Annotated in this window: 42 protein-coding genes; 16 read left to right on the forward strand and 26 right to left on the reverse strand. The window is 68.9% G+C overall.

Translation table 11 applies throughout. The features are described 5' to 3' along the window. Nucleotides 1–11: 11 nt before the first annotated feature. On the reverse strand, nucleotides 12–1,361 hold the full coding sequence (aroA, locus tag ETD85_RS25470) for a 3-phosphoshikimate 1-carboxyvinyltransferase (RefSeq protein WP_138692305.1): 1,350 nt from the start codon (nucleotides 1,359–1,361) through the stop codon (nucleotides 12–14). Nucleotides 1,362–1,751: 390 nt separating this feature from the next. Here aroA and ETD85_RS25475 point away from each other — a divergent pair, with 390 nt between their 5' ends. Continuing rightward, a complete protein-coding gene (locus tag ETD85_RS25475; RefSeq protein WP_138692306.1) occupies nucleotides 1,752–2,498 on the forward strand; it encodes an SOS response-associated peptidase in 747 nt (248 codons plus the stop codon). Between the two features lie 155 nt (nucleotides 2,499–2,653). After that, nucleotides 2,654–2,986 (forward strand): TraR/DksA family transcriptional regulator, encoded by a 333-nt coding sequence (locus ETD85_RS25480; RefSeq protein ID WP_138692307.1) that lies wholly within the window; start codon nucleotides 2,654–2,656, stop codon nucleotides 2,984–2,986. A gap of 125 nt (nucleotides 2,987–3,111) precedes the next feature. Here the strand turns inward: ETD85_RS25480 and ETD85_RS25485 are convergent, their stop codons facing one another. Further along, entirely contained in the window at nucleotides 3,112–3,852 is a 741-nt protein-coding gene (locus ETD85_RS25485) for a class I SAM-dependent methyltransferase (RefSeq protein WP_138692308.1), read from the reverse strand. A gap of 369 nt (nucleotides 3,853–4,221) precedes the next feature. Between ETD85_RS25485 and ETD85_RS25490 the strand changes: the two genes are divergently transcribed. The 7 genes from ETD85_RS25490 (at nucleotide 4,222) to ETD85_RS25520 (ending at nucleotide 10,660) form a co-directional block, all read left to right on the forward strand. After that, complete coding sequence (locus ETD85_RS25490; protein ID WP_043624264.1) at nucleotides 4,222–4,827, forward strand: sigma-70 family RNA polymerase sigma factor; 606 nt, start codon at nucleotides 4,222–4,224, stop codon at nucleotides 4,825–4,827. Beyond that, on the forward strand, nucleotides 4,824–5,090 hold the full coding sequence (gene rsrA / locus ETD85_RS25495; RefSeq protein ID WP_138692309.1) for a mycothiol system anti-sigma-R factor: 267 nt from the start codon (nucleotides 4,824–4,826) through the stop codon (nucleotides 5,088–5,090). Before ETD85_RS25490 ends, rsrA begins: the two co-directional genes overlap by 4 nt. Nucleotides 5,091–5,100: 10 nt before the next feature. Further along, on the forward strand, nucleotides 5,101–6,042 hold the full coding sequence (locus ETD85_RS25500) for an NAD-dependent epimerase/dehydratase family protein (RefSeq protein ID WP_138692310.1): 942 nt from the start codon (nucleotides 5,101–5,103) through the stop codon (nucleotides 6,040–6,042). A gap of 221 nt (nucleotides 6,043–6,263) precedes the next feature. After that, complete coding sequence (locus ETD85_RS25505) at nucleotides 6,264–7,619, forward strand: HD-GYP domain-containing protein (RefSeq protein ID WP_138692311.1); 1,356 nt, start codon at nucleotides 6,264–6,266, stop codon at nucleotides 7,617–7,619. Then, nucleotides 7,616–8,908, forward strand: coding sequence for an HD-GYP domain-containing protein (locus tag ETD85_RS25510; protein WP_138692312.1), 1,293 nt, complete (start codon nucleotides 7,616–7,618; stop codon nucleotides 8,906–8,908). Before ETD85_RS25505 ends, ETD85_RS25510 begins: the two co-directional genes overlap by 4 nt. Nucleotides 8,909–9,041: 133 nt before the next feature. Further along, entirely contained in the window at nucleotides 9,042–10,406 is a 1,365-nt protein-coding gene (locus tag ETD85_RS25515; RefSeq protein ID WP_240779409.1) for an acetyl-CoA carboxylase biotin carboxylase subunit, read from the forward strand. A 41-nt stretch (nucleotides 10,407–10,447) separates the two neighbouring features. Then, nucleotides 10,448–10,660 carry a biotin/lipoyl-binding carrier protein gene (locus tag ETD85_RS25520; protein WP_138692314.1) on the forward strand — a complete coding sequence of 71 codons (213 nt, stop codon included), beginning with the start codon at nucleotides 10,448–10,450 and terminating at the stop codon, nucleotides 10,658–10,660. Here the strand turns inward: ETD85_RS25520 and ETD85_RS25525 are convergent. Further along, the gene (locus ETD85_RS25525; RefSeq protein WP_170246835.1) at nucleotides 10,650–11,030 is read right to left on the reverse strand and encodes a thioesterase family protein; all 381 of its coding nucleotides are present in this window, start codon (nucleotides 11,028–11,030) and stop codon (nucleotides 10,650–10,652) included. The genes ETD85_RS25520 and ETD85_RS25525 overlap by 11 nt on opposite strands. A 270-nt stretch (nucleotides 11,031–11,300) precedes the next feature. Between ETD85_RS25525 and ETD85_RS25530 the strand changes: the two genes are divergently transcribed. Further along, nucleotides 11,301–12,878 (forward strand): protein kinase domain-containing protein, encoded by a 1,578-nt coding sequence (locus ETD85_RS25530; protein ID WP_138692315.1) that lies wholly within the window; start codon nucleotides 11,301–11,303, stop codon nucleotides 12,876–12,878. Nucleotides 12,879–12,886: 8 nt separating this feature from the next. Here ETD85_RS25530 and ETD85_RS25535 read toward each other — a convergent pair whose 3' ends face one another. The 7 genes from ETD85_RS25535 to ETD85_RS25565 all read right to left on the reverse strand — a co-directional run bounded on the left by ETD85_RS25535 (nucleotide 12,887) and on the right by ETD85_RS25565 (nucleotide 19,170). Then, the gene (locus ETD85_RS25535) at nucleotides 12,887–14,533 is read right to left on the reverse strand and encodes an acetolactate synthase (protein WP_138692316.1); all 1,647 of its coding nucleotides are present in this window, start codon (nucleotides 14,531–14,533) and stop codon (nucleotides 12,887–12,889) included. An 84-nt stretch (nucleotides 14,534–14,617) separates the two neighbouring features. After that, nucleotides 14,618–15,394 (reverse strand): DUF4097 family beta strand repeat-containing protein, encoded by a 777-nt coding sequence (locus tag ETD85_RS25540; protein WP_138692317.1) that lies wholly within the window; start codon nucleotides 15,392–15,394, stop codon nucleotides 14,618–14,620. After that, nucleotides 15,391–16,047 carry a response regulator gene (locus tag ETD85_RS25545; RefSeq protein WP_138692318.1) on the reverse strand — a complete coding sequence of 219 codons (657 nt, stop codon included), beginning with the start codon at nucleotides 16,045–16,047 and terminating at the stop codon, nucleotides 15,391–15,393. The genes ETD85_RS25540 and ETD85_RS25545 overlap by 4 nt, the downstream gene beginning before the upstream one ends. After that, entirely contained in the window at nucleotides 16,038–17,198 is a 1,161-nt protein-coding gene (locus ETD85_RS25550) for a sensor histidine kinase (protein ID WP_138692319.1), read from the reverse strand. Before ETD85_RS25550 ends, ETD85_RS25545 begins: the two co-directional genes overlap by 10 nt. Before the next feature lie 112 nt (nucleotides 17,199–17,310). Next, the gene (bioD, locus tag ETD85_RS25555) at nucleotides 17,311–18,033 is read right to left on the reverse strand and encodes a dethiobiotin synthase (protein ID WP_138692320.1); all 723 of its coding nucleotides are present in this window, start codon (nucleotides 18,031–18,033) and stop codon (nucleotides 17,311–17,313) included. 97 nt (nucleotides 18,034–18,130) lie between these two features. After that, nucleotides 18,131–18,850 carry a GntR family transcriptional regulator gene (locus tag ETD85_RS25560; protein ID WP_138692321.1) on the reverse strand — a complete coding sequence of 240 codons (720 nt, stop codon included), beginning with the start codon at nucleotides 18,848–18,850 and terminating at the stop codon, nucleotides 18,131–18,133. Continuing rightward, complete coding sequence (locus ETD85_RS25565) at nucleotides 18,847–19,170, reverse strand: hypothetical protein (protein WP_138692322.1); 324 nt, start codon at nucleotides 19,168–19,170, stop codon at nucleotides 18,847–18,849. The genes ETD85_RS25560 and ETD85_RS25565 overlap by 4 nt, the downstream gene beginning before the upstream one ends. A 184-nt stretch (nucleotides 19,171–19,354) precedes the next feature. Here ETD85_RS25565 and ETD85_RS25570 point away from each other — a divergent pair, with 184 nt between their 5' ends. Next, nucleotides 19,355–20,824, forward strand: a complete 1,470-nt coding sequence (locus tag ETD85_RS25570) for a PAS domain-containing sensor histidine kinase (RefSeq protein WP_138692323.1) — start codon at nucleotides 19,355–19,357, stop codon at nucleotides 20,822–20,824. Between the two features lie 46 nt (nucleotides 20,825–20,870). Here the strand turns inward: ETD85_RS25570 and ETD85_RS25575 are convergent, their stop codons facing one another. After that, nucleotides 20,871–21,125 carry a WhiB family transcriptional regulator gene (locus ETD85_RS25575; RefSeq protein ID WP_138692324.1) on the reverse strand — a complete coding sequence of 85 codons (255 nt, stop codon included), beginning with the start codon at nucleotides 21,123–21,125 and terminating at the stop codon, nucleotides 20,871–20,873. A 272-nt stretch (nucleotides 21,126–21,397) separates the two neighbouring features. Then, nucleotides 21,398–22,381: a diacylglycerol/lipid kinase family protein gene (locus ETD85_RS25580; RefSeq protein ID WP_138692325.1), complete on the reverse strand. Its 984-nt coding sequence runs from the start codon at nucleotides 22,379–22,381 to the stop codon at nucleotides 21,398–21,400. 89 nt (nucleotides 22,382–22,470) lie between these two features. Between ETD85_RS25580 and ETD85_RS25585 the strand changes: the two genes are divergently transcribed. Next, nucleotides 22,471–22,854, forward strand: coding sequence for a hypothetical protein (locus ETD85_RS25585; protein ID WP_138692326.1), 384 nt, complete (start codon nucleotides 22,471–22,473; stop codon nucleotides 22,852–22,854). Here ETD85_RS25585 and ETD85_RS25590 read toward each other — a convergent pair. From ETD85_RS25590 to sodN, 3 genes are all read right to left on the reverse strand, one after another. Beyond that, the gene (locus tag ETD85_RS25590) at nucleotides 22,851–23,630 is read right to left on the reverse strand and encodes an RNA polymerase sigma factor SigF (protein ID WP_171074665.1); all 780 of its coding nucleotides are present in this window, start codon (nucleotides 23,628–23,630) and stop codon (nucleotides 22,851–22,853) included. The genes ETD85_RS25585 and ETD85_RS25590 overlap by 4 nt on opposite strands. A 17-nt stretch (nucleotides 23,631–23,647) precedes the next feature. Further along, nucleotides 23,648–24,073 (reverse strand): ATP-binding protein, encoded by a 426-nt coding sequence (locus ETD85_RS25595; protein WP_138692327.1) that lies wholly within the window; start codon nucleotides 24,071–24,073, stop codon nucleotides 23,648–23,650. Between the two features lie 174 nt (nucleotides 24,074–24,247). Further along, nucleotides 24,248–24,649 (reverse strand): superoxide dismutase, Ni, encoded by a 402-nt coding sequence (sodN, locus tag ETD85_RS25600; protein ID WP_138692328.1) that lies wholly within the window; start codon nucleotides 24,647–24,649, stop codon nucleotides 24,248–24,250. 30 nt (nucleotides 24,650–24,679) lie between these two features. Between sodN and ETD85_RS25605 the strand changes: the two genes are divergently transcribed. After that, the gene (locus ETD85_RS25605) at nucleotides 24,680–25,036 is read left to right on the forward strand and encodes a S24 family peptidase (RefSeq protein WP_276617280.1); all 357 of its coding nucleotides are present in this window, start codon (nucleotides 24,680–24,682) and stop codon (nucleotides 25,034–25,036) included. Here ETD85_RS25605 and ETD85_RS25610 read toward each other — a convergent pair. The 4 genes from ETD85_RS25610 to ETD85_RS25625 all read right to left on the reverse strand — a co-directional run bounded on the left by ETD85_RS25610 (nucleotide 25,006) and on the right by ETD85_RS25625 (nucleotide 27,918). After that, on the reverse strand, nucleotides 25,006–25,431 hold the full coding sequence (locus tag ETD85_RS25610) for a CGNR zinc finger domain-containing protein (RefSeq protein ID WP_138692330.1): 426 nt from the start codon (nucleotides 25,429–25,431) through the stop codon (nucleotides 25,006–25,008). The genes ETD85_RS25605 and ETD85_RS25610 overlap by 31 nt on opposite strands. Nucleotides 25,432–25,492: 61 nt before the next feature. Then, nucleotides 25,493–26,236 (reverse strand): amino acid ABC transporter ATP-binding protein, encoded by a 744-nt coding sequence (locus tag ETD85_RS25615; protein ID WP_138692331.1) that lies wholly within the window; start codon nucleotides 26,234–26,236, stop codon nucleotides 25,493–25,495. Then, nucleotides 26,233–27,060, reverse strand: a complete 828-nt coding sequence (locus ETD85_RS25620; protein ID WP_138692332.1) for an amino acid ABC transporter permease — start codon at nucleotides 27,058–27,060, stop codon at nucleotides 26,233–26,235. Before ETD85_RS25620 ends, ETD85_RS25615 begins: the two co-directional genes overlap by 4 nt. 3 nt (nucleotides 27,061–27,063) lie before the next feature. Next, entirely contained in the window at nucleotides 27,064–27,918 is an 855-nt protein-coding gene (locus ETD85_RS25625; protein WP_138692333.1) for an ABC transporter substrate-binding protein, read from the reverse strand. A gap of 280 nt (nucleotides 27,919–28,198) precedes the next feature. On the opposite strand from ETD85_RS25625, the gene ETD85_RS25630 reads away from it, so the two are divergent. Together ETD85_RS25630 and ETD85_RS25635 are read left to right on the forward strand one after the other, a co-directional pair. After that, a complete protein-coding gene (locus ETD85_RS25630; protein WP_138692334.1) occupies nucleotides 28,199–29,401 on the forward strand; it encodes an NAD(P)-dependent malic enzyme in 1,203 nt (400 codons plus the stop codon). Nucleotides 29,402–29,670: 269 nt separating this feature from the next. Then, nucleotides 29,671–31,029, forward strand: a complete 1,359-nt coding sequence (locus ETD85_RS25635) for an NsdA family TPR-like regulatory protein (protein ID WP_138692335.1) — start codon at nucleotides 29,671–29,673, stop codon at nucleotides 31,027–31,029. Between the two features lie 55 nt (nucleotides 31,030–31,084). On the opposite strand, the gene ETD85_RS25640 is transcribed toward ETD85_RS25635, so the two are convergent. The 7 genes from ETD85_RS25640 to ETD85_RS25670 all read right to left on the reverse strand — a co-directional run bounded on the left by ETD85_RS25640 (nucleotide 31,085) and on the right by ETD85_RS25670 (nucleotide 41,932). Then, nucleotides 31,085–32,626 (reverse strand): trypsin-like serine peptidase, encoded by a 1,542-nt coding sequence (locus tag ETD85_RS25640; RefSeq protein WP_138692336.1) that lies wholly within the window; start codon nucleotides 32,624–32,626, stop codon nucleotides 31,085–31,087. Between the two features lie 172 nt (nucleotides 32,627–32,798). Next, nucleotides 32,799–34,391, reverse strand: coding sequence for a trypsin-like serine peptidase (locus tag ETD85_RS25645; RefSeq protein ID WP_138692337.1), 1,593 nt, complete (start codon nucleotides 34,389–34,391; stop codon nucleotides 32,799–32,801). A gap of 433 nt (nucleotides 34,392–34,824) precedes the next feature. Continuing rightward, the gene (locus ETD85_RS25650) at nucleotides 34,825–36,429 is read right to left on the reverse strand and encodes a trypsin-like serine peptidase (RefSeq protein ID WP_138692338.1); all 1,605 of its coding nucleotides are present in this window, start codon (nucleotides 36,427–36,429) and stop codon (nucleotides 34,825–34,827) included. Between the two features lie 890 nt (nucleotides 36,430–37,319). After that, nucleotides 37,320–37,805 (reverse strand): transposase, encoded by a 486-nt coding sequence (locus tag ETD85_RS25655; protein WP_138692339.1) that lies wholly within the window; start codon nucleotides 37,803–37,805, stop codon nucleotides 37,320–37,322. Between the two features lie 114 nt (nucleotides 37,806–37,919). Further along, nucleotides 37,920–39,083, reverse strand: a complete 1,164-nt coding sequence (locus ETD85_RS25660; protein ID WP_138692340.1) for a trypsin-like serine peptidase — start codon at nucleotides 39,081–39,083, stop codon at nucleotides 37,920–37,922. 198 nt (nucleotides 39,084–39,281) lie between these two features. After that, a complete protein-coding gene (locus ETD85_RS25665) occupies nucleotides 39,282–40,466 on the reverse strand; it encodes a trypsin-like serine peptidase (protein WP_138692341.1) in 1,185 nt (394 codons plus the stop codon). Nucleotides 40,467–40,810: 344 nt separating this feature from the next. Further along, entirely contained in the window at nucleotides 40,811–41,932 is a 1,122-nt protein-coding gene (locus ETD85_RS25670) for a trypsin-like serine peptidase (protein ID WP_138692342.1), read from the reverse strand. 284 nt (nucleotides 41,933–42,216) lie between these two features. On the opposite strand from ETD85_RS25670, the gene ETD85_RS25675 reads away from it, so the two are divergent. Beyond that, nucleotides 42,217–43,409, forward strand: a 1,193-nt coding sequence (locus ETD85_RS25675; RefSeq protein ID WP_138692343.1) for an acetyl-CoA synthetase, incomplete at its 3' end; no start/stop codon positions are given.

Genomic DNA, 43,409 nt, shown 5'->3' on the forward strand with positions numbered 1-43,409 from the left:
GGGTGTGGGGGTCACGGGGTGTCCAGCATCGCCGTCCACATCTGCACGAACTCGGGCAGGGTTTTGGCGGTCGTCGCGATGTTCTCCACTTCCACGCCGGGCACCGCGAGGCCGATCACGGCGCCTGCCGTGGCCATGCGGTGGTCGTCGTAGCTGTGGAAGGTGCCGCCGTGCAGCGGGCGAGGGCGGATGTTGAGGCCGTCCTCGGTCTCCTCCGCGTCGCCGCCGAGGCGGTTGATCTCGGTGGCGAGCGCGGCCAGCCGGTCGGTCTCGTGGCCGCGCAGGTGGCTCACCCCGCGGATGCGGCTCGGCGTGGTCGCCAGCGCGGCCAGGGCGGCGATCGTCGGGGTCAGCTCGCCCACGTCGCGGAGGTCGGCGTCGATGCCGGTGAGCGCACCCGATCCCGTGACCACCAGGTCGGTGGTGTCCGAGGGGGCAGGGACTCCCGGCTGGTCGATGGCGTCGGGACTGGCCGGGGTTGTCGAGTCACCGGTCGCTGGGGAGCGGGTGACTGTGGCGCCCATGGTGGTGAGGAGGCCGCGCAGGGCGTCGCCGGCCTGGGTGGTGTGCAGGGGCCAGGAGGGGATCGTGACCGTCCCGCCCGTGACGAGGGCCGCCGCCAGGAACGGGGCGGCGTTGGACAGGTCGGGCTCCACCGTCATGTCCCTGGCCGCGATGGGGCCCGGCAGGACGCGCCACACGTCGCGCTCGCTGTCGTCCACCGTGACGCCCGCCGCCCTGAGCATCTGTACGGTCATCTCGATGTGCGGCTGTGAGGGCACCGGCGGGCCCACGTGGCGGATCGTGATGCCCTTCTCGAAGCGCGCGGCGGTCAGCAGCAGGCCCGAGACGAACTGCGACGAGCCCGAGGCGTCCAGTGTGACCTCCCCACCCGTCAGGGGGCCGCTGATGGTGAACGGCAGGGCGTCGTTGTCGACCCGCGCCCCGAGCGCGCGCAGGGCGTCGAGGATGGGACCCATCGGGCGTTTGCGGGCGTGGGGGTCACCGTCGAAGAAGACGGGCCCGTCGGCCAGGGCGGCCATCGGCGGGACGAACCGCATCACGGTCCCTGCCAGCCCGGCGTCGATGCTCGCACCGCCGCGCACCGGGCCCGGCGTCACCTGCCAGTCGACTCCGGCGGCGCTCTCGTCGGTGGCCTCCAGCGTGGTGCCCAACGCTCGTAGCGCCGTTGCCATGAGGTCCGCGTCGCGGCTGCGCAGCGCCCGGCGTACGGTGCCTGGTCCGTCGGCGAGCGCGGCGAGGAGCAGCGCTCGGTTGGTCACCGACTTGGAGCCGGGCAGCGCGACGGTGGCGGTGACCGGAGTGGTCGCCGTCGGGGCGGGCCAGTGCGGAGCGGGCATGGTCAAAGACTACTGGGCGTGGTGGGGCGGGGTCACAGCCTGTGGATGACGGCCTGCTGCGGTCATGCTGCCTGTGGATAACCGCCCTGGAGGGTTGTCCACCCGGCTTCCCCGGGTCCCTTCGGGTTCGCCTGGGAAGGTCCCCTTGGGTTCGCGTAGGAAGGTCCCTCTTGGGTTCGCGTGGGAAGGCTCGCTCAGGTTCGCCTGCGAAGGTCCCCTCGGTTCGCCTGGGACCGGCCCGCTCGGGTTCGTATGGGAAGGTGCCCACGGCCCGCCTGGGAAGGCCTGTCCGGAGGTGGTTCGTGGGAGACGGGCCGAGCTGAGCAGAGGAGCGGGCGCCGCGCATGATCGAAACATGCGATCGAATGCCGGACATGGCAGTGTGGGGTCATGTGCGGTAGATACGCCTCGGCGCGCAAGAAGCACGAGCTGCTGGAGGAGTTCCAGGTCGAGCTCGACGGTGACCCCGACAAGGAGCTCGGCGCCGACTTCAATGTGGCGCCGACCAAGAACGTCTACGCCGTCCTCAGCCGCGTGCCCAAGGAAGCCGAGCGGGCGGTGCGCCAGCTCAGGATCGTGAAATGGGGCCTGGTGCCTGCCTGGGCCAAGGACCCGTCGATCGGCTCGCGGCTGATCAACGCCAGGGCCGAGACGCTGGCCGAGAAGCCGTCGTTCCGCCAGGCGTTCGCCAAGCGCAGGTGCCTCCTCCCCGCCGACGGCTATTTCGAGTGGATGCCGGTCGAAGGTGAAAAGAAGAAGAAACAGCCGTACTTCATTCATCCCGAAGACGGCGGGGTGCTGGCCATGGCGGGCCTGTACGAGTTCTGGAAGGACCCGTCGCGCGACGACGACGATCCGCTGAAATGGCTGGTGACCTGCACCGTCATCACCACCGACGCCGAGGACGAGCTCGGGCGCATCCACGACAGGATGCCCATGATGATCGAGCGCGAGCGCTGGGCCGAATGGCTCGACCCCAAGCTCACCGACACCGCGCAGGCCTCCGGGCTGCTGGTGCCCGCGGAGGCGGGCCGGCTCACGGCGTACGCGGTCTCCACCGATGTCAACAACGTGCGAAACAATGGCCCGGACCTCATCAAACCGCTACCTGAGGAGGAGGAGACGCCGCTTTTCTAAAGGTGTAAGAAGCACGGTAAATGGGCATTCGGTGAGGAAAGCGATGCATCCGTTTACTCGGTGTCACCGCCAAAATGCCCCCTAAATTGCACCGGGCGGGACAACCGGGGAGTCCTTGCCGCGGGCTGCCCTCATTTACCCGGAGGTGCGGATTCGTGGACGTCACGACCGCTCGTGAGCGGCTGGAAGACATGCTCGCGGAACTGGATCGTTCGATCGGGGTCCTCCAAGGCGACCCCGTCGCCGTACGCGAGCACTCGGCGGCCGACGCCGGTTCCGACCTGACCGACGCCGATCGCGCCCAGGCCATGCTGACCGTGGCCACCGCACAGCGCCGCGCGGTGATCGAGGCGATCAAGCGCGTCGACGAAGGCGCGTACGGCAGGTGCGTCGACTGCGGCAAGCCGGTGCCGGAGGGCCGGTTGGAGGCCCGGCCGGAGGCCGCGCGCTGCGTCCAGTGCCAGGGCAAGCGCGAACGCCGCCGGTAGCGCGCGGCAAGACCGAGGCCGCGCGCCGCTGATGGACCGCGCGGCACGACCGAGGCCGCGGTGAGCGCCGAACGCCGCCGGACACGAAGAACGGCGGCGGCCAGGCTCGTCGCGGGTCACCCGGCTCAGCACTTGCGGGCGCTGGCCACGAGGTGGATCCCCACGGTGTCGTCGTCGTCGGGATGGGCCTCCAGCTCCGTGCGTACGAGCCAGGTCAGCGACCGGGTGTCGGACCCGAGCACGTGGTCGACCGTGGACGGGGACAGGACCGTGCGCGGCCGCATCCACTCCACCTCCAGCCCCGCGCCCATCAGCAGCTCGCGCAGCTGCCCGCTGCTGAAGCACCGCGTGATGCTGCCGTCCGGCCACGGCACGAGCATGACCTCGCCGGTCTGCCGCAGGTGCTGCCACTGCTCCTGCTCGGCGAGTATGGCCATGCCGAGCACGAGCGAGTCGACGCACACCAGCGCCCGGCCGCCGGGCCGCAGCACCCTGGCCACGTCGCTCATGGCCGACTCGGCCATCAGCTCGATCGACATCACGCGCTCTTCCGCCAGCACGGCGTCCACGCTCGCGTCGGGCAGGAACGCCAGGTCGTCCGCGCGTACGTGGCGGACCCGGTCGGCGTCTCGCAGCCGCGACTGCGCGTCGACCGTCCTGCGGAAGTCGAGGACCTCGATCACCCGGTGCCCCGCCTTGGCCGCCTGACCGGACCACCGCCCGCGGCCACCGGACAGATCGAGGATCACGGAGGGCTCACCGGGAAGCCATCGGTTGAGTTGTTCGGCGGCGACGGCGCGGTAGAAGGTCCAGTACGGCCCGAGCGTCCCTGAGCCGTTCAGTTCCTCGGCCGGAATGGGCAGCACACGCGACTCCTGGGTTCCGGGAAATGGGCTACCAGCCGGTACGTATTGACGTTCCCCGCACCGGGTCCTTCGTACCTTCTATCTTGCGGGAACAGACAAGGGCGCGGGCGTGTTGCGACGAGCATGCCCGCTGTTCTTGACGATCGCGACCGCTCCGGCGGTCGCAGGTTCGCGTCTCTCTCTCCTTCACCGAGCCCTTCGCCGAGCCTTTCGCCGAGCACTTCACCCAGCCCTTCACCCGGCCCTTCGCCGAGCTCCTACGCCAAGGTGCTCAGCCCACGACCCGCTGACCATCGGGTCACGGGCCAGCGGGTATCCTCCCCTGAGTACGGTGTACCGCCACAGCCGGCCACCGGTGATCTTAGGGGGGTGGGTCCGGTGCCCGCGACAGGCGCGGAGACGCTGGAGCAGCGCAGTGAGCGATTCGAGCGCGACGTCATGCCGTATCTCGAACAGCTTTACTCCGCCGCGCTCCGGATGACCCGAAATCCCGCGGACGCGGAGGACCTGCTCCAGGAGACCTTCGCCAAGGCGTTCGCGTCCTTCCATCAGTTCCAGCAGGGCACCAACCTCAAGGCGTGGCTCTACCGGATCCTGACCAACACGTTCATCAACAGCTATCGCAAGAAGCAGCGTGAGCCCAAGCAGTCCGGCACCGAGGAGATCGAGGACTGGCAGCTCGCCCGCGCCGAGTCCCACACGTCGAGCGGTCTGAAGTCGGCCGAGGTCGAGGCGCTGGAGCACCTGCCCGACGGCGACATCAAGCAGGCGCTCGCGGCCCTGCCTGAGGAGTTCAGGATCGCGGTCTATCTGGCCGACGTCGAAGGCTTCCCCTACAAGGAGATCGCCGACATCATGGGCACTCCGATCGGCACCGTGATGTCGAGGCTGCACAGGGGACGCAGGCAGTTGCGGGGCCTCCTTGAGGACTATGCCCGCGAGCGTGGCCTGGTCCCGGCGGAGGGATCGAAATGAGCTGTGGCAACCCGCATGACACCGACTGTCGCGAGGTCCTGGACAAGGTCTACGCCTATCTGGACGGCGAGCTCACCGATGGCGACGTCGTCGACATCCGTGTCCACCTCGACGAGTGCAGCCCGTGCCTGAAGGAATATGACCTGGACAAGGCGATCAAGGCGCTGGTGGCCAAGCACTGCGGCTGCGACCCGATCCCGGCGGACCTGCGCTCGAAGGTGCTGGCCCGCATCGCGCAGGTGAGGTCGGAGCTGGCCGACTAGGATTCACCCCATGCGCGTGTTGGTCACCGGGGGTGCCGGGTTCATCGGGTCCAATCTCGTCGATCGCCTGCTGGCCGACGGGCACGAGGTCGACGTGGTCGACGACCTGTCGTCCGGGAGCAGGGCCAACCTGACGCAGGCCGGGGAGAGCGAGCGGTTCCGGCTGCACGAGCTCGACGTGCTCGACCCGGCGCTGATCGGCCTGGTGTCGAAGCTGCGGCCGGAGGTCATCTGCCATCTGGCCGCGCAGATCAGCGTGCGCAAGAGCGTCGCCGACCCGGTGCGCGACGCCCGGATCAACGTCGAGGGTACCGCGGCGGTGCTGACCGCGGCCCACGAGGGGCACACGCGCAAGGTGGTGTTCGCCTCGTCCGTGGCCGTCTACGGGCGCCCGACGACGATCCCCGTGCCCGGTGACGCGGCCACGGACCCGCGCTCGCCGTACGCCGCCTCGAAGCTGAGCGGCGAGACCTACCTCGCCACCTTCCGCGCGCTGCACGGCATCGAATACACCACGCTGGTGCTCTCCAACGTCTACGGCCCGCGCCAGTCGCCCGAGGGGGAGGCCGGGGTGGTGGCGATCTTCACCGACGCCCTGCTGGCCGGCACCCCCACGGTCCTCTACGGCGACGGCACCCAGACCCGCGACTACATCTTCGTCGAGGACGTCGTCGACGGCTTCGCCAGGGCGTGCGGGCCGGACGGCAACGGCCGCCGCTTCAACCTCGGCACCGGCATCCAGACCACCGACCGCCGGCTGCACTCGCTGATCGCCGACGCCGCCGGGGCGCAGGACAAGCCCGGGTTCGCGCCGCCGCGCCAGGGCGACCTGCCCGCGATGGCGGTCGACCCGGTGCCGGCGCACGACGGGCTCGGCTGGCAGCCGCGCGTCGATCTGCCGACCGGGGTGAAGCGGACGGTCGAGTGGGCCGCGGGTCGTCGCGGCAAGTAGCTGGTTGATTACGCTTTGCTTGCGATTTCCGACTACGCCCGTGCGGTCACCTCGTCTTCTGTAGCGTGAACCCCAGAAGTCGACGTGGAGGCATGTGGATGTTGAAGGTTATGGCCGCCCGGCTGCTCGTGGCCGTCGTGCTGATCACCCCGGTGGTCATGCCGGCCGGCCCGGCGGTTCCGCCCGGGGTGTCCTGGACCTGAACACCGTAGGGGGCCGCAATGCGTGATCTGCCGTGGCCTGCAAGGGTCTATCTGGTCGCCGTGATAGGCGCGGCGGCCGCTCTCATCGTACGCAGCGTGATCGTCTCCGGCACCCTCGTGGCCCCGGCGGACCTGGACGTGCTGCTGGTCCTCGCGCTGCTGTTCCTGGTGTGCGAGTCGATGCCGACGCTGCTCAACGTCGAGCAGTTCGCGGTGTCGGTGAGCTTCTCCGCCGCGCTGGCCGCGGTCGTGCTGATCGGGCCGGAGGGCGCCGCGCTCGTGGGGCTCACCGCCGTGCTGAGCGTGCGGCCGGGGCTGCCGCTGATCAAACGGCTGTTCAACGGCGCGCAGTTCGCCATCTGCGGTTACGCGGCCGGGGGGCTCTACGAAGCGCTCGACGGCCGGGTCGGCGTGCCGCAGGTCAACGCGTTCGACGACCTGATCGGCCCCTACGCCGCGGCGACGGCCGTCTTCGTGCCGCTCAACATCGTGCTCACGCTGACCATGATCGGGCTGGCCACCAGGGTGCGGGCCACCGAGGTGCCGATGCGCGGCATGGCCCAGTTCCTGCTGTCCTACCTGGGCTACGGCACGTTCGGGCTGCTGGTGGCCGGGCTGTGGGCGACGGTGCAGTCGATCTCGGCGGTGCTGGTGCTGCTGCCGCTCTTCGTGGCCAGGTGGGCCTTCGGCCAGTATCACGCGCAGCAGCGCTCCTACGACGCCACGATCGCCGCACTCTGCCAGGCCGTGGAGACCAAGGACTACTACACCAGGGGCCACTGCACGCGCGTCTCGCTCGCCTCGTCCATGATCGCCCAGGAGATCGGCATGGGGCTGGAGCGGGTGCGGGCGATCCGCTACGCGGGCATGCTCCACGACGTCGGCAAGCTCGGCGTGCCCACCAAGGTGCTGCAGAAGAACGGGCCGCTCACCGAAGAGGAGTTCGCCGCGATCCAGCTCCACCCGATGCGCGGGCTGGAGATCGTGCGCGGCATCGGCTTCCTCGACGAGGCGTACGCCGGGATCATGCACCATCACGAGCGCCACGACGGCACCGGCTACCCGATGGGGCTCGCGGGTGACGAGATCCCCGAGTTCGCGAAGGTCATCGCGGTGGCCGACGCGTTCGACTCGATGACCTCCGACCGCTCCTACCGGGGCGCGCGGCCCGTGCCCGAGGCCATCGACGAGCTGCGCAAGACCGCGGGCACCCACTTCGACCCCGTCATGGTGGCCGCCTTCATCCGCGCGCTCGAGCACGAGCCGTGGCAGCCGCCGCGCCGCGTCGATCCGCCGCCGCCCGAGGCCACCGAGACCCCGATCAAGGACCACGACGACCCGACCATGCCCATCGAGGTCGTGACCGGCCAATGACCACCACAGAGCGCGTCAGACGCAGCGAAGGATCCCTGAACACGGTCCTGCGCCGGCTCGACTCCGGCCAGCTCCTGCTCATCTGCGCCGCCGGGCTGGTCGCGGTCGCGGGCATCGCCCACACCGCCGCCATCGGGCTCGTCGACCCGGAGATCGCGGTCGGGTTCGGGGCGCTGATCGCGGTCGGCGAGCTGGCCAGGCTCACCATGCCGGGCAACAGGGAGGTCGCGCCGATCGGGGCCGCCGCCGCGCTCGGCTACACCCTGCTGCTCGACCTGAGCCAGAACCAGCTGCACCACTCCGCGCTGCAGGTCGTGGCGGTGATCGCGGTCGGCATGCTCGCGGGAGCGCTCCCGCACCTGGCCGTCGGCCGGCCGCCGCGGCTGGACGCGATGGCCCGCCGCCTGCTCACCGGCGCGCTGCTGGCCTTCGCCTTCCGGCCGCTGACCGATTCGCTCTACGAGCTCACCAAGCCGCCGACCAGCACCTGGTGGCCCGCGCTCGCGGTGATGGTGGCGCTCATCGCGGTGACCCTGCTGATCGACGTGCTGATCGCCGCGCTGCTGCGGGCCGAGCAGGTCCGCACGGCGTTCCGGGTGGCGGTGCGCGACGAGATCAACATGGCCTTCCCGCTGGGGGCGGCGGTGGCCTCGTCCGGGGTGCTGCTCGCGCTCGCCACGCACAGCATGGACCTGGTGGCGCTGCTGGTCTTCGCCGCGCCGCTGCTGGTCACGCAGGTGGCCTTCCGGAAATACGCCGGGATCCGCGCGACCTATCTGCAGACCGTACGCGCTCTGTCCCGGGTCACGGAGGTGGGCGGCTACGTCGAGCCCGGCCACTCGCGCCGGGTCAGCCGCCTGGCCGTGGCCGTCGGCAGGGAGCTGGGCATGGCCGAGCCGGAGCTGCTGGAGCTGGAGTACGCCGCGCTGATGCACGACATCGGCCAGCTCTCGCTGCGCGACCCGATCCCCGGCGGCGCCACCGTGCTCACCGAGCCCGAGCAGGCCCGCCGCATCGCCGAGCTGGGCGCCGAGGTGATCAGGCAGACGGGCGTGCTCGACCGGGTGGCCGAGGTGGTCAGGCGCCAGTGCGACCCGATCACCGACGATCCGCCGCTGTCGAGCCGCATCATCAAGGTCGCCAACGCCTACGACGACCTGGTCGGCCCTTCGACCGACCGTGACCGCGCGGGGGCGGCGCTGGAGCGGATCAGGCTGTCATCGGGCAGCGTGTACGACGCCCACGCCCTGGAGGCGCTCGCGCGGGTGATCGACCGAGGTCGCGTCTGATCCGTACAAGACGGCCGGCTGCCTGTCCCGTTTCCGGCGGCTCACAATTGTGGGTTTCCTACAGATCGTGATTGTCGGATCGGTGGTTTCGGGAGAAAGGGGGCGAGCCGCCGGCGGTCATAGGGTGGGCGGCGTGCTTATTGAGACGCTCGGACCCGTTCTGATCGCCAACCGGGGCGAGATCGCGCGGCGGATCATCCGTACGGTCAAGCGCATGGGCCTGCGCGCCGTCGCGGTCTACTCGGAGGCCGACGCGGACCTGCCGTTCGTCCGCGAGGCCGACGAGGCCGTGCTGATCGGCCCGGCCAATCCCGCGCAGAGCTACCTGGACGCGGGCAAGGTGCTGGAGGCGGCCCGCGCGACCGGCGCGAAGGCGATCCACCCGGGTTACGGGTTCCTCGCGGAGAACGCCGCGTTCGCCAGAGCGGTCATCGACGCCGGGATGGTGTGGATCGGGCCCGCCCCGGCGGCGATCGACCGGATGGGCGACAAGATCAACGCTCGCAACCTCATGGAGGACGCCGGCGTGCCGGTCGCCGCGGGCACCCGCGAGCCGGTCACCGATCTGTCGCTGGCGCTGAAGGCCGCCGAGGTCATCGGCTACCCGGTCATGGTCAAGACCGCGGGCGGCGGTGGTGGCATCGGCATGAGCGTGGCGTACGACGACGAGGGCCTGGCCAAGGCGTTCGAGCAGGCGGCGAGGGCGGCCGCCAGGTTCGCGGGGCCGGCGGGCGACGCGCTCGACGGGCCCGCCGTGCTGCTGGAGCGCTACATCGAGCGGGCCCGCCACGTCGAGGTGCAGATCCTCGGCCTGCCGGACGGCCGCGTCGTAGCGCTGGGCGAGCGCGACTGCTCGGTGCAGCGCCGCCACCAGAAGGTCGTGGAGGAGTCGCCGTCCCCCGGCATCACCGCCGAGCTGCGCGAGCGCATGCTGGCCGCGGCCGTGCGGGCCGGGCAGGCCGTGGGCTACCTGGGCGCGGGGACGGTCGAGTGCCTGGTCGACGTGGACCGGCAGGACTTCGTGTTCCTGGAGATGAACACCAGGCTGCAGGTGGAGCACCCCGTCACCGAGCTGGTCACCGGGCTCGACCTGGTGGAGCTGCAGCTACGGGTCGCGGCGGGGGAGAGCCCCGAGGTGCGCGCCGCCGCCGAAGGGCACGCGATCGAGTTCCGGGTCTACGCGGAAGATCCCACGCGGTTCTTCCCTGGGCCTGGCAGGATCGCGGTGTGGGAGGAGCCGTCCGGTGACGGCGTACGCGTGGATTCGGGCTACGAAGCCGGTAACACGGTGACCCCGTTCTACGATCCGTTGATGGCCAAGCTGTGCGTCTACGGCGACAGTCGTGACGACGCTCTGGAGAAAGGGCGCAAGGCTGTCGCCCAGTTCGCAGTAGAAGGACCTAAGAACAACCTGCCATTCTGTGCGGAGCTGCTGGAGAACGCGGAGTTCGTCACCGGCGACTACGACACGGGCCTGGTCGCGCGGATGCGCGCCTAGACCGCATGACATTGTTAGAGCACTGAAAGAGGGGAGTTCCGGTGGCTGAGGTACGCGCTGAGATGGTGGCGAACGTCTGGAAGGTCGTCGTCAGCGAGGGCGACACCGTCTCCGACGGCGACACGCTGGTCATCCTCGAGTCGATGAAGATGGAGATCCCCGTGCTGGCCGAGGACGACGGCACCGTGTCGCAGCTCAAGGTGGCCGAGGGCGACGTGATCCAGGAAGGCGACCTGATCGCCGTCATCGAGTAGCGCGGGCGAGGAACTTCGCGCGGTCGACCACCACGCGTTCGATGGTGCCCCTGCCCACGACGGTGTGCTTGTCGTGGGCCTCGAAGGCGAACACCAGTCGCCGGCCCTCGACCTGGGTGAGCTCGACGCCGATCTGCACGTGCCTGCCCAGCGGGCTGGCCGCCAGGTGCTCCATCTCGACCCGGGTGCCGACGGACGTCTCGCCAGGCGCGAGGTGCTGCTCGATCGCGCGTACGGTCGCCGCCTCGGCCAGCGCGAGCAGCCGGGGTGTGGCCAGCACGGGCACGTCTCCGCTGCCCGCCTTTTTCGCGGTGTCCGACATCTCGACCATGATGAGTGTCTGGGCGCGGAGACCGGGCGTGAGCGTCATGGGTGCAGCCTACGGCGGCCGTGTTGAGCGGCCGTCACCGGCGGCGGGTAATAGGCCCCCGGGGTTCCCGAAAACGCGGACAAGTGCGGTCGTAAGGGCTCAGGATAGGCTTTGTACGGCTTGAGGCATTTAAGTGGCATGTGGGACAGGTGAGTCGTACACTCTCTGAGTTCCGTGACCACTGTGTTACCTCACCGCGACACAAGTTCGCTTTGTTGGAGAACCGCGGGGTGGGAGAGGTTACGGACGTAGGGGGGTAACGGGGGCGTCATGGTGGCACAAGGGACGACGCTGGCGGGGCGGTATCGACTGGATACCCGCATCGGCGCCGGTGGCATGGGCGAGGTGTGGCGAGGCGAGGACATCGTGCTCGCGCGCACCGTCGCCGTCAAAGTGCTGCTTCCCGGCCGTATGGAGGACCCCGGGTTCGTCGCTCGCTTCCAGGGGGAAGCCCGGGCGATGGCCACGATCAACCACTCCGGCGTCGTCGACGTCTACGACTACGGCGTGAGCGGCGACACCGTCTACCTCGTCATGAAGTTCGTGGACGGCGAGCCGCTCGACCGGCTGCTGTCCAGGCTGGGACGGATCCCGCCGCAGGCGGCCATGGAGCTGATCGCGCAGGCCGCCTCGGCGCTGCAGGCGGTGCACAACCAGGGGATCGTGCACCGCGACGTCAAGCCGGGCAACCTGCTCGTGCAGCGCGACGGCACGCTGGTGCTGACCGACTTCGGCATCGCCCGCTCCGACCTGGCCAACCGGCTCACCGACGCCGGCATGGTACTCGGCACCGCCGCCTACTGCGCGCCCGAGCAGGCCGAAGGCGCTCCCGTCACCCCCGCGGTCGACATCTACGCGCTCGGCGTGGTCGCGTACGAGTGCCTGGTCGGCCAGCGGCCGTTCGACGGTGACAGCGCGGTCACCATCGCGCTCAAGCACATCAGGGAGGCTCCGCCACCGCTGCCCGCCGACATCCCCCCGGCGGTCCGGTCACTGGTGGAGGTCGCGCTCTCGAAGGACCCGGCCAGGCGCTACCCGACGGCCAGGGCGATGAGCGAGGCCGCGCGGGCGATCGCGAGCGGCCAGATGCCCGCCGTGCACGAGCCCGTGCAGCCGCTGTCCACCGGGGCGTCGATGGTGCCGCCGGTGGAGGCGTACCAGACCGGAGCGCACCAGGCGCGGGCCCGCCAGTCGTCGGAGGAGACGACGGTGGCCGAGCGGCGCGCGGGCAGCCGCCGCGCGGCGAAGGCGCCGCGCAGGACCGGGCTGATCGCGGGCGTCGCCGCCGCGGTGGTGCTCGGCGTGGGCGCGGGCGCGGTCGCGCTGACGGGCATGACCCCCGGCGACCCCCAGATCACGACCACCGCCGTGCCACGGGGTGACTCCGAGAGCTCGATCAAGACCACCAAGCCGCCCACCAAGCGGACCACCAAGCCGCCCGAGCCCGAGACGACGCGGCCGGAGTCCAGACCGGCCACCACGAGGGCGCCCCGGCCCACGGAGACGGAAGAGCCGGAGGAGACGCCCACACCCACGCCCTCGGTCACGAAGACGCCGACCAAGACGCCCACGGGCTCGCCCACGCCGAGCGTCAAGCTGGTGCTCGTGCCCGAGGTGGTCGGGATGCCGTTCCTGCCGGGGCAGGAACGGGTGCAGGCGGCCGGCTTCGACGTGCACGTGGACGACAGGACCACCAGCAGGAACGGCCTGTCGTGCGGCAAGATCCAGCAGACGGTGCCGAAGGGCGGGACGAAGCTCGACGTGACGAAGCCGGTCAAGCTGATCGTCATCGACGGCGTCTGCGAGACGTCGTCGCCGAGCCCCAGCCCGACCGCCACGTCGAAGTAGCGGGTCGCTCACACCCCCGTCGTGTTGCGGGGGTAGGCGATCTGCGGGTCGGTCGCGATGTTCACCATGTACGGGATGCCCGAGTCGAACGCCCTGCGCAGCGCGGGGCCGATCTCGGACGGCTTGGTGACCAGCTCGCCGCCCCCGCCCAGCGCGGTCACGACCTGGTCGTAACGGCACTGCGGCTGGAGCTCCGCGGCCACGTCGTAGCCGTACAGGAGCTGCATGGGGTGCTTCTCCAGGCCCCAGATGCCGTTGTTGCCGCAGATCATGACGACCGGGAGCCGGTGGCGCACGAGGGTGTCGACGTCCATCAGCGAGAAGCCGGCGGCGCCGTCGCCGAGCAGCAGCACGACCTGGGAGGAGGGCCTGGCCAGCCGGGCGGCTATGGAGTAGCCCAGGCCGGTGCCCAGGCAGCCGTACGGGCCCGGGTCGAGCCAGTTGCCCGGCTGCCGGGGCTCGACGTATTTGCCGGCGTAGGAGACGAAGTCGCCGCCGTCGCCGATCACCACGGCGTCCTCGGCCAGCACCTTGCCCAGCTCGCCGTACACGCGCATGGGGTGGATCGGGTCGGAGCCGGAGGCCAGCAGCTCGGCGTCGCCCGCGATGGCCGCGGCGGCGCTCTCCGACAGCTTCGACACCCAGGAGGCGTACGCGTCCGGCTTGACGCCCGCGTCCCCGCAGGCGGCGCCGAGGCTCCAGAACACCACCGACAGGTCGCCCGCGGCGGAGGCGGCCGGCTGCATGTGCGTGGCCAGCTGTGACGGCGCGTCGGCGATGTGCACGACGCGGGCCAGCGGCGCGCCGTCCTTGCCGCCGAACCAGCCGTAGCCGAGCCGGAAGTCGAGCGGTGTGCCCACCACGATCACCAGGTCGGCCTGGGCGAAGGCGAGGCCGCGGGCCCGCGTGACGAGCAGCTCGTGCCCGGCGGGCAGGATGCCGCGGCCCTGGCCGTTGGGGATGACCGGCAGCCGCCAGGTCTCCGCGAAGTCGCGCGCGGCCTCCTCGGCCCGGTCCATCCACACGTCGGACCCGTACACCAGCACGGGCCGCTGCGCCTCGGCCAGCAGCCGCGCGATGCCGGCCAGCGAGTCGGGGTCGGGCTCCAGCGGCGAGGGCGTCTGCGTCTGCACGTCGTGCACGGCCGACGGGGCGAACAGGTGGTCCATGTAGAAGTCGAGGAACACCGGGCCGCGGTGGGGGGCGACCGCCGTGCGGAAGGCCACCTCGACGTCCTGGCCGACGGACTCGGCGTCGCTGGCGGTGAACGACAGCTTCGTGATCGGGTCGAGCAGCGGCGGGTGGTCCATCTCCTGAAGGGCGCCGCTGCCCCAGCGCGACTGCGGGGCCCGGCCGCCCATGACGACCACGGGGGAGCCGTTGAAGTGGGCGGTCGCGACCCCGCTGACGCCGTTGGTGATGCCGGGCCCGGCCGTCAGCACCGCCAGACCCGGGTTCCTGGTCAGCCTGGCCGTCGCCTCCGCGGCGAAGACGGCGCTCTGCTCGTGGCGTACGTCGAGGATGCGCATGCCCTCGTGCACCGCCCCGTCGTAGAGCGGGAAGACGTGCCCTCCTGACAGGGTGAACATGGTTTCGACGCCATAGGCCTTGGACACGGCGACGGCGGCGTCACCGGCGTGCTTCGCAGACTCCATGCCGGGAACTTACCAACCAGTCACAAGAGTAAACAGACTTTAAGGCGGGCGTGCGATTCCGCCATCGTCACCGGCCGGGCGTGCTCACCTGCAGCAGATGGTCACGCTGCCGTTCGGCGCCCTCGCGGTGATCTTGCGCGGCGAGCCGGCGTCGAGCCGGACGTCGAGCCTGGACCGGGCGGCGTCCACCGTCACGTCGTAGGCGCCTCTCGGCACGTTCACGTTGACGGCTCCCGCGGTCCTGACCACGGCGTTGACGGTGGCCGGGACATTGACGAACGACAGGTCCACGTCGCCGGCGCCGACCTCCACGTCGGCCGCCCCGCCGCGGAGCCCTTCCGCCTTGACATTGCCCGAGCCCGACCTGGCCCAGACGGAGCCGGCGACGTCCCGGACCATGACGGAGCCTGAGACCGAGGTCAGGCGCACGTCGCCGAAGAGGTCACCGACACCGAGGTCGCCCCGGGTGACGCTGGCCTCGATGTCGGTCTCCGGCGGCACCATGACCACGTACTCGGCCCGGCAGACCGGCCCGGCCGGCTGGCCGGACCCCGGGCAGGTCGCGTCGAGCCGCAAGGTCCCGGTGCGCTCGTCCCAGTCCTCGGTCACGGTCGGCCGCTCCACTGACCACCGCAGCGCCCTGTCGAGCAGCAGCTCTCCCGCCCGGCCCGGCATGATCAGCAAAAGCACGTCGCCGGAGCCCGCCTCGATCAGCACTTTGTCCTTGGCGAACGGGATCGACCGCTGCGTGGTGTCGGTCGGCGGCTCCGCCCTGGCGAACCCGCGCCAGAACAGCATCGTGGACAGCAACAGTGCGAGCACGGTCGCCAGGGTGCCGGCCGTCAGCCAGACCGCTCTCATGGCAGGCTCCTGATCTTGAGGAACTGCAGGACGGCGAGCACCCGCCGGTGGTCGCCCTCCGCGGGCGGCAGGTCGAGCTTGGTGAAGATGTTGCCGATGTGCTTGCCCACCGCCCCTTCGCTGAGCACCAGCTCCTGGCCGATGCCCGCGTTGGAGCGCCCTTCCGCCATCAGCTTGAGCACCTCGTGCTCCCGGGGCGTCAGCCGTTCGAGCGGATCGCTGTTGCCGCGCAGCAGGAGCTGGGCGACCACTTCGGGGTCGAGCGCGGTGCCGCCGGAGGCCACCCTGCGCAGCGCGTCGATGAACTCGGCCACGTCCGCCACCCGATCCTTGAGCAGGTAGCCGACGCCGCCGGTCGCGGCGGAGGCGAGGAGCTGGGCGGCGTAGCGCTCCTCGACGTACTGGGAGAGCACGAGGACGGCCAGCCCCGGCTGCTGGCGGCGCAGCACGAGCGCGGCCCGCAGCCCCTCGTCGGTGTGCGTGGGCGGCATCCTGACGTCGGTGATCACCAGCTCGGGACGGTGCTCCTCGGCCGCGCGCAGCAGCCCTTCCGCCTCGTCCACGGCCGCCACCACCTGCAGGCCGGCGGCGTCCAGCAGCCTGATCAGGCCCTCGCGCAGCAGCACGGAGTCCTCCGCGAGCACTACTCGCACGGCAGGTCCACCTCGATCGTCGTGGGGCCGCCCAAGGGGCTGGACAGCCGGAGCGAGCCGTCCACGGCGTCGATCCGCTGGGCCAGGCCGCGCAGCCCGGTTCCGCCGTCCAGCCGGGCGCCGCCGCAGCCGTCGTCGTACACGAGCACGTGCAGGCGGTCGCGCTCGCGCCGCACGTTCACCTCGGCCCTGGTGGCCGCGGCGTGCTTGGCGATGTTGGTCAGCGCTTCGGACACGATGAAGAACGCCACCGCCTCGATGGTCGGAGTGGTACGCCGCTCGATGTCGACGCGGAGCCTGACCGGGAAGGGGGCGCGGGCGGCGACCCCGGACAGCGCCGCGTCCAGCCCCTGGTCGTTGAGCACGGCCGGGTGCAGGCCGCGGACGAAGTCGCGCAGCTCCTTGAGCGCCAGCTTGGCCTCCTCGTGCGCCTGCTCGATGGCCTCACGGGCCGGCTCGGGCAGGTCGGTCAGGGTGGCCCTGGCCAGCCCGAGGTTCATGGCGAGCGACACGAGCCGCTGCTGCGCGCCGTCGTGCAGGTCCCGCTCGATCCTGCGGCGCTCGGCGTCGGCCGCGTCGATCACGCCCGCCCGGCTCTCGGTGAGCGTCTCGATCCGCTGTCCCAGCTCGGAACGGCTGGGCCCGAGCAGCGTACGCGCCACCGACAGGTCCAGCGCCGCCATGCCGCGCGCCAGGACCGGCGCGAGCAGCACCAGCACGAGCCCGACGGCCACGAAGACGGTCACGACCCGGTCGTCCCTGAGGTCGAACAGGAACTCCAGCGGCGGCGGCTGCAGCATCGGCGCGGTGAACGACAGCAGTCCCACCAGCGCCGCGCCCCACACCGCCGCCACCAGGACCGCCGCCGCGAGGCTCACGACCGGGGACAGCAGGTGGTAGCCGATCTGCCGGTACGTGGCGGGGCTGCGCCAGCCGGTCGGGGAGGGCATGGGCGGTATGTACGCGCCCAGGAACGCCTCGAACCTGGACCGCTGCACACCGGTGGCCCAGACCAGGCCGCGCGGCAGCAGGGGCGGCGACACGACCAGCACGAGCGTCAGCCCGCCGAGAATGACGGCGACCGGGAGCCCGACCATCACATGCGCCGTGTCCAGCCAGGCCCGAGCCGACCACGGGCGGGGGACTTTCATGGCTCAAAGGTATTGACGACGGGCCGGGGCGCGAAATGGGTCTGGTGTGCCGATGAATGGTGGGGTTAGCCCCACCATTGTGGCGTCGCCGGCGGGTCTGCGCGGGATCTCCTCAGGACGGCGGGGGGAGCCGGTGGCGGAAGGCCACGGGGTCGAAGGAGCCGCCCAGCGTGGCTCCCAGCCCCTTACGGGCCGCCTCCGCGAACGCCTGCCCCCCGAGCGCGCCCGCTCCCTCCGGCAGCACGCCCGCCAGGGGCCGCGCGGCCAGCATCTCCAGATCGCCCACGGCGCTCAGCTCGGCGATCCCCGGCGCGGCGGGCCAGCGTCCGATGACGAGCCCGGCCAGGTCGAGCCCGCGATGCGCGAGCGCCTCCAGGGTGAGCGCGGTGTGGTTGACGGTCCCGGCCCCCGCGCCGGCCACGATGAGGACCTGCGCGTCCAGCAGCCGGGCCAGGTCGGCGACCGTCGCGCCGTCCTCGTCGAAGCGTACGAGCAGCCCTCCGGTGCCCTCCACGACCACCAGCCGGTTGCTCTCGGCCAGCTCACCGATCAGCCGGGCGGCCCCCGCCATGGACACGGGCGGCATCCCGGCGGCCTTGGCGGCGGCGGCGGGGGAGAGCGGGCCGGCGAAGCGGGACAGCTCGAAGGTCGTGGTGATCCCCGACAGCCGGATCACCTGGTCGACATCTCCGGGCTCGCCCGGGGCCGTGCCGGTCTGAGCGGGCTTGACCACGGCGACGGAGGCGCCGCGCTCCCTGGCCAGCGCGGCCAGCGCCGCTGCGACGACTGTCTTGCCCACGCCGAAGTCGGTGCCGGTCACGACGAGAACGCTCATGGAGCTCAGCCTAGAAGTGGCCCGGCCCGGAAGTACGCGCCGTCCGGGCATGTCGCCCGGGGCGCTTCGGCCCGCGGGCCGGCGAAGAACCCGGCGGTCAGGGCCGGCGCAGGCGGGTGACGAACTTGTAGCGGTCGCCGCGGTAGAGCGACTGCGCCCACTCGACGGGGTTGCCGTCGGCGTCGAAGGCGTGCCGGGTGAGCAGCAGCATCGGCAGGCCGACGTCCACGCCGAGGGCCTTGGCGTCGTACGGGGTGGCCAGGACGGTCTCGATGATCTCCTCGGCGTCCGTGAGCCGCACGTTGTAGGCGTTGTGCAGCGTCTCGTACAGCGACGCGTGCACCTCCAGCTCTCGCCGCAGCCGCGGGAAGCGCCGCGCGGACAGGTGAGTGGTGTCTATCGAGACCGGCTCCCCGTTGGCCAGCCGGAGCCGGTGGATGCGCAGCACGCGACCGCCCGGGTTGATGGCCAGGCGGCGGGCCAGGGCCTCGTCCGCGGTGACGTAGCCGATCTCCAGGATCTTGGTGTCCGGCTCCAGGCCGGCCGTGCGCAGGTCGCCGATGTAGGAGGTGAGCTGCAGCACCTGCGCCACCTTCGGCTGGGCCACGAACGTGCCCTTGCCCTGGATCCGCAGCAGCCGGCCCTCCACCACCAGCTCGGTCAGCGCCTGCCTGACCGTGGTGCGCGAGGTCTCGAAACGTACGGCCAGCGTGCGCTCGGGCGGCAGCGCCGAGCCCGCCGGCAGGCTCTTGGTGAGCTCGAGCAGGCTCCGTTTCACGTCGTAGTACTTCGGTACGCGGGGGCCGTCGTCTGTCACGCGCTCACCTTCACTTCTGCCACGGCGGTGAGGGCGTGTCTGATCACCGCGAGATCATCGGAACTCACTTTGGCCCGAGCGGTCAACCGCGGGCTTGAGCGGCCGACCGGCGCCGAGCGCGTACGGCTCCTGGCACGCACGGATCCGAGCAGCTCAGGTTGATTGTGAAGGATATCCACAGCAGCGCGCGCGATCGCAACCGAGGCCGGTCCGTCACTCGTGTCGCGGCAGAACCACCTGGCCGTGTAGATCACCTCCGGCTTCGCCGAGCACCGTCCGTCCTGCGATGCGAGCGTGTTCGGCAGTGTGATGGTTCTCACAATATGAGATTTCCGGTAAATCCAGTTGGGTGCACGATGCCGTATCGGCCTTCACTGTGCGACTGAGCGGGCGTGCGGGCGGTGCGAGCGGACTCCTGGCCGCACATCCGATGCGCGATCAAACGTGCGCATTCGTGCGAGGGCCGGTTTGGTTGTTGCACGGAAAAGCACGCATGATGCACTCGTGCCGACTCTCAGCGACCTCGTAGCCCGCCACACCACGCTTGACGAGGCGGACCTCGACTGGCTGCACTCGCTGGTCTCCGACTGGCAGCTGCTGGCCGACCTGTCCTTCGCCGACCTGATCCTGTGGGCGCCGCTGCTGGGCGAGAGTGGCTGGATCGCGATCGCCCAGATGCGCCCCACGACGGGGCCCACCGTCTACCACGACGACATCGTCGGCAGCGTCGCGGCCAAGGGCGAGCGCTACCTGATCGACACGGCCTGGAACGAGCGCCGCATCTGCCGCGAGGGCGACCCCGACTGGTCCACGGGCGTCCCGGTGCGAGAGGAGACGATCCCGGTCCGCCGGGCCGTCGAGAACGGCGAAGGCCGCTTCCTGGCGGTGATCCAGCGCTCCACGAACCTCTCCTCGGCCCGCACCCCGTCCCGCCTGGAGCTGACCTACCTCCAGAGCGCCTCAGACCTGGCGCAGATGGTCGCCGAGGGCCGCTTCCCCTTCTCCGGCGAGGAGCCGATCCTGGTCCGCTCGCCCCGCGTCGGCGACGGCCTGCTCAGGCTCGACCGGGCCGGGCGCGTCACGTACGCCTCCCCGAACGCCCTGTCCGCCTACCGCCGGCTCGGCCTGCACGCCGACCTGGTCGGAGCCGAGCTGGGCCGGGTCACCGCCACGCTGTGCTACTCGGACGAGCCCATCAACGAAGACCTCATGATCGTGGCCAGCGGGCGGGCGGCGAAGGAGACCGAGGTCGAGTCCGGGGGCACGATCGTCCAGCTCAGAGCCATCCCGCTGATCGTCGGCGGCGGCCGCATCGGCGCGCTGGTCCTCATCAGGGACGTGACGGAGCTGCGGCGGCGCGAGCGCGAGCTGATGACCAAGGACGCCACGATCCGCGAGATCCACCACCGGGTGAAGAACAACCTGCAGACGGTGGCCGCGCTGCTCAGGCTCCAGGCGCGGCGGCTGCAGGTGCCGGAGGGCAGGGAGGCGCTTGAGGAGGCGGTACGCCGGGTCGGATCGATCGCGATCGTGCACGAGACGCTGTCTCATGCGCCGGAGGAGTTCGTGGACTTCGACGAGATCGCCGACCGGGTGATCGCGATGGCCGGCGAGGTGTCGGCGGCCGAGGTGGCCGTCACGCCGCGGCGCGTCGGAGGGTTCGGCGTCCTGCCGTCGCTGATCGCCACGCCGGTCGCCATGGCGCTGACCGAGCTGCTGCAGAACGCGTTGCAGCACGGGCGGCCCAAGCGACTGGAGGTGCACGTGGAGCCCACGGCCGACCGGCTGAACGTCGTCGTGTGGGACGACGGCCGCGGTCTGCCCGCGGGCTTCGACCTCGACAGCTCCACCAGCCTGGGGTTGCAGATCGTCCGTACGCTGGTGGAGGGCGAGCTGTCGGGCAGACTGTCGATCCAGCCGCGCCTGGAGGGAGGCACGGAGGTCACGCTGTCGATCCCGCTCCCGGCCGCCTGAGGGCGGCACGCGTACGGGACGGTCGAGTGGGGTTCGGGTCGGGGGATCAGGCGGAGGCGCGGGCGCGGGCGCGAGCGGACCGGCGCTTGAGAGCGCGGCGCTCGTCCTCGCTCAGACCGCCCCAGACGCCGGCGTCCTGGCCGGACTCCAAGGCCCACTTCAGGCAGGATTCGACGGCCGAGCAGGACCGGCAGACGTGCTTGGCCTCCTCGATCTGCATGAGGGCCGGACCGGTGTTGCCGATCGGGAAGAACAGCTCGGGGTCCACGTCACGGCAGGCAGCTCGGTGGCGCCAGTCCATGCGTCCACTCCTTAGTAGATGGAGCCTTTGGTCGGCTCCGTGCGGCTACTACTTTGTGAAGAGTTTCACTAACTCAAGCGAACGATTACCCGGATCCTTGTAGGGACCGGGGCCGCCCGTTGACGCTCGGAGAACCTGGGGTTGTTAAAGGTCCTACGTTCCGACGTCAGTGTTGAGCTTTTCAGCCACGCAGAGTGCACGCAAGAGGGTTGGCGCGAAGTTTTGGCGGTTATGGATGTCGGATGCGTCACACAATGACCGAATGTAACCAGCTAGACCAGAACTTGTAATGCGTTCCGTGTAGACCGGAATGTTACGGTTTCGCGCTCGCCCAGGTAGTCGCCGTCCAGCTGGAAGGCCACCGGGCGCTCCGCGGTGAGCGTGAACTCGGGCTCGTCGTGGAGCTGGACGAGGTGCCGGCCGGCCGGAAGGACGTCACTCTCCGTGAGGATCTGCCGGATGGTGGCGGCGAGGGTCATCGGCCCCATGCGCCGCAGCCCGAGCAGGTCGAGCCCGGTCTCGAAGCTGGCCCACGGGGTCGGCGTGACCGGTCGCGTCCCGACGTATGTCCAGGGCGAGGTGTTGGAGATGATCGCCATGAACACCCCCTCGGCGGCCGGGATCCCCGGGCCGGTCAAGCGCATCGCTGGATGCCGCTTGTCCGTGGCCAGATAGTGCCGTAGAGCCGTGTTCACATACCGTGCAGGGGTAGCCTTCCTGCCGGTGCCTCTCAGGCCCTCCACGGCCCGTACAACCTCGGCGTCGTACCCCATCCCCGAGCAGAACGTGAAGTAGCGGCTCTGCCCCTCCCAGAGGGCCTGCCCCAAACCCACGGTCCTGCGCCGGCCCTCCCGGAGGGCCTCCAGCACCGCGCCGGTGGACTCGACCGGGTCGTTCGGCAGCCCCAGCGCGCGGGCGAAGACGTTCGCGCTGCCGCCGGGGATGACGATGAGGGCCGGTCGGCCGGCGCTCGGGTCCTCGCCCGGCGGGATCTCCTCGCCCGGCGGGACGTCGCCGCCGTTGACCGGGTTGAGCAGGCCGTTGACGGTCTCGTTGATGGTCCCGTCGCCGCCGAGCACCGCCACCACGTCGTAGCCCTTGGCGCGGGCGGTGGCGGCCAGCGCCGCGGCGTGGCCGCGATAGCGGGTCTCCTCGACGGAGAGCTCCACGGCCGCGCCGAGCGCGCGGATCAGCACGTCACGCGTACGTGCGTTCGTGGTGGTGGCCTTGGGATTGACCAGCAGCATGGCGCGCATATCGCCAGCGTAGCCGGTGATCGATGTCCGCCTTATCGGCCGAACGTCCTATTTCCCCGCCGGGCATGAGACGCGGGTAGGGTACGGGCGTGAACCATCGTCCACTCACCCTGGTCCTGGCCGCCGTGGTCGTCGCCCTGGAGGGCCTGGTGGCGTTCGGGCTCGGCGCCTTCGTCGCGGTGGAGACGCTGACCGGCGCGCCCGACGCGGTCACGACCGCTCTGGCGGAGGCGGCGTTCGGCCTGCTGGTGGGCGCCGGGCTGCTCTGGGTGGCCTGGGGCGGGCTGTACAAGATGGAGCGGTGGGGGAGGTCGCCGGCCGTGCTGGCCCAGATCTTCCTGCTGCCCGTCGCCGTCACGCTCATCCAGTCGGACCAGCCGCAGCTCGGGATCCCGCTGATCGTGGTAGCACTGGCCGGGCTGGTGACCCTGCTGGCGCCTCCCACCACCCACGCTCTCTACGGCGACGGCTAGTCGTCCGCGGTCAGGCCCTCGCGCAGCTGGGCCAGCGTGCGGGCGAGCAGGCGCGAGACGTGCATCTGTGAGATGCCCAGCTCGGTCGCGATCTGCGACTGCGTCATGTTGCCGAAGAACCGCAGCAGCAGGATGCGCTTCTCGCGCGGCGGCAGCCGTTCGAGCAGCGGCTTGAGCGACTCGCGGTATTCGACGCCTTCGAGTGACTCGTCCACGATGCCGAGCGAGTCGGACACCGCGGGGGCGTCGTCGTCACCGGAGTCGGGCGCGTCGAGCGAGACGGTGGAGTAGGCGTTGGCCGACTCGAGTCCTTCGAGCACCTCCTCCTCGGTCATCTTCAGGTAGGAGGCCAGCTCGGCCACGGTCGGGGCCCGGCCCTCGCGCTGCGACAGATCGCTTATCGCCTTGGTCAGCGAGAGCTTGAGCTCCTGCAGGCGGCGCGGCACGCGCACCGCCCAGCCCTTGTCGCGGAAGTGCCGCTTGATCTCGCCGACGATGGTGGGCGTGGCATAGGTGGAGAACTCCACGCCGCGGTTGAGGTCGAAGCGGTCGATGGACTTGATCAGCCCGATGGTGGCGACCTGGGTGAGGTCGTCGAGCCACTCGCCCCGGTTGCGGAAGCGGCGCGCCAGGTATTCGACCAGCGGAAGGTGAAGCTCGACCAGCTCATCCCTGATGCGCTGGCGGCGCGGCTCCTCGGGGCCCAGCTCGGCCAGCTCGGCGAAGAGCATGCGAGCGCGCACCCTGTCGGGCACCGCGTGTTCGCTGGTGGCCATGGCTCCAGTCCTTTCCGTCACGCCGGCCTCGCTGCGCCTCGACGCTTACGCAGGACGATCGCCATGCGATCGGGGGAGCCGGTCACCGCGTCGACGTCGTCGGCCAGCGCGGTCAGCACCATCCAGGCGAAGTCGTCACGCTTCGGAGCGGAGCTGCCGACCGTCGTCACCTCGACCCTGACCTGCATCTCCTGCCCGGTCAGCTCGAACTCGGCGGTGAGATCGGTGCCCGGCACCGCCTCGCTCAGGAGCATGGCGCACGCCTCGTCGACCGCGATCCGCAGATCCTCGATCTCGTCGAGCGTGAAGTCCAGCCGTGCCGCCAGCCCGGCGGTGGCCGTACGCAGCACGGACAGGTAGGCGCTCGCGGCTGGGAGCCTGATGCTCACCACGTCGCGAATGCCTGCCACGCCCTCGGCGCGCGTCTCGGTTTCCTCGGTCACGTTCCTCCTCGCCTACGTGCGGACGCTACGTGCGATGAACCGCTGGACGCGGCTCACCGTATCCGACGCCAACTGCAACTTACCGCCCCTGAGCGGTGGTTGGACGAATCAGACTCGCCATCAACGGAAAAGGCTCTGTGCGGCCTGCAACCGCACAGAGCCTTATGTGCCGTTTTAGGCGGCCTTGGTCTCCCAGAAGATCTTGGAGATTTCGTCGATCTTGCCCAGCAGGTCCTCGGCCTTGGCGACGTCCACGGTGCCCTTGGCGCCGGCGGCGCCCGCGAGCTTTGTGGCGTCCCAGAAGAGCTGGTGAAGCTGAGGGTACTGCTCCAGGTGCGGCGGCTTGAAGTAGTCGGTCCAGAGCACCCAGAGGTGGTGCTTGACGAGCTCGGCGCGGTCTTCCTTGATCGACAGCGCGCGGGCGCGGAAGACCGGGTCCTCGTTGCCGGCGTACTTCTCCATGATCGCCTTGACCGACTCGGCCTCGATGCGGGCCTGAGCGGGGTCGTAGACGCCACAGGGCAGGTCACAGTGCGCGGAAGCGACATGCTTGGGTCGTAGCAGTCGTGCGAGCATCAGAAAGTCCTTCCTTGATGCTGAATCAGCTTGGTCCACAACCGACCTTACTCGGGTCCAGAACACCTGCGGAGTAGGGGGTCACAGCCCATGAGAGTGCGTGTCGAAGGCGATTCCATGCGTCCAGCGCTGCTTCCCGGCGACTGGCTCCTCGTCCGCCGGGGGGCCGCCGTCCATCCAGGCGACCTCGTCGTGGCCCGCCTTCCCGGCGACCCCGGCCAGCTCATCGTGAAACGGGCGCAGTGGCACGGCGCGGACGGCTGGTGGCTGGAGAGCGACAACCAGCGGGCCGGCGGGCGGCGCGACAGCTGGGACTTCGGCCCGGTCGACGAGATCGTCGGCAGGGTGGTGCTGCGCTACTGGCCGCTCTTGAGACGGGCGCGATAGGCGGCCACGTTGGCCCTGCTGGCGCACCTGGCCGAGCAGTAGCGGCGCGAGCGGTTGGAGGAGGTGTCGAGGAAGGCCCGCTCGCAGTGCGGCTCCTGGCAGCGGCCGAGCCGGTCCACGCCCAGCTCCGCCACCGCCGCGGCCAGGCCCATCACGGCGCCCGCGCCGTAGTCCTCCGCGAGGTGCAGGTGCCAGCCGCTGCCGTCGTGGTCGGACAGCTGGGGGCGTACGGGGTAGCGCACGAGCAGGGCGTTGAGCCGCTCGACCACGTCCCGGTGGTCGCCGGCGGCGTCGAACACGGCGGCCAGCTCGTCGCGCAGCGGCCGCAGCTCGGGCGGCGGGTCCGGATCGTTGGCCAGCCGGACCGCCCATTCGGCGTAAGAGGTCAGGTCCATGCCGGAGTATTACACGAGAAGGCGAGGCGCCGTGGCGCCCCGCCTTCCTCGGCCGTGGGTGTCAGCCCTCCGGGTGCAGCACGCGGTGCAGGAACGTGCGCGTGCGTTCCTGCTGCGGATCCCCGATGACCTGCGCGGGCACGCCGTCCTCGACGATCACGCCGCCGTCCATGAACACCACCCGGTCCGCCACCTCGCGGGCGAAGCCCATCTCGTGGGTGACGACCAGCATGGTCATCCCCTCCTCCGCCAGCTTGCGCATGACGGTGAGCACGTCGCCGACCAGCTCGGGGTCGAGCGCCGAGGTCGGCTCGTCGAACAGCATCAGGTCCGGGTTCATGGCCAGTGCCCTGGCGATCGCCACCCGCTGCTGCTGCCCGCCGGAGAGCTGGCCGGGCAGGGCGTCGCACTTCTCGCCGACGCCGACCTTCTCCAGGTTCTCCCTGGCGACGATCTCGGCCTCCCGCTTGCCGCGCCTGAGCACCCGCTGCTGGGCGATCATCACGTTCTGCAGCGCGGTCATGTGCGGGAACAGGTTGAACTGCTGGAAGACCATGCCGATGTGCCGCCGGACGGCGTCGATGTCCACGTCGGGGTGGGTGAGCTCGGTCCCCTTGACGAACACCTTGCCCTTGGTGGGCTGCTCCAGCAGGTTCACGCAGCGCAGCAGCGTGGACTTGCCCGAGCCCGACGGGCCGATGACACAGACCACCTGGCCGGGATCGACCGTCAGGTCGATGCCCTTGAGCACCTCGTTCATGCCGAAGTGCTTGTGCAGGTCTCTCAGCTCGATGGCGTGGGTCATGGGTTCCTTCCCTTACGCCGCTCCAGCCGGGACGCGAGGTAGCCCAGCGGGATGGTGACGATCAGGTACGTCACGCCCGCGACCATGATGGGGGTCGCGTTGGCGTACTGGGAGGCCAGGTCGTTGCCGAACTTCGCCAGCTCGACATATTCGCTGGACACGCCGAGGAACAGCACCAGCGAGGAGTCCTTGAGCAGGGCCACGAACTGGTTCGTGGTCGGCGGGATGACCATCCGGATGGCCTGTGGGATCACCACGGTGACCTGGGCCCGGGTGGCGGACATGCCCAGTGACCTGGCCGCCTCGGTCTGTCCCTTGGGCACGGCCTGCAGACCGGCGCGGAAGACCTCGGCCTGGTAGGCCGCGCCGATCACGCCGAGACCGAGCGCGACCTGGCCGTACGTGCCGAAGGGCACCTGGAAGCCGGGCAGCGCGATCGGCAGGAACGTGATCATGATGAAGATCAGCAGCGCCGGGAGGCCGCGGAAGATCTCGATGTAGACGATCGCGATCCACCGGTACGGCCGCACCGGCGAGAGCCGCATGAGGGCGAGCACCAAGCCCACCACGAACGAGAAGACGAACCCGCTGACCGTGTAGATGACCGTGTTCCGCAGCGCGATCGTGAACAGGTCGGGCAGCGCCTCTCGCGCGACGTCGATCTTGGCGAAGTTCTGCGCCAGGTTGCCCCAGTCGGCGTACAGCACGACGAGGACGAGCACGGCGACCAGCACGACGTACTGGGCACCACGGCTGTACTGCTGCTTTTTCCGGGGGCTGAGCCTGGCGCGCGCAGGCTCAGCCGTCTTCGGCTGGTCGGCCATGGATCAGCCCAGCTCGCCGGGCTTCTTACCGAACCACTTCACGAAGATCTGCTCGTAGGTGCCGTCCTGCTTGGCCTTGGCGATCTCATCGTTGATCGTCTTGAGCAGGACCGGGTCGGCGCCCTTCTTCAGGCCGATCCCGTACTGCTCGCCGGTGTCGAGGCTGCCGATCAGCTCGAACTTCTCGGCCACCTCCGGCTTCTTCAGCCAGGTGAGCACGACGGGCAGGTCCTGGACGATCACGTCGGCCTGGCCCGCCTGGAGAGCGAGCAGTTCCTTGGCCGAGTCGGCGTACTCGGTCGGGTCGAAGCCCTGCTTCTTGACGTACTCCAGGCCCGTGGTGCTGGCCTGGGCGCCCAGCTTGAGGCCCTTGGCCTTGACGTCGGCCAGCGACGCCGCGCCCGTGCCCTTCTTGGCCAGCAGCGCCTGGGTGGCGTCGAAGTAGGGGACGGAGAAGTCGATGTTCTTCTGCCGGTCCGGCGTGATCGTCATGCCGGCGGCGGCCACGTCGCACTTCTTGGCGGCCATGGCCGCGCCGCTCTTGATCACCGCGAAGTCGATGTCCACGATCTCCTGGGTCACGCCCAGCTTCTTCGCGGCGAGGTCGACGATGTCCACGTCGAACCCGACGATCTTGCCGCTCGCGTCCTTGAACTGGAACGGCTCGTACGGGATGTTGGTGCAGACGGTGAGCTTGCCGGGCTGGACGAGCTGAGCGCCGCCGGCCGCGGAGGCGCTGGCACTGGTCGTGCCGGAGCCCGTGCCGGACTCACTGCCGCACGCGGTCAGCGTGAGAGCAGCGGCGAAGACGAGCGCGCCGGCGGCGTAGCCGCGGCGGCTCAGGGGACTGAGGGCCATGTACGGCCTCCTCGGAAGTGAAATGCCACGAAACTTGCGTTTTGTGCAGTTTAAGTGGGGCTTTGCCGCGCTCGGTCACCATGCATTTAACGATGCGTCAACAGAACGGCGTCGGCTCCGACACCGAACACCATCTCAGCATGTGGCACTATGGGGAGACGGGTGACCCCCGTACCCCCTCCGAGACGCTCGACGAGGGGATCCTGGCAGCTACAGAAGCCAGCCCACTCGCGCACGTCCGCTGAAGTTTCTTCCGCTTCCAATGATTACAGGGGTCGCTGTGGCTGCCACGCCCGCTTCTGCATCCGCTTCCGCTTCCGCCGAGACGTTCGATCTCGATCCGGCCTTCGCCCTCCATCGCGGCGGCAAGCTCGAGGTCCGCTCCACCGTTCCCGTCCGCGACGCGGACGATCTGGCGCTCGCGTACACGCCGGGGGTCGCCCGGGTCTGCACCGCCATCGCCGACACCCCCTCGCTGGTCAACGACTACACCTGGGTCTCCAACGTGGTCGCCGTCGTCTCCGACGGTACCGCCGTGCTCGGACTGGGCGACATCGGCCCCTCCGCGGCCATGCCGGTCATGGAGGGCAAGGCGCTGCTGTTCAAGGAGTTCGCGAACGTCGACGCCGTCCCCATCTGCCTCGACTGCACCGACGTGGACGCCCTCGTCGAGACCGTCGTGCGACTCGCGCCGTCGTTCGGCGGCATCAACCTCGAGGACATCAGCGCCCCGCGCTGCTTCGAGGTCGAGGACCGCCTGCGCGACCTGCTCGACATCCCCGTCTTCCACGACGACCAGCACGGCACCGCCATCGTCGTGCTCGCCGCGCTCCAGAACGCCGCCCGCCTGACCGGCCGCTCGCTCGGCGACCTGCGCGCGGTCGTGGCCGGCGCGGGCGCCTCCGGCGTCGCGGTCACCCGCATCCTCCTGGAGGCGGGCATCGGCGACATCGCGGTCTCCGACTCCAAGGGCATGATCCACGCGGGCCGGGAGGACCTCAACCCGGTCAAGCAGGCGCTGGCCCGCGACACCAACCGCGCCGGCCACACCGGCTCGACGGAGGAGGCCCTGGCGGGCGCCGACGTGTTCGTCGGGCTGTCCGGATCGACCGTCTCCGAGCAGGCCATCGCGTCCATGGCAGCTGACGCGATCGTGTTCGCCCTGTCCAACCCGACGCCCGAGGTCCACCCCGAGGTGGCCGCCAGGCACGCCAGGGTCGTGGCCACCGGGCGCTCCGACTTCCCCAACCAGATCAACAATGTGCTGGCCTTCCCCGGCGTCTTCAGGGGCGCCCTGGACGTGCGGGCCAGCACGATCACCGAGAACATGAAGGTCGCCGCGGCGAACGCGCTGGCGGCCGTCGTGGGCGACGAGGTGACGGCGACGTACGTCATCCCGAGCCCGTTCGACGACCGCGTCGCGCCCGCGGTGACGGCCGCCGTGGCCGCCCAGGCCCGCGCCGACGGCGTCGCCCGCGCCTGATCCCGCTGTTTCACCTGTGAGCGAGGGCTTTCGGCCCTCGCTCACCCCTTTTTGCGGCCCGTTCCAGGTCGGAGTGGCTCTCGGATTACGCACCCTGCTCGCGGGTAGGTGTGCTGGCCGTCCAGGAGGTAATGGGTGCCGCTCTGGTCGGGCGGGGCTGGATGGAGTCCGGGTGAGCTTTGGGAACTTCCATAAATCCTTTACGCAAGGTGCTATAACAGTAGCTCTCTGTAAGGATGTGGGCGCCGACTCCTGTGACGAGGAGAGCGATGGAACGCGAGCCTAATCGACTGCTGCAGCAGCTCATCGCGGAGGCTGGGTTTTCCCACAAGGGACTGGCCAGGCGCCTCAACGATCTGGGCGCCGCACGTGGCACACCCGGCCTCAAGTACGACCACAGCTCAGTGCTGCGCTGGATCGGAGGCCAGAGACCGCGTGACCCGGTGCCTTGCCTGCTCACCGAGATCTTCGCGCTGCGGCTGGGCAGGCGGGTGACCTCAGAGGACCTGGGGATGCCGGCCATCATCACACCCCTCGATCTCGGACAGGAGTTCACGCACACGTGGCAGGAGGGGGTCGCGACTGTGACGGCGCTGTGGCGGGCCGACGTAGAAAGACGCAGGTTCCTGATCGACTCGACGTTCGCGATAGGAGCAGGCTCCGTAGGGGCCATACGCTGGTTGACGTCCCCTGCTGAGGGACACCTGAGCGGCACCGGCCTGCGGCGGGTGGGCCGCGCCGACATCGCCGCCATCCACGAGGTCACCCGCTCGTTCGGGGAGCTCGACAATCGGTTCGGCAGCGGACGGGTCCGCTCGTCCGTGGTCAAATACCTCGACACCGCCGTCTCCCCTCTGCTCAGGGACGGCTCGTACGGCGAGGCCACCGGTAAGCAGCTGGCCTCCGCGGCGGCCGAGCTGACCCGCCTGGCCGGCTGGATGGCCTACGACATGGAGCAGCACGGCCTCGCCCAGCGCTACCTGATCCAGGCACTGCGCCTGGCCCGGGGAGCCGACGACCACACCCTGGGCGGGGAGATCCTGGCCGGCATGGCCCACCAGGCCATCTACATGGGCCAGGCGGCCCACGCCCTCGACCTGGCCAGGTCCGCCCAGCTCGCGGCCCGCCGGGCCGGCGTGCACACCCTGCTGGCCTCCGCGCACGTCCTGGAGGCCCACGCGCACGCCGGACTGGGCGACCCCCGATCCTGCGGCGCGGCCCTGCACGAGGCCGAGCGCGCCTTCGACGCCCGCAAGCCCGCCGAGGAGCCCACCTGGCTCAGCTACTTCGACGAGGCCTACCTGTCGGCCAAGTTCGCCCACTGCTTCAGGGACCTGGGGGAGGGCGAGCGCACCGTGCGCCAGGCGCGGCGCTCGCTCGACATGGACTCCCGCTTCGTCCGCGGGCGGATGTTCAACCTGTCGCTGCTGGCCGCCGGGCTGCTGGAGTGCGGCGAGCTGGAGGAGGCCTGCGCGGCCGCCGCCAACGCGCTGACGCTCGCGAGCGAGCTCCAGTCGGCCCGCTCGCGGTCCTACGCCGCCGACCTCAGGCGGCGGCTGGAGCCCTACAAGAACGAGCGCCCGGTGCGGGCGCTGCGCGAGCGCACACGGGAGCTCACCGCCGTGTGAACGAGCGAACGGCCCCGGACGTGTTGGCGTCCGGGGCCGTTCCGCGTGATGCGTCCTACTTGAGCAGCTCGCCGTTGGGGCCGACGATCTTCTTCGTCTCGGCGTAGTTGGCCTTGTTGTACACGTCGGCCGTCTCACCGTCGAAGATGGCCGAGCTGATGAAGTCGATCCGCTCGTTGCCGTCGTTGTCGTGGAACATGCTGGTCACGCCGTTGACGTAGCCGGTGCGCTTGCCGTTGTTGTACTTCATGAGCCAGGGGCCGCCGTCGGCGCCGCCGGTCATGGAGCACTTGAGCACCTGGTGGGTCTCGACCTTGAACATGTTGACCTGGTACGACTTCGTGCCGGTCTTGCCGGAGCACCACTTGGGGGTGACGCCGGTGTAGGGGCGGTCGCCGTCGGGGTGGGGGTCGCTCGGGTAGCCGAAGACGGTCACCTGCTGGCCCAGCGGCTGGTTCCAGGCGAAGCCCTGGCCGCCGACGACGTCGCCGAGGCGGCCGGTGTCCTTGGCGATGCCGATGAAGTAGTGGTCACGGAAGTAGCGGATCGTCTTGCCCGCCTTCACCCACTGCTTGATGTAGTAGTGGGTCTCGAACCAGGCCGTCTCGCCACCACTGGCGTTCTTGGTGACGTCGAGCTTGCCGAGGAACTTTCCGTCGCCCTTCAGGTCCGCCAGTTTCTTGTACTCCTCCTGGCTGATGGGCGTCGGGCCGACCTGCTCGTACTGCTCGCCGTTGACGTCGGAGGCGGTGTCCTTGGGGGCCTTGGCGTAGTCGGCCTCGGAGACCTCGACCTTGGTCAGCACCTTCTGGCCGGTGTAGCTGTGCCCGACCTTCTCGGGGGTGACGTCGAAGTCCTTGGACCAGTACGGGCCCGCGGCGCCGTACTTGGCGAAACCGGCGTCGTACTCTTCCTTCTTGATCTCTTCGTGCTGGACCCACTTGTCGCCGGCCCACTGCCCGAACTCGCTCTTGACGACCTCCTTGCTGGTCGTGAGCGAGAAGCCGTTGTGGACCGCCACGAAGGCGTAGTCGCCGTCGTAGTCGTCATAGGTGTCCAGGTCGTAGGCCGTGAAGGCGTAGGCGCCCACGTAGACGCCCCAGGGAGCCTTGCCCTGGTAGTAGCCGGGGACGAAGACCCACTTCTGGAAGACGTCCTTGCCGTTCTCGTACACGCAGTGGCCGGCCGTGGCGACCAGGTTGCGGTTGCGGGACTGGATGGAGGTGGCCGAGCACCAGCGGTAGTGACCGGCGCGGTCGAGGAAGAAGACCTTGCCGATGGTCTTGGGCAGGTTGACGTTCTTGGACGCACCCGCCTTGGCCGCGGTCGTCGGGCCGGTCATGCCGGGCTTGCCGTCAGCGGTGCCCTTGCCCGAGGACGTGACCAGCTTCGGGACGTCCTTGGCGTCCAGGCGGTATTGCGTGGCCTTCCGGAGGGCGGCTCCGTTGGAGTCCAGCCAGAAAGCGGCAGCGCCGTACGCGTCGGCCGGCTTGGGCGTCAGGTTGTCTGTCGCCCAGTGGGGCTCGGCATTGGCGGGCATGGCGATGGCGGCGGCGCTCAGGCCGGCGGCGGCGAGGGGGATGAGCAGGCGCTTCACGGGAGGCTCCACAGTTGTCAAAAAGGGTGTAAAGACCCTATCGACCCTTTAGTCACTCTGGTAAGGGGATTCGCAGATTTGTCGCCAGAAAGGCCAAGGGGCCCGGCGGTTGCCGAGCCCCTTGGTACTGCTACTGAACGATGACCAGGTCGTCGTTCCGAACCCGAGCGAACTACGGGATGAGCTTGCCGGACCACACGGCCGCAGCGGCCTTGTAGATCGCGGCAGTCTCACCGTCGAAGTACGGCGAGGTGATCGTGTCGTAGCGCTTGTTGCTGTCGGTGTCAGCGATGAGGCTGGTGACACCGTTGACGTAGCCGAGACGCTTGCTGTTGCTGTACTTGTACAGCCACGGCGCGCCGTCGTAACCGGCGGTCACGGTGCACTTCAGCGACAGCTGCTCTTCCACCTTCTTGGAGGGGATGCGCAGCACGTTCTTGGCGGTCTTGCCGTAGCACCACTTCGGCGTCACACCGGTGAACGGCTTGTTGCCGTCCAGGTGCGGGCCGTAGGGGTAGCCGAAGGTCCGGACGTACTTGCCGGTCGGCTGGTTCCAGGCGAAGCCCTGGCCACCAACGTTGTCGCCGAGGCGACCGACGCTCTTGATGGCGCTCTCGACGACGTAGTAGTCCTCGACCCAGTACTTGATCTGAGCGGTGGACTTGACCCACGTCTTGACGAAGAACTGCTGCTTGAACCAAGCAACCTCGACGCCGTTCTTGACCTCGGCGCGAACCTCACCGAGGAACTTGCCGTCGCCCTTGGCGGACTTGAGAGCCTCGAAGTCCTCCTTGGAGACGGGGACTTCCTTGCTCAGCCGCTCGAACTTCTGGCCGTTGTCGAGGCCAGAGGTCGCAGCGTCGTACTGCGCCTTGGTGACCTCGGCGCCCGTCAGCTTGATGCCGTTGAGACCGGTGGAGATGTAGTCCTCGATCTTCGCGGCAGCGTCAGCCGGCTTGGCGACGTGCTCGACCTTGGGGTCGACAGCCTTCGACTTGTACGGGCCGGCCTCGCCGTACTTGGCGTAGCCCTCCGCGAACTCCTTGTCGGTGATCGCGGTTTCCTTGACGTAGCCCTTGCCGCCCTTGGCGATGTGAGCGCGGTACTCGCTCGGCGTCACCTTGGTCGACTTGTTGAGCACGCCGCCGATGCCGTCGTAGACGGTGACGAAGGCGTAGTCGCGGTCGAAGTCCTCGTACACGTCGAAGTCGTAGTGGGTGAAGGCCTGCTTACCCACGTACACGCCCCAAGGAGCCTTGCCCTGGTAGTAACCGGGGACGAAGACCCAGCGGGAGACGACCTCGTCGTTAGCCGCGATGTCGTACACGCAGTGACCGGCCGTGGCGACCAGGTTGCGGTACTGCGACTGGATCGAGGTGCCGGAGCACCAGTACAGCTTGCCGTCACGGCCCTCGAAGAAAACCTTGCCGATGGTCTTCGGCAGGTTCACGTTCTGAACCTTGGCGGTGGTCTTCTTCTCCTCGCCGATGGGGGCGGTGGAGCCCGGCTTGGTGTCCGCGCTATAGCCACCACCGGAGGAGATCTTGTCAACCTCGAGCGCGTCGGGGTTGAACGCCACAGCGCCCTTGAGCGCCGCGTTGTCGGACTTGGTCCAGAAGTCCAGGACCTCGGCAGCCTGCGCCGCGGTCTTGGCCAGCGGGTCGGTCGCGACGGTGTCGTCAGCCTGAGCGGTACCGGCGAGGCCGGCGGCCAGGAGACCGGTGGCCAGAATGGCGCCACCGGCGGGGAGGAGGATGCGCTTCAAGGTAACTCCTTGCGCTGTCGTGGAACGCCTCTTGCGTCCCATGCGTCAGTAAAGGGATAGCCAGGAACATACAGTGTCGATCTTGGAAACAGGAAGCCGCTTTGGTCGGAAAAGATGCGACAAGACGGGCGTGATCGTTCTGTGATGTTTAGACGGCTGATGCGCAGGAGTTGAGGGAAGCACGCCTTTAGACCGTTTGCCCTGATCAACATAAGGAAGTTGTCAGTGGGGCTCGCGGGGTGGGGACGTCCTCTTGATCCGGGTCGATCCGGCAATGTGATGCAGATCACATCGAGTTGATGGCACCGTCTGGGCGCCCCATGCGTCCAAGCGCCTTCAAAAAGGGCGGGAACGCGGAAGGGCCCGGCGGGATGCCGGGCCCTTCGCTTGTAACGGTTATACGAACGGCTCAGAGCCGGTCGCTATGCGTTACTTAGACCACCTTGCCGGACCACGAGGCCGCAGCGGCCTTGTAGACGGTGTTGGTCTCGCCGTCGAAGTACGGCGAGGAGATGTAGTCCACGCGACCGTTGGCGTCCTGGTCGTTGAAGGTGCTGGTGACACCGTTCACGTAGCCGAGACGCTTGCTGTTGCTGTACTTGTACAGCCACGGGCCACCGTCGGCACCCTCGGTCATGGCGCACTTGAGGGCGACGTGCTCCTCGATCTTCTTGGCAGCCGAGCCGACCAGCTTCGCCGTGGTCTTGCCGTAGCACCACTTCGGCGTGACGCCGGTGTAGGCCTTGTTGCCGTCAGGGTGAGGAGCGGCCGGGTAGCCGAACACGCGGACGTACTTGCCGGTGGGCTGGTTCCAGGCGAAGCCCTGGCCACCGACGTTGTCGCCGAGACGGCCGAGGTCCTTGCCGGAGATGTCGACGACGTAGTAGTCCTCGACCCAGTACTTGATCTGAGCGGTGGACTTGATCCACTTCTTGATGAAGAACTGCGTCTTGAACCAGGCGACCTCGGTCTTCTTGTCGTCACCCAGCTGGGCGCGAACGTCACCGAGGAACTTGCCGTCGCCCTTGGCCGACTTGAGAGCCTCGTAGTCCTCCTTGGAGATGGGGACCTCGGCGCTCAGCCGCTCGAACTTGTCACCGTTGTCGAAGCCGGTGCCGGCCGCGGTGTAGGCCGACTTCGTGACCTCGGCACCAGTGAGCTGGACGCCCTTGGTGGGGCCGTCGCCCTTGATGTACTGGTCGACGTTCGAGCTGGTGACGTCCGCCGGCTTGGCGACCGTCTCGACCTTGGGGTCGACAGCCTTCGACTTGTACGGGCCAGCCTCGCCGTACTTGTCGTAGCCGGCCTCGAACTCTTCCTTGGTGATCGTCTTCTCTTCGACGTAGCCGACGCCGCCCTTGGCGATGTGCGACTTGTACTCGCTCGGCGTGACCTTGGTGGTCTTGCCGGTGACCTGGACACCGTTGTAAACGGTCACGAACGCGTAGTCGCGGTCGTAGTCCTCGTACACGTCGAAGTCGTAGTGCGTGAAGGCCTGCTTGCCCACGTAGATGCCCCAGGGAGCCTTGCCCTGGTAGTAACCCGGGACGAAGACCCACTTGCCCACGACATCGGTGTTGGCGGCCGTGTCGTACACGCAGTGACCGGCCGTGGCGACCAGGTTGCGGTACTGCGACTGGATCGAAGTGGCGGAGCACCACTTCTTCTCGCCCTTGCTGTTGACGAAGAACACCTTGCCGATGGTCTTCGGCATGTTGACGTTCTGCGTCTTGGCGGAGGTCTTCTTCTCCTCGCCAATGGGGGCGGTGGAGCCCGGCTTGGTGTCCGTGGTGGCGCCGCCCTTGCTCTGCAGCTTGGCGACGTCAGCCTTGTCCCAGACGTTGGACTCGGTGGCGGCCTTGAGGGCAGCACCGTTGTTCTCCGCCCAGAAGTCGGCGATGGCCTTCGCGTTGGCCGCGCTCGTCGCCAGCTTGTCAGTGGCGACGTCGCTGTCGGCCGAGGCCGTACCGGCGAGGCCGGCGGCCAGGAGGCCGGTGGCCAGGAGGGCGCCACCGGCGGGGATGAGGATGCGCTTCAAGGGAACTGCTCCTTGCTCTGTCGTGGGTCGCAACATGCGTCCCATGCGTCAGTAAAGGGATAGCAAGGAACATAGCGTGGCGATCTCCGCAGGTGGAACCCGGTCTGAGCGATCCGGAAGGCACCCCGACCGCCGTTACCTTCCTGTTATCTGTCAGAGACCTTTGCTGATCGTGACGACGGGATCACGTTTGCGCAGGGTATGCGGGGGTTATTTCTGACGGTACGAAAGTGTCGTTAGGGCCTCGACACATACCGTAGTTGACGAAACGTGACTCAGATCACAGGAACCAGATTGGAACCTGTCCCGTCTAAGTTCGCCCGATCTTGCCAGGTGATCTTCAGAAACCGGTCGATGGCGTTCAGACTTCTCAGGTTCGACGCCCTTGTGACGGGGTTTCAGGGGGTGAGAAGCCCTCGCGCGGTGCGCCAGATGGCCGTGTCCGCGGCGTTGAGAAACCCGCTGCCGCCGCCGTCGGCCGGGCTGTACGGGGTTGCCGCCCGGGGCGAAGCGCAACGCCGGCCGCACCAGGGGGGCCGCCGTCGCCACATGGGTCCTAGCGGCCGGTGCACCGCGCAGCGCGTGGAGGAGGGTCGGGTCGGCCGCGGTGGCCTCCTCGCCGGCCACGGGGGCGTCCAGCGGTGCGCGCAGTCGTCGGCTGATCGGCTCCTCCGCTTCGCGATCGGCCTCGGTGACGACTTCGCCAGGTTGTTTCCCCGTGATGTCGTCGGAGGTGAGCGATCGGAAGCGGGGGAGGATCGCGGTCTCGCCGCCGTCGCGCGGGATTTCGGGCACCGCGCCTACCGGTATGCCGCCACCCGCAAACAGATGACGGTGCGCGGAAAGCAGGCAATGGCCGGTGGCTGGGGCGGAAGTTGCCGGTCGGGGGGCTACCCGCCGGTCTGCTGCTCGCCGGTCTGTCTTCTGCTGCCCGGCTGTCTGCTGCTCTGCTGTCCGCTGGTCGGCTGTCCGCCAGTCGGCTGTCTGCTGCTCGGTTGTCCGCTGGTCTGGGCCAGGTGGGCGCGGAGGATGGCCAGGACCGGGTCGCCTGCGGTGCCGTCCTTGTGCCAGACGGGCGGAGGGATGTCCGGACTCGCGGAGGTGGGATCCGGGGCGGTGTCGTCGGCCGTGCGGATCGCGGTCAGGAGGCGCTGCCAGGTCCCGTCGGCCGTCCAGCGGCGGTGCCGCTTGTAGACGCTCACCCAGCAGCCGTAGCGGGGCGGCAGGTGGCGCCATCGGGAGCCGGTGCGGGCCTGGTGGAGGACTCCGTTGATCACCGTGCGGTGGTCGTCCCGCAGGTCTTCGTGCGGGTCGCCCGTGGGGAGCAGCGGCGCCAGCCGCTTCCACTCGGCGTTCGTGAGGTCGCCAGGACGCATGCGCCCATCGTGACGACGTAAATGCTGAGTGTCAGTGGATTAAATAAAGATCTACATGAAATGACAAAGCGAGGGCCTCGTGACTCCGAGGCCCTCGCTTTCCCCTGGTAGGGCTTACTTGTACAGCTCGCCGTTCGGGCCGACGATCTTGCCCGACCACACGTTCTTGGCGGCGTTGTACACCGACGCCGTCTCACCGTCGAAGTACGGCGAGGTGATGTAGTCGATCCGGTCGTTGCCGTCCTGGTCCGCGAACGTGCTCGTCACACCGTTCACGTAGCCGAGGCGCTTGCCGTTGCTGTAGTTCAGGAGCCAGGGACCGCCGTCGTAGCCGGGGGTCACGGCGCACTTGAGGCCGATGTGCTCCTCGATCTTGAGCCAGGAGGCGCCGACGGCCTTGGAGGTGGTCTTGCCGTAGCAGGTCTTCGGCGTCACACCGCTGTACGGCTTGTTGCCGTCGGGGTGCGGGGCGGCCGGGTAACCGAAGGCGCGCACGTACTTGCCGGTGGGCTGGTTCCAGGAGAAGCCCTGCCCGCCGACATTGTCGCCCAGGCGGCCCGCGTCCTTCGACAGCAGGATGTAGTAGTGACCGCCCCAGGAGCGCTTCGGGCCGGTGAAGCGCCCGTAGTCCTTGCGGTCCACCTGCTTGACACCGTTGAACTGGATGCCGTTGTAGACGGTGACGAACGCGTAGTCGCGGTCGTAGTCCTCGTAGGTGTCGAAGTCGTAGTGGGTGAAGGCCTGCTTGCCCACGTAGATGCCCCACGGCGCCTTGCCCTGGTAGTAGCCGGGCACGAAGACCCAGTTGTCCAGGGTCGCGGAGTTGCTGTCCGTGTCGTAGACACAGTGGCCCGCGGTGGCGACCAGGTTGCGGTAGTTCGACTGGACCGAGGTGGCCGAGCACCAGCGGAACTTGCCGGAGCCGTCGACGAAGAAGACCTTGCCGATGGTCTTGGGCAGGTTCACGTTCTGGGCGCTGCCGGTGGACTTGGACGCGCCGGTGGGGGCCGTGGTGCCAGGCGAGCCGTCGGGGCTGTAGCCGCCCTTGGAGACGACCTTTCTGACTTCCTTCGAGTCCCAGGTGTACTGCGTCGCGGAGCGGAGGGCCGCACCGTTCGACGCGAGCCAGAAGGAGGCGACGGACGCGGCCTCGGACGTGTTGCGGGCCATGGGGTCGTTCGAGACATCCCCATCGGCCTGCGCGGTGCCGGACAGACCTGCGGCGAGCAGTCCGGTGGCGAGTACGGCGCCGCCGACGGGAAGAAGGATTCGCTTCAAGGTAACTCCAGGTTGCGCTGACATGAGGCGCCTCGTGCACCCCCAAAACTCAGCAAACGGACAGCCCGGAACCTACAGCGTTGACTCTGGTCATGTGAATTTTCGGTAGATCATGTCAACGTTCCAAACCCTCGTCGTGACCGTCCCGAGATGAGGGTTTTTGCTGATCACGTGCAGTGATCAACTGGTTGCTATGACTTACGTCACATTTGCCGGAGTGGTTTGTGCGGCGGCGCGTTTGTAGACGTCTCCGGTCGTCGTGTCAAAGTACGGCGAAGACACCGCGTCGTACCAGCCCTTGGCGTCCCTGTTCCAGGTCAGGCTGTTGACACCGTTCAGGCTGCCGAGCTTGCGGGTCTGGTCGTAGCCGATCAGCCACGGGCCGCCGCTCGCGCCCGGACTGAAGTCGCAGGCCATGAGCTGGACGCCCTTCTGCAGGTCGAGGCTGGGGGCCACGGTCCAGCGGGTGGCGCCCTCCTCGCACAGCCACAGCTTCTTGCCGTCGAACGGGTGGGAGCCGTCGGGCTGCGCGCCCGCCGGGTAGCCCCAGGCGGACACGGTGTAGGTGCCCGGCTTCCTGTTCAGCTCCAGCCCCTGGCCGCCCACGTTGTCCTGGAGCCTGCCGACGTCCTGCATGACGTACGAGCCGTCCTTGGGGGTCCAGACGAAGCCGCGGTGCACGGTCACGAACGCGTAGTCGTAGTCGTAGTCGCCCTTGCCCGACCAGTCCTCGTGCATGCTGATCGCCGCGCCCACGTAGATGCCGTCGGGCGTCTCGCCGTTCTCGCCGGGGTTGGGGACGAAGATCCAGTATTCGGCTGCCTTGGCCTGCCGCGGGTCGTACGCGCAGTGCCCCGCCGTGGCGACCACGCTGCGGTTCCTGGCCGTGACCGCACTGGCGGAGCACCAGTACTCCTTGTCCCCGAACCGGAAGAAGACCTTGCCTATCGTCTTGGCGATCCTGCCCTTGCGTGGCAGCGCGGGCGCCGCGATCTGCGCCGCCGTGCGCTTGGCCGCGGCGGCGACGGAGGCCGCGGAGGCCGCGGAGGCGGCGGAGGTGACAGGAGCGCCGGGACCGGCGGCGCCGCCGGCGGACGAGGGCGTCGAAGAGGCCTGGGCGCCGGGTGTGGCCGGGGCGGCCTGCTTGAGCCGGTCGGGCTTCCAGTAGTCGGCGACCTTCTTCACGTCCGCGGCGGTCTTGGCCAGCGGGACGGCATAGACCTTGCTGGCGGCAGCGGTGGCCGACCCGGTGGTGGTCGTGGCGGCCGACCCGGCGGTCGTCGTGGCGGTCGTCGTGGCGTTCGCGACCCCTGTCCAGGCAGGCAGGATCAGCAGCGCGCTGCTGAGCGCAGCCGCCACCAAGTGCCTGGCCCGGGGGATCATGAAATGCCTTTCTTGGGGTCGTAAGGGTGGATTTTTCCAGATGTACAGACCGTATTGCAGCCAGGATAGAGATTCGTTACCTGATCAAGGGTGCACAGTGAACTATAAGCAGGGCATCAGACACTCCTTCCAGATACCTCTTAATGATCATAAATGATCTTCGTCTCGGCAGGTCGAGGGCATGATCACGACTGGTCCGCGGGAGTTCAATTCTGTTCTTTCCCGCGCGGGCATTCGACACCGTCAGTGGCGTACGCCACGTCGCCGTCATCTCATGGAACGGGCCAAATGGGCAAGGGAAGGCCCCGGATCCCATGGGACCCGGGGCCTCGGGTGCCCGCTCGTCACGGCATGTTGCCGGTCCAGCGGTTGGCGGCGGCCTTGTAGACCTTGTAGGTGTCGGTGTTGAAGTACGGCGACGAGATGTGGTCGAAGCGGTCGTTGCCGTCGGTGTCCCACGCGACGCTGTTCACGCCGACCAGGTAGCCGGTGCGCGACGCGCTCTTGTAGTTGTAGATGAGGGGTCCGCCGCTCGCTCCGGCGGTGAAGGAGCACTTGAAGCCGATGTGCTCCTGCAGGTTGTACTTCCGGGCCTCGGGCATCGGCTTGGTCTTGCCGTAGCAGTACTTCATCGTGCGACCGGTGAACGGCTTGTCGCCGTCGGGGTGCTCGCCCGCCGGGTAGCCGAACGAGAACACGTTGAGCTTGGTGCTCCGGTTCCAGGTGAAGCCCTGACCGCCGACGTTGTCACCCAGCCGGCCGGCGTTCTTGACGGTCCACTTCCAGACGCCGTTGACCTTCTCCCACTTGACCTTGATGCCGTTGTAGACGTTGACGAACGCGTAGTCGTAGTCGTAGTCCTCCTTCACCACGAAGTCGTCGTGCGCGTTGAACGTCTTGGCGGCGTAAATGCCGTAGGGCGCCTTGCCCTCCCACACATTGTTGCCGTCCCAGTACGACGGAATGAAGATCCAGTTGTCGTAGAAGGTGTTTTTGCTGGTGTCGTACACGCAGTGGGCGGTGGTCGCCACGAGATTGCGATACTTGCCCTGTACGGAACTCGCCGAGCAGTAGCGCCAGTTCCGCGGGTCGCGCGGGTCCTTCTTGGGGAGCGTGAAGAACACGCGGCCGACCGTGTTCGGCAGGTTGACGTGCTTGCTCTTCGTGGCCTTGGTCTTCTCCTCGCCGATCGGCGGAACGGATCCCGCGGGGCCGTCAGGCGCGTCGTTGGTGCCCTTGACGCCCTTGGAGGACAGGTCGAGGCCGTCGTCGTAGTCGGAGGCCAGTTTCATGCGGTCCGGCGTCCAGAACTGGATCGCCTGCTCAGCGGGGGTGGAAGCGCTCTTGGCGACGACGTCTGAGGGTGCCGTCGCGCTCGCCGCGGTGCCGCTGATCGTTCCCGCCGCCAGACCGATGGCCACCAGGCCGGCCAGCGGGATCGCGATGCGCCTTGCTCGGGAATACATGGAGCTCCTCTCAAGTTCTCGGCGGCCCAGAGCGGGGTACTGCGCCCCGGTGGGCCAGGAAAACGTTCGAAACGTTAATGAAAGGCGCGACCGGGCGGCCAGGAAACGACGTGAAAAAGCATGAGCCGGTTCCATTCCGTTATAGAAATAGCGAAATCGCATGTATTACGAAATGGCATCCGTGCAGGTCAGAGGGTCGTTGAATAGCCTTCAGTAACAGCGGTAACGGTAATTATCAAAAGTCTCTGCTTATCAACCGAATGATGTTCTGGTTAGATGGATTCATGGACCCTCGCACCCCCTGCCTCATCGGCATCGCACAACGCACCATTCGCGAGCAGCCGGGCCCCGAACCGCTCGATCTGTGGGAGCAGGTGGGGCGGGCCGCCGCGGACGACGGGCGGCTCCCGGTGGACCTGCTCGACTCGATCCAGCTCGTCTACACCGACTCCTGGCAGTACGACTCCCCGGTGGACCGGCTGGCCGAGCGGCTGGGGGCCACGCCGCGGCACCGCGCGTACTCGAAAGTGAGCGGTACGGCCCCGCAGCTGCTCATCGGCGCGGCGGCGACCAGGATCGCGGCGGGCGAGCTGGACTCGGCGCTGGTCGCGGGGGCCGAGGCACTGGCGACGCGCAGGGCGTACCGGCTGGCGGGGGAGCGAGTGCCGTGGAGCCACCCCGCCGACCCCAAGCCCCCGTACGGGTGGGAGCGCCCGCCGCACCCCTCCGAGCTGGCGCACGGGCTGTTTCTGCCGGTGCACACCTACGCGATCATGGAGACCGCGCGGCGGGCGGCGCTCGGGCTCACGGTCGAGGAGGAGATGCGCGACCGGGGCCGGATGATGGCGCCGATGACCGAGGTGGCCGCCGCGAACCCGTACGCGTGGCGCAGGACCGCCCGCACGCCGGAGGAGCTCGTCGAGGGCAACCGGTTCGTCGGCTGGCCGTACACGCGGAACACGGTGGCCGTGATGGAGGTGGACCAGGCGGCGGCCGTCGTCCTGGCCAGCACGCGGCTGGCTGACCGGCTCGGCGTGCCCGCGGAGCAGCGGGTGTACCTGCGGGGATGGGCGTACGCGGAGGACACCTGGGAGGTGGCGGCACGGCCCGAGCTCGGATCATCGGAGGGCATCGCCCGCGCGGCCGAGGCGGCCTTCCGCCGGGCCGGCCTGGGCCTGGGCGACATGGACGCGCTGGATCTCTACAGCTGCTTCGCGATCGCGCTGCGGCAGGCGTGCGACGCGATCGGGCTCGACCCGCTGGACCGGCGCGGGCTCACGGTCACCGGCGGGTTGCCGTACGCGGGCGGGCCGGCCAGTGACTACGTCCTGCACTCGACGGCGACCATGGCGGGGCTGCTGCGGGCGCAGTCGGGGCACGGGCTGGTGACCGGGGTGGGGATGCACCTGACCAAGCACACCTATGCGGTGTGGTCCAGCGAGTCCGGGGGGCGGTTGGGGGGAGCGGCGCCCGTGTT

It is taken from the genome of Nonomuraea zeae (assembly GCF_005889725.1).
Lineage (GTDB): Bacteria > Actinomycetota > Actinomycetes > Streptosporangiales > Streptosporangiaceae > Nonomuraea > Nonomuraea zeae.

Coding starts and splice junctions, on each gene's coding strand:
- aroA (WP_138692305.1), bottom strand. CDS start 1,361: ATGCCCGCTCCGCACTGGCCCGCCCCGACGGCGACCACTCCGGTCACC.
- ETD85_RS25475 (WP_138692306.1), top strand. CDS start 1,752: ATGTGCGGTAGATACGCCTCGGCGCGCAAGAAGCACGAGCTGCTGGAG.
- rsrA (WP_138692309.1), top strand. CDS start 4,824: ATGAGCTGTGGCAACCCGCATGACACCGACTGTCGCGAGGTCCTGGAC.
- ETD85_RS25500 (WP_138692310.1), top strand. CDS start 5,101: ATGCGCGTGTTGGTCACCGGGGGTGCCGGGTTCATCGGGTCCAATCTC.
- ETD85_RS25505 (WP_138692311.1), top strand. CDS start 6,264: ATGCGTGATCTGCCGTGGCCTGCAAGGGTCTATCTGGTCGCCGTGATA.
- ETD85_RS25510 (WP_138692312.1), top strand. CDS start 7,616: ATGACCACCACAGAGCGCGTCAGACGCAGCGAAGGATCCCTGAACACG.
- ETD85_RS25525 (WP_170246835.1), bottom strand. CDS start 11,030: ATGACGCTCACGCCCGGTCTCCGCGCCCAGACACTCATCATGGTCGAG.
- ETD85_RS25530 (WP_138692315.1), top strand. CDS start 11,301: ATGGTGGCACAAGGGACGACGCTGGCGGGGCGGTATCGACTGGATACC.
- ETD85_RS25535 (WP_138692316.1), bottom strand. CDS start 14,533: ATGGAGTCTGCGAAGCACGCCGGTGACGCCGCCGTCGCCGTGTCCAAG.
- ETD85_RS25540 (WP_138692317.1), bottom strand. CDS start 15,394: ATGAGAGCGGTCTGGCTGACGGCCGGCACCCTGGCGACCGTGCTCGCA.
- ETD85_RS25550 (WP_138692319.1), bottom strand. CDS start 17,198: ATGAAAGTCCCCCGCCCGTGGTCGGCTCGGGCCTGGCTGGACACGGCG.
- bioD (WP_138692320.1), bottom strand. CDS start 18,033: ATGAGCGTTCTCGTCGTGACCGGCACCGACTTCGGCGTGGGCAAGACA.
- ETD85_RS25575 (WP_138692324.1), bottom strand. CDS start 21,125: ATGGACTGGCGCCACCGAGCTGCCTGCCGTGACGTGGACCCCGAGCTG.
- ETD85_RS25580 (WP_138692325.1), bottom strand. CDS start 22,381: ATGCGCGCCATGCTGCTGGTCAATCCCAAGGCCACCACCACGAACGCA.
- ETD85_RS25590 (WP_171074665.1), bottom strand. CDS start 23,630: ATGGCCACCAGCGAACACGCGGTGCCCGACAGGGTGCGCGCTCGCATG.
- sodN (WP_138692328.1), bottom strand. CDS start 24,649: ATGCTCGCACGACTGCTACGACCCAAGCATGTCGCTTCCGCGCACTGT.
- ETD85_RS25610 (WP_138692330.1), bottom strand. CDS start 25,431: ATGGACCTGACCTCTTACGCCGAATGGGCGGTCCGGCTGGCCAACGAT.
- ETD85_RS25615 (WP_138692331.1), bottom strand. CDS start 26,236: ATGACCCACGCCATCGAGCTGAGAGACCTGCACAAGCACTTCGGCATG.
- ETD85_RS25620 (WP_138692332.1), bottom strand. CDS start 27,060: ATGGCCGACCAGCCGAAGACGGCTGAGCCTGCGCGCGCCAGGCTCAGC.
- ETD85_RS25625 (WP_138692333.1), bottom strand. CDS start 27,918: ATGGCCCTCAGTCCCCTGAGCCGCCGCGGCTACGCCGCCGGCGCGCTC.
- ETD85_RS25635 (WP_138692335.1), top strand. CDS start 29,671: ATGGAACGCGAGCCTAATCGACTGCTGCAGCAGCTCATCGCGGAGGCT.
- ETD85_RS25655 (WP_138692339.1), bottom strand. CDS start 37,805: ATGCGTCCTGGCGACCTCACGAACGCCGAGTGGAAGCGGCTGGCGCCG.
- ETD85_RS25665 (WP_138692341.1), bottom strand. CDS start 40,466: ATGATCCCCCGGGCCAGGCACTTGGTGGCGGCTGCGCTCAGCAGCGCG.
- ETD85_RS25670 (WP_138692342.1), bottom strand. CDS start 41,932: ATGTATTCCCGAGCAAGGCGCATCGCGATCCCGCTGGCCGGCCTGGTG.